This window comes from Neomegalonema sp. (assembly GCF_028688855.1).
Taxonomy (GTDB): Bacteria; Pseudomonadota; Alphaproteobacteria; order Rhodobacterales; family Rhodobacteraceae; genus Neomegalonema.
In genome coordinates, this window is sequence record NZ_JAQTXI010000020.1 from 1 (window position 1) to 56,768 (window position 56,768).

Genomic DNA, 56,768 nt, shown 5'->3' on the forward strand with positions numbered 1-56,768 from the left:
TAGGGATGAAATCAGTCCAGGATGCATTTGATTTATTTCTTAAAAATGAAGGCTTTGATAAGGTAATGATGTACGAAGCGGACAAATATTCAGCAGAAAAAAGGTTCCTTGTTCTTAACGCTGAATGCGAAATGACCGCAAGGACGCTTTATGACTTTTCAAAGGATTCCAAATGGGTCAAGCTGAACGAAGAGTTAAAGGCAAGGGAAAAGCTATTGAAAGCCATTCAGCCCGGAACCGAAGTAGCCGATACCGATACCGGAGAGATACTTTCCTGTCCGATTAAGGGCGTTTCCCGTTATCTGAAAATTAAACTTTGAGGTGCGCCATGTCAAAGACTCAAAAGATTATGGAACTGGAAAAGGAAATTGCCGATCTGAAAACGATTAACAACTTGAATGAAACCTACATTAAACAACTGGAGGAAAGAATCGAGAAACTCGAACATATCCCGGAAAGATTTTCACCCAAAAGCGATTCATTTCTAATGACCACGGACGAATATAAGGCGAAATTAGCGTTAACCATGTAAAAGGGGGCAAGACAATGCCAAAAGAAAATCGAAAACCTTACGGAGCGGCGGTTTCACTGTTTGCGGTTTGCGCCATATTGACCATTGTGTTTTTTTGGCTCGGATCGGACGGATTTCGGTTTGCGGTAGGAGACGGAACGCAGCTTTATTGGTATGCTATCGCCGGAAAAATCATTACCGCTGCCGCATGGATTTTTATAGGAATTTTCTTTTTAAAGGCTTTCATGACCTGCATAGAAGATTAACATTAAAAGCCCCGTGTCGTGTTCTTTCAAAACAACCAATCAAACGGGCATTTGATTGGGAAATGAAAAAGGTTAGAATAGGACGGAAGGAAAACCGCTCCAAGTTTGGAGAAACCGGCGGGGCTTTTTTAAACCAAAGGAAATCAAATGAACGAAATAGACAACCTGTCATCCGATGAACTCAATCAAGTCGTTTGTCAACTGGAAAAAGAATATAAGGACGCTATAAAGTCAAATGAAGTTATTGAGCAGGAACGGCTTGAATTGCAAAAGAAAATCATTCAGCTACAGTTAATCAAGAAAGATTTGGATATGAGCCTATCTAAAAGCCATGCCAATTTAAAACTAAAAAATGCAGATTTAAGGATAGCTAGGAATAGGTACTGGGCCGTTCGGGGAGAGGGGAGATAATGGAATACCGAGATTTTCTGGAAAAAAAATCTCAGTCATCCGGGAATTTTGGATTTGAGGCTACTTTTGTTCCTGATTATCTTTTTGATTTCCAGAAATACCTTGTCGAATGGTCTGTCAAAAAGGGGCGAGGGGCTATCTTTGCGGATTGTGGATTGGGTAAAACAATCATTGAGCTTGTCTGGGCTGAAAATGTTACAAGGAAAACAAACAAAAGAATACTCATACTAACCCCGCTTGCGGTATCGCATCAAACCTTAAACGAATCCCACAAGTTCAGAATAGAGTGCCACAGATCAAGAAACGGGGAATTATATAACGGGATTATAATATCTAATTATGAACAGCTGCACAAATTTAATCCGTCTGATTTTGTTGGTATGGTTTGCGATGAATCCAGTATTTTAAAATCATTCGATGGGGCGACAAAAAAATCCATAACCGAGTTTATGAAAAAACTTCCATACAGATTATTGGCTACAGCAACAGCAGCCCCGAATGATTATATAGAATTGGGAACATCTTCGGAGGCATTGGGGGAACTTGGTCATATTGATATGCTCAATAGGTTCTTCAAGAACGATCAAAACAATTCATCCACTCATAGACATTATGGAGAATGTGTTAAGTGGCGATTCAAGGGACACGCAGAGAAACCTTTTTGGCGGTGGGTGGCTTCGTGGGCTATAGCATTAAGAAGACCTTCTGATTTAGGATTTAACGACAACGGTTTTATATTGCCGGACTTCATCGAAAAAGAACATCTTGTCGAAATAAAAGAACCCGCTCCTGGTTATTTGTTTACGCTCCCGGCGATAGGACTAAAAGAACAAAGAGATGAAAGACGCAGAACATTAGAGGAACGCTGTGGATGGGTTGAAACAGTTGTTAAAGATACGGGAAAGCCCGCCCTTGTATGGTGTCATTTAAACCCAGAGGGCGATAGACTGGAAGAAATCATAAAAGATTCAGTACAAATAAGCGGGCGGGATTCAGACGAATCAAAAGAAAAGAAGTTTATTGATTTCATAAACGGAAACATTAGGGTATTAATAACAAAGCCAAAAATAGGGGCATGGGGATTAAATCTTCAGCATTGCGCACACATTACCTTTTTCCCTTCCCATTCTTATGAACAGTATTATCAGGGAGTAAGAAGATGTTGGCGGTTTGGACAGAAAAATCCGGTGATTGTGGACATCATAACAACCGAGGGCGAAAAACTGATAATGAAAAATCTCAAGAGGAAAGCGGAGGCCGCGGATAAAATGTTTACTTCGCTTGTAGCCGAGATGAACCAAGCAACAAAGATAAATCGAAACAGTTCCATATTCGATAAAAAAGAGGAGGTTCCGGCATGGCTGTAATGAACCAAGAGATAACAGACAAGTATGCACTTTATAACGGGGATTGCATCGAAACAATGGCAACTTTCCCGGACAGTTCAATTCACCTGTCCATATACTCCCCGCCATTCGGAGGGCTTTATCATTACTCTTCAAATGAAAAAGATTTAAGCAACTGCAAGGATTATGATGAATTTTTCGAACATTATAATTATGTGGTTAATGAGATATTCAGGATGACTTTCCCGGGCAGGATGACAGCGGTGCATTGCATGGATGTTCCGAGCGGGAATTGTGGAACCGATCATTTGATAGACTTTCCAGGTGATATAATCAGGCTGCATGAAAAATGCGGATTTAAGTATATCGCAAGGTACGCGGTATGGAAGGAACCTTTGGGAGTCAGAAATAGAACGATGGCGAAAAATCTTGCACATAAAACTATCGTGGATGATTCATCAAGATGCAGCGTTGCATCTGCGGATTGGCTATTGGTATTTAGGAAAAAAGGTGACAACCAAATCCCAATAAAACATCCTCATGGGCTTTTGGATTATGCGGGGTCAAGAAAAATTCCCGGTGATCTTATTAAATATCGAGGCTACAAGGGCAACCAAATTGAAAATAGGTATTCACATTGGATATGGCGACAGTATGCATCCGCTTTTTGGGATGATGTGAGGATTGAGAGAGTCCTGCCGTTTAAGGCTTCCAGAGAATCAGAAGATGAAAAGCACGTCCATCCATTACAATTAGATGTTATCGAAAGGTGTATAATTCTATGGTCTAATCCGGACGAAAACATCTTTACGCCATTCATGGGGGTTGGGTCAGAAGTTTACGGGGCGGTTCTATTAGATAGAAAAGGGATTGGGATAGAACTGAAAACATCCTATTATAACCAAGCTATAAAAAATGTAAAAATGGCATTAAAGGAAAACCGTACGAAAGCCGAAACGTTATTCGACACTATCGAAAGCGAGGAAGCGGTTGAAGAAAAAGAATAAAGGCCTTAAATATTACAAATCTAAAGCCTGGGAAGCCTTTTCTGAATTTATCAGATTAAGGGATTCGTTTAAAACTACGGGTACTTTGACCCATGCCCAATGTTGTACGTGCGGGAAAGTATATCCTTCATTCGGTAAGGGCTGTTTGCAAGCGGGTCATTTTATTTCAGGCCGCCATGCTTCGATACTTTTGGACGAACGAAATACCCACGCACAATGTTACGCTTGCAATAATATTCTCAAGGGCAACTGGCCTAAATATTACGACTTCATGAAAACCATATACGGTCAATCCACCATAGATTGGTTGCTGGCATTGGACAAAGTTGTAATATATCCAGACGCTATGTATTATCAAGAGAAGTTGGAAGAGTACAAGCGGAAAGCGGCTGAATTAAGAAAAAATAATAATTAGCGTAAACGGTCAAATTCGACTTGAAAATGGGGCTACGTACGGATATACCGCTTTTAGAAAAAGACGAGACGATTGCGATTGTACCCGTTAATTTAACGCTTGGAATTGAAAATAGCAAGATACCACGACTCTGCAAACACTGCGGAGAACCTTTACCGTTGGATTCAAGAATCACGCTCCAAAGTCACCGTCTTTGTAAAGTCAAGGCTTCAATCCAAAAACGGAAGGATAATATAATGAAAAAGAAATATAACATTTCAAAACAAGTCCAAATGAAAGCCCGTGAACTGGCTAATGATTACAACTTCGTTTCAACTTACCAATATAATCACGCGCAGCTAATGAAGCATTTTAAATGCGCTCCTCCCCGCGCGGTTTGGGAAATGACCAAAGCCAAAACAGGGGTTAAGGCTAACAATACCTGCATGAAGTATTTCCTTGAAATATTAGCGAATAATGGATGGTACTAAAAATATTTAAAATTTCGGGAACTTTTTTCGATTTGGGGCGTTTATTGTGTGGTTAGACAAATGAATACAGGATTCAAAAATAATAATATTATACCGGCGGTTATCGTTCCGATACCCTACCTACCTGTATTCAGTATCTAACCAAGCGGTAGCCGTCGGTTTTTATTTTATGGGGAATTTATTATGGCAAAAGATCCGGCATTTCTGTTTTACCCGAACGACTGGCTTGGAGGAACCATTGATTACACAATACTGGAACAAGGGGCTTATTTTATGCTTATAATATTTCAATTTAATAATGGTCATCTGCCATTAGAAAAAATCAAAAGATTACTAAAATCGGATTTTGATTCTGTATGGCCTGTCATTAATGAAAAATTTAAGGTTGACGAAAACGGATTATATTTCAACAAACGATTAGAAGATGAACAAAATAAACGTTTTAAGTATTGCGAGAGTAGGCGAAACAATAGAATGTTGAAAACATATGATGAAGATAATAGCATTGATGGATGAATCATATCTTTATCATATGTAAAACGTATGGAAAATGAAAATGAAGATGAAAACAATAGTAGTAATAAACAAAGAAATAAAGATCAATGAAAGAACTAAAGTATATTATAAGATAATATACTTTAGAAGCTGCGCTTCAAAAATATAATATATAGGAGGTGATTATGCTTCTAACTGAATCCGACATTGAGAGACGCCGAAGGATGTCTTTTGTCGTGGAAGAGCTGGCAAGGATATTTAATTATCCTTCAATGACCTGTTATGGATTAGCCGGTCGAATGATGAAAAAATACCCGTATCAATTCATCGTTCAAGTTTTGGGACAGATTCAACCAGGATCACCTTTGCCTTATGTCATGGGAGCTTTGAGAAATTCAGCTTTTAAGGCGGGAATGTTTCAGAACCAAGAAGTAACAGACCTTGCAAGCCGGATGAAAATATGAAACTACTTCCCTCGAACATTGAAGCTGAAACTGGTTTAATCGCTTCGATACTTTTAAATAATAAAAAAATGGACTTGATACTTGAATCAATCAAGCCAAATATGTTTTATAACCAATCCAACAAGGCTATCTTTGAAGCCATAATTGAAATGTATTCAGAGAATATAATCATTGAGTATATATCCTTAATCGAAAAACTTCGAGAAAAAAAGACACTAACAAAGATCGGGGGAGAGTCCAGGATAACCGAAATTTCAGAGAGTCAGGCCAGCGCGGAAAATGTTTCCGGTTACATCAAGATAATATTAGAAAAGTATCAACAAAGGGAATTGATGCGGATTTGTTCTGAGACTTATAACGAGGCAAGCGAAAGGAAAATTGACGAGTTACTTTCCGAAGTTGAAACCGAACTAATGAATCTATCTATACAAAAGAGTCATCAAATCAAGTCAATCAAAGAAGCCCTTTTAGAATACTGCGACTATATAGACGAAAAGAACTTACCCAAAAGGAAAAGCATAAAGACAGGCATTCAGGATTTGAATGATTTAATAACCAACGATGGATTTACGGCGGGCCAGTTAGTTATTATAGCAGGCAGACCTTCAACCGGAAAGACTTCTTTGGCAATTCAGATCATGAGGCACTGCTCCATAATTCAAAATATTCCTTGCGTTCTTTTCTCTCTTGAGACTTCGGTTAATTCGATCACCGCAAGAATAGTCGCACAAGAGGCCAGGGTCAACGTGAAACATTTGGCCTTAATGAACCCGCAAGAGAATGCAAAATTTCAAGAAGCTATTCCGAGAATTTCAAACTCCAAAATATTCATTGATGACATGGGATCAGTGGACATGAACTACATTAAAGCAAAGTCTAAAATGATGAAAGCCAAGCATGACATAGGATTAGTATTAATAGATTACATTCAACTAATGATTTCCGAGGGTTCAACAAGGGACGAAGAAATAGGCAACATTACAAGAGGCTTAAAGATACTTTCCAAGGAATTGAACGTTCCCATAATAGCATTGTCTCAATTAAACAGGGGGAGTGAAATCAATAAACAGAAGCCGTGCCTTGCAAATCTCAGGGGATCAGGCAACATCGAACAGGATGCGGATTTAGTAATATTTACCTACATGGAAGACCCGACTAACAAGATGAACGCCGAGATACTTTTAAGAAAACAAAAGGACGGGCCGGTAGGTGATTTGCCCGTTGATTTTATTTCCGAGTTTGCGCTGTTCCAACCCAAGCCCAAAGAGAAAAAAGAAACATTGCCATATTAGAATTATCTTGATTTTGTCAGATTTATTTTATATATTACAAACAAGAAAAGACAGGAAAAGAGAGGGACAAAATGAAACTATTAATCGGAATCATTATATTTGCTTTGGCTTTTTTGTTGGGTGTCTGGGCAATTTGCGCTATCTCTGGAATGTGGGATGAAGATAGCGAAAAAATTTACAACAAGGAAATCGAACGGCAAAGCAAAGCAAAAAAGATTTGACACGATTTGTCATTTCCCTAAAACCAGATCAAGCTAAATGGTTAAAAGGGAAAGACAACAAGAGTGAAGCAATCAGGAAAGCCATTGATATTTACAGGGATTTGTTTTATGAAAAGAATTGAACGAGAGCGTAGATCCGGGCGGCAAGAATGCACAGATAGAAAGGCAAACAAGTCCGTGGAGATACCCGGTCTGTGCCTGCGCTCCGTTCCAAAAAACAGGAGAGGGGACATGAAAAAGATTGAGATTAAAAACAGATTCACCGGGGAAATAATCATGTCCGGCAAATACGAATCAATCAAGGATGCGCTAGAGAAAAACACGGACGCGAATCTCACGGGCGCGTATCTCACGGGCGCGAATCTCACGGGCGCGAATCTCACGGGCGCGAATCTCACGGACGCGTATCTCACGGACGCGTATCTCACGGGCACGTATCTCACGGGCGCGAATCTCACGGACGCGTATCTCACGGACGCGTATCTCACGGACGCGTATCTCACGGGCGCGAATCTCACGGGCGCGAATCTCACGGGCGCGAAAGGATTAAATTATTATCTGGTCACGCCTCTTTTAATTCTCAAGGAACAGCCCGGAAAAATCAGAACGTACAAATTGGTCAACTCAAACGGCGAAGGGCCGTACAACGGCGGGATAAAATACGAAATCGGAAAAACATATCAGGTCGCGGATGCGAATGCGGATATAAACGAGCAATGCGGAGCAGGAATAAATCTGGCGACTCTTGACTGGTGCATGAAGGAATGGCGTGAAGGGTATAAAATTTTGATTGCCGAACATACCGCGAAAGATATTGCCTGTATACCTATTGCGTCCGATGGAAAGTATCGGGTTTTCCGAGCAAGGATTGTCGGGGAAAAAGATTTGAAAGAAATTGGTTTGATTAAATAAATTTGCTCCGTTCCAAAGGAGGGAGAGATGAAAATGTGTGAATTATGTGGGCTTAATCCGGCAACCATTCCGGACAGAAACAGACAGGGCCGCCCCATAAAAAGGATATGCGCAGCGTGTCATTCTCGCCGTCTTTCCGAGGACATGAAAAAGATTATCACGAAAGGGCCAAGGGGGTATGTTGGGATGGACTTGGCAAGGAGAGAGAGATGAAACAGGTTTTTGCGATTTTAATTGCAGTGACTTGCCCGATATGGATTCCTGTTTTGTTAGTTGGGGGTTGGCTAATTCTCCCTATCGTTGTCGGAATATACATGGTTTATGAAGGCATAATGGGCACATTAAACCAGGGGAGGGAGAGATGAAACAGACCTGGAAAGAACGGGTTCCCGCTGTAATATTTGCAGTCGCACTTGGGATTGTTATCGGTGCAACGTGCAGCAAAATGACGGCCCAAACCCCCGCACCGGAGCCAGCGGTGGGGAATCTGATACTTCTGATGCATGGGGATGAATGGAAATGCGATTCGATACCGTTCAAGTACGAGGAATGGCACACACCCAAGCGACAGGTCAAATTAGACAGTTTATGTCGAGAGCGGGGGCATATCTTAGGCATAAGCACGACAACGCTGGCCCTGCCTTCAGAATATTATGTTGATCTGCCAGATAGGACATTGCGGATTTATCATGATCCCAATTATTCAGAAGGACGATGCATGAGGTGCGGAAGGGTTGTTCGTAAACAGCACATGACCAAACCAGATACAACCATAATATGGAGCAAATACAGAAGAGAATTAGAGTTTATGAATATGGAAGTTGATTCGGTTAAATGGATTCCTTGACTGGCTGGAAGGGAGGATCAAGTGAACTTACTCGAAAAAGCAATGTCGGCCAAACCGGAAAGAAAAACCAAAATAGCGTCACAAGAGGAAATTGATTTGGCGTTGGCATGGATTCAGGGCAAAGTCACGGCTACACAGGTTAATATTGCATACACAGACTCAAGAACTTCTACGCATTATCTATACCGTATGGCTATAGCACTAAGAACGGCTTTTAATAACGGTCAAATAAAAATTGCCAAATAGGGAGGCCGTCATGCGGAAGATGGTGTATGATGTATATGTTCCATCGGAATATAGTGCCGGGATAAGAGGATTTACCGATACCGTAACTGTCATAATCGAAAGTGGAGACCCCGGAGGAGAAAAAGACGGGGAATATTCCTTTGTCGAAGAAATGAGGAAATTCCTGAATGAGTGGTACGATGGAGGCAAGGTTGAGGTTCTCTCCGATACAGTGACTGATTAGAATGGAGGCCGTCATGAATCCTCGGAAGATAGTGGTGGAAATAACGCTCAGTGAAATAGACGAAGACCTTTATGAGAGCGATCCGGCGATTGAGTTTATAAAAGATATAACGTTTGATTATCAGGACAATGAACCCTTGATTGATCCTGACAGCATCAAGATTCTCTCCGACACCGCCGACCCGCAGGTGGGCCGAAAGGCAGAGAGTGGGGAGTCACCTGCTCAGCCTGCGGGGAGGCTTTGTCCAGTATGTAAGTTTCATAATCACAAGAGGCAGATGGATTTGAAATGGGTATGTGATAAGTGTGGGTGTACGGAAGACGCAGAGGAGGCCGACAATGAAGTATAAAAAGCGGTATGTGCTATGTAAAGGATCGCCCGTACTCTCACAGGGTGGGTTGCCGGTCGTGGATTCAAGGGAGACAGTTGGAAGCGGGGGAGGTTACAGCACCGCGAAAGTTTACTTCCAAAGCTACGTTGACGCACCCGAATACCAGCTTGTCTTGGAGCGCATTGACAGGAGAGCCAAATGAGAATCTGCAAGCAACCGAGTGAATTTCTGCGTATGGCAAAGCCATGCGATTTTGAGATATGGATTAATGGTGAGCGTACTTGGGCTTGCAGGGAACGTAAGGGATTTTGTAAGTGGCAAGGCCGATTAGTTCGGCGCATCGACAAACAGGCCAAAGGCCGGAGGACGAAATGAATAACTCCAACGACCGCAAAGAGTATCTCGGAGACAGCGTTTACGTGGAATATGACGGATACCACTTCATATTAACCACGGAAAATGGCTTTGGGCCAAGCAACATCATTGCTTTGGAACCACCTGTTTTAGATGCGCTGAACCGATACGCCAAGAGGGCTACAACATGACCGACTGGAAAACCTACAAGCGCAAGGGCACGATTGATTGGTCAGCGACTGAGATGCGCCATGGTGGTGTTCATCCAGAAACATATTTTCAGGAAATGTACATGAATGTTATACCGCAAGGATATTTTGAGAAGGACTATAAATGTTCACTATCGGGTGAACATCCCAAACAAGTGAACAGGGAGGCGTGAGATGAAACTGAAAGTGATTCAATGGAACGCTGAACATTCATATCACGAATGCATTGACGAAACTGGCGAGACAAGAAAGATCGATCTATGCGTTGACAGCGTAAGCGTGGATAAGCCGTCTGGTGAATTTGATCCGGTAAAACTTGTGGGGAAAACGGTGGAAGTTGATAGGGTCTACCCATTCATTGAAATCGCAGAAAATGTGAGGGAGGCCGAATGACCAAAGCATACCTTAATCAAAAACTGCTATTACTGCTCAGGAGTGCAATAGCGGACAAGGAATTTTGTATTGCGTCAGCGAACAGGGAAAATGCCTTAGGTGAATGGAGAATGAACTGGGCTGAGTGTGTGAGTGAAGCAGACAATAAAATTAATTCAGTGCTGGCACAGATTGAAGGCATAGAAAAGCAGGAGGATGAATGAATAACTGGTATCGCTGGACGGTGTTGGGGCTGCTGATTGTAGCCTGCAACGAACCCGATCCCCAGCCTCAGATAGACGGTCTGAAGCAGGACATGGTGAGTCTGGCCGACTCTATCGACGCATGGGGCATACAGGTTGACACTCTGGCTGTTCGGGATTCTGAGTTATTTGGTCGTACCGAACAACTGGAAACAGCGAACGCCCGGCAGGATGCCGAACTTGTAAGGATTTCCGACAGGTTGGAGCAGTGGCCCTACGATTCCCTTGTTTGGCTCAGAAATGAGATCGTTGCATTATCTCGGAAACTGGCCGTAATGTCCGAGGCTTTAGACAGCCTCAGGGGGCCGGTCGGAACGCCGGACAGCTTGGGGAATATCTGCTACGAAGTTGAGCCAGACCAGACGTTCAGATATTTCCTATACCACAATTTCCGGGACACGCTCGGAAACTACGAGGAAGGGATCAAGTATCATACCGCCATTGAAGCATACCGGACTGTCGCCGATCTCTACGCAGGGGGGCAATTTGAGTACAGTAAATCAAGCCTGGATTATCAATGGCATGATTACAACTATGCTCGGTTCAAGGACGTGGCTATCGTGACGCAGGACGGGCTGGTGTTGAGGATTCCGGTCAACATCATTTTACCATACCGCAATATGTACTATGTCATAGCCCATGCAGTGATTGACAAGGCAGGGAATGAATCAACGTGGAATCGGTCGATAGATGAAGGCTATTACGTGAGGGTGAAATAACCAAGACAGGAGGACGAGATGAGGCTGGCATTATTGGTTAGTGCTGCATTGATTGCAGAAGCAATACGACCAGACCAAAAGGTGTCATGGATTATGGGTATTGCTATCGGATGTATTGTACTATGGGTCACCATTCAGGATTATCAAGAATTCAAAAATAAGGCAAAAGGCAAATAACGAGGAGGACAGATTCATTGGCTTTTGATTATGAAATCAGGGATAACATTTGTCCGGTTTGCGGTGGCAGTAGAGACCCGAAGCATGAACACTGTTGGCACTGTCTCGATTGTGAATTTACTCAATGCGCCAACACGAAATCGCAGTATAAGTATTTGTTGTGGCGGTATAATCAAGGCAAGGATTGGCAAGGAAACCCAATTAAGCAGGAGGCCCACGATGGCAAAGTGGCTGAGGATTGAGGAATGTCAAAGTTGCCCTTATTGTGATGATGTATTGTGGTGTAAAATTATAGGGCGCATTCATGCACAGTCGAAAGAGATTGACCCCCGTTGCAAACTCCCAGACGCACCGGAGGAGGAAGGTCAACCGCAGGTAGACCAAAATGGATAAGATTAAACCAATCATTAAGGTGCGAACATCTGAAGATCAAAAAGACAGTGAATCCGTGGTTTATTTTGATCCGCTTTGTTTCGTGAAGGGTGTCTGCCAGTATTGCAAAAGACGTAATTGTATAAACAGAGACCAAAGCGCAAAAGGGTAAACCATTTTGTTGATGTCAACAAATAGGTCATATAACCTACAAAGGAGGTCGGGGATGACATTCGAGGAGTGGGTCGAAAAAGAATTTCCACATAAGGACAGGCCGCCATACCGCGATCAATTTCTTTTAATTGAAAACATTCTTAAAAAAGCATGGGACGCTGGATATGATGAGGCAAAAAATCGTTACGATTGTGATGTAGTTATACATGATGTTAAAGATTATTACATGGATGACAAGTTATGAACCTCTCCCTCGGCAATAGAGATCACCGCCTTCATGTCCAGAGAGTAACCGGACGTAAAATGTTGACAGCGCAAGACAGATGTATACAAAATGCGTCAACTTGCAAAGTTACCGGGACAGTCAAGGCTAAAAAGGGAATTAAAGGCGTTAAGGCTGCCAAGAAAACAAGGTTTTACAAGTGGACAAAAAGCAAAGGCCGATATTCAGGTTCCGGTTGGTGGCAAAAGATCGGAGAGATTAATGAGTAAATTTCTTAAATGGTTTTTTGTTATAGCGTTTATAGGTTGTATCGAACATATTGTTTTTATTTTTTGCCCAAGTCATGCAAGATGGGTCTATCTTCATGGATGGAAGAAAACCGATACTCCGAAATATGATTATACGCTTAAAGATAAGATATACATTATGCCGACCATTGACGTTGAAGCAATTAAAGATCATAAGGATTTAGGCGATTTCAACAAATTGATTTCTCAAGTAAATAGTATGGATTCAATATTTCTAAAGTATAATATCAAAGGGACATTTTTAATTGATGTTGCTGAACCTTTTGAATGGCAGATTGTTTTTGATAAATTAAAAAGGCACGACCTTCAATTACACATTCATCCGAATTTTATAAGTGATAAGGATAGACTTTTAATGTGGGAATATTCAAGTAAGGAACAATGCAAGATCATAAATGAATGCCTTGACAGGTTCAAAGAATACCGGGGGAATAAGCCGGAAATCTTTAGAGCCGGAGCGTATGGAGCGGATGATAATACCCTTAAATGTTTAGTCAAAAATAATATTAAATGCGACATGAGTTATTTTAAAGATCACAAAAACTGCAAGATAAAAAAGATTCCAAAAGGATTAATTGAAGTTCCGGTAAGTGTTTTCAGGGTTTTTAAAAGGTATAGAAAAGGCGATGAAACCGTTTTCCTTGATCCCGTATTAAAAAAGTTTGATATAGATTTTGATACTGAGTTTGTGATGAATTGCTTGAGAGAGGCCAAAGATACTGAAAGGAAATATCTTGTATTATTTATGCACAACTATTCAGATTTGGACAAGCTGGAAAAGTTTTTCAAAGAAACAGTAAATGATGAACAGATCATTTATGTTACAGCCAAAGAATATTTAGAATTAAGGGGGATGATTTGAAACTTTACGAAGTCATTAGATTTTTCAGGCGGGGCGAAGTTGTGGCTATTAAACCTACCCTAAAGTGCAATTATAAATGTCCTGATTGTGCCGAATACTTTGACGGCAAATATCCAAAGAGGCCGGATTGTAATATACAGTTATCCGCTGTCCAGTGGTACGATAAAATAATGACCTTGCACCCCAAAATCAAGAATATAATAATCAGCGGGGGAGAGCCTACAATTTATCCTGAATTTGCTATCTTGACTAATCTGTTTCTGGATTCAAAGATACCCGTTGCAGTGGCTACAAACTTGAGTATTCCCGAAGTATTCAAAGACGTTCGAAGATCAAGAAGGCTTTACATTCATTCAACTTTTTATCCAGACCAAGTAAATCAAGAAGTATTTAAGGCCGCGCTTGAAATGGTCAGGTCAATGCATTATTATGTGGGAGTGTATGAACTTTACAGCATAGATGGGAGCCGCCGAAAGAAAAGACATATTAAAGACGAAGACGACATACCGGGAATCTTTTACGGGCCAGACGGTGCAAAGTTGGGTTATTGTCAAGAAACTACGACGCATTATATATGATGTGGGATGCAATAAAATTTCCGGTAGTGGTTTTCCTTGCGGGGTCAATAGCGGGATCAATTAATATTGTTTTTATGATAACAGACAAAAGAAAACCCAAGGAAATTTTAAGGGAAAACATGACCCAGATTGTTATAATTATCATTTGTATAATGCTAATATTATTAAAAGATGTATTGCAATGATGGACTTACCGAGATTGCCAATGGATTATTTTGATTGGCTAACATGGCTCAACGGTTCTACTGTTTGGGAAAAGTTGGGCGTTTCCCCAAGGGAGATTTCGATTATAGAAGACAAACATACACTGAGGAAGTATGCGGTTGGATTCATTGAGAGCGAAAAAATATCATGCAGAACAAAAAACAATGAATTTGCTGTCATGTTTTTAATTGATGGGAATTTTGGATGGACTCATTTGAGAAAAAGAGAATTCGAGGCGGTCTATGGAACTTGACAAAATCGGATTTTATACTCTTTCAGACGAAAGAGTTAAAAATGTTTCCGAAGCATCCCCAATGATGCGCTGCGAAATGATATTAACCAATAGATGCAATTTTAGGTGTCCTTATTGTCGGGGGCTTTGGGGTGATGCAAATAGGCATTTGCGATGGGATGAAATTAAAACCGGCCTTGCTTTTTGGGTGCGGGACGGATTGCAAAACGTAAGATTTTCCGGAGGCGAGCCTACGGCACACGAAAACCTGTGCGATGCTGTAAGATTTTGCAGAGACAATGGAGCAAAAAGGATAGCCATATCTTCGAATGGTTCCGCAGATCAGAAGATATATGATGGTTTGTTGGACGCTGGGGCCAATGATTTTTCTGTTTCCCTTGATGCCTGTTGTTCTGCGGATGGTGATATTATGACGGGCGTTCGCGGGGCATTTGATAAAATAATAGAAAACATAACATACCTATCGCAGAAATGTTATACAACCGTTGGCATTGTGATAACGGAGGACAATATCGCCCGGACACGCGAAACAATACTTTTTGCTCACCATTTAGGGGTGTCGGACATAAGGATAATTCCCGCAGCACAGTATGGCAAAAAGAACAGTTTAGATATTTTAGATATACCAAATTCAGTATCAAGACGACATCCCATATTGAGATATAGAATAAACAGATTAAAGTTGGGATTGCCAGTTAGGGGAATATCTATTTCCGATTGTCATACGTGCTATCTTACAATGGACGATTCCGTTATTGCCGGAGGATACCATTATCCATGTATTATATATATGAGAGAACGCGGGGATGCTATCGGAAAAGTAGGCGAATACATGAGAGAGGAAAGAATTGAATGGTTAAAAAAGCACAACACCTATGCTGACCCGATTTGCAGAAATAACTGTCTTGATGTTTGCGTTGATTATAATAATAGGGTTTTTTACCTAAGGGGCACAATATGACATATTACGTAGACTATCAAAAAGACAAAGTATCAAAAACCGAGACAGCCACGTACCATTCAAGGTCTAAAAACGGCGATATAATTTTCGTGAAGGATTTCAACGGAAAAACAAGGCAGCTGAAACGATCCCAAATAATCAGGGTTTATGATTCTGAGACCAAGAAATTCATTAAAATATGAGGTCTATATGAAATCAGGCGAACATTTCGACCATACCATTAACGACATGAACCAAATAAAAGAGCTTGAGAAAACAGGACTGTCTAAAACTGAAATAGTCCGAACATTAAACATGAAAGACCAACGATTCAGGAAATTGAGAAGGCTTATAAAATCCGAAATGAACCCAAAGGGAAAAGCTACTATCATTGACAAGGATTTTGAAAAGCCTCCGTGTGGATTAAACATGACCAAATGTTATACCCCATGTTATCAAGGGCGAAGGGGGAACTGTCCGGTATATACACCTAAATTATTTAATTCATAAAAAAGACTTGATTGTTTCGAGAGGATTTTTATATTATGAGTATGGAAGAAAAGAGAAAAAGAACGGAGGAAAAATGAACAGATATTTACCTGCAATTATTTGCATATTGTCTGCTACGCTCAATATCCCCGGTATGCTTGCGGACAAATGGTTTTCGAGTGCTGCGTTTTGTTTTTGTATGCTTTGCGCTTGCGGTTGTTTGATGTTTGGCAGGGATTAAATGGACAAAAGGGACATTATATTTTTTATATCCGGCCCGTATTCATTAGACCCGGACAAGTATATTTACAAGGCTGAAGCCGAAGCTGCTTGGTTTTTAGAGCAGGGTTTTTCAGTTATCGTTCCGCATAAGTTATACGCCAACATGGAGAACACAACAGACATAGATTATCAGGTTTTCTTGGATTCCTGCAAAACGTTGGTTTCAAGAAGTGACGCAATGTATATGATGGAAGATTGGAAACTTTCCAAGGGAGCGAATGAAGAGCTTGAACGGGCGCAAAAGTTAGGAAAATTAGTATTTGATAATAAGGATGAAGTTTTAAAATATGATTGGGATGAACATCTAAACGATACTCAGATTATTTGGGGATCATGCATTGAGGCATTTTCTTTAATGGCGAAACACGGGAAAGAAGCCCATCAAAGAAACGAATGGATGACCCAAACGCCCACGACGCACCTTAAACATTTACTTCATCATCTATCTCATTCGTTTGATTTCGATATAGACAAAAGCGGATTTAATCACATGATACACGTTATCTGTAGGGCCGCCATGATAAAGGAGCTAAGCAAATGAATACAACATCTAATGATGTATGGAAAGTTTCCGTTTTTGTTTTGTGTGTTGCTGTCGTGTTTTTATTTGCTATCGGCATTTCGGTTGAAAAGAAAAACAATTCAGAACATCAAAAAATAGCAGAAATTCTAAAACAGTTAGATCAAAGATTGACCGTGTTGGAATGTAACCATAGCTGGACTTACAAAAAAGAATGTGTAAGCAATATGTATACGCTTAGCATGGTTCCGGTGTTTGGGTATTTCAAGGAATGTGATCTATGTGGTAAAGTAGAATATGTGGAACGTGACGAATATTGCAAAAATATTATATTCGAAAAGGAAAAAGAAATTGAAAACCTTAAATTTGAATGTGAAATAAATTAAGGAATTGAGCAAGTAATGGAATGCGGTGGAATTGCATATATTAGTTATGGTTCCAGAACTGATACGATAAGGATTTGGAACTTGTCTGATTTTCATGTAGGTTCCGCGGCTTGTGCCGAAGAAAAGCTAAGCGAGGATATAAATATAATCAAGGATGATCCATTTTCGTTTTGGTTTGGCGGTGGGGATTATGTAGACTTGATTTCTCCAAGTGATAAGAGATGGGATGCAACAACAGTATCTAACAAATTCACAATTAAGGATTTAGGGAATTTGGGCGATGCACAAATAAGATACGTAGCCAAGATTTTAGAACCAATAAAGCATAAATGTCTTGGCTTGCTAATGGGAAACCACGAAAAAGAATACATGAAACACAAAGAGCAGGAGCATTTGCAGGTTTGGTTATGCAAAGAATTGAATACAATCAATCTTGGATATTGCGCTTTTATGGATGTCATGTTTACCAGAAATCCAAAAACAAAAGGTGCTGTTTTATCAGACAAGAGTGAAGCAAGGGGATTTACGCGACTCAGGAAAAGATTTTTTCTTCATCACGGGGCTGGATGTGCGAATACCGAGGGCGGGAAAATGAGTAGGTTAATTCAGTTCATGTTGCGTTTTTCGAAAGCCGATGTTTACATGATTTCACATCTTCATGACGAAACAGGGAAAAGAATTTCAACCATAGATGCCAATGAACGTTGCGATAAAATTATTGATTTTGAAAAAGTAGGGGTTATAAGCGGGGGATATTTAAAGACGTATCAACAGGGCATGACTTCTTATGGTGAAGTCAAGGGGTATGCCCCGACAGTATTGGGTGCGGCTTGCGTAACAATTAAACCAGACAGAAACGAAGTCAGGGCTGTTGTATAAAAGAATATTCAAGGGGATTATAAGATAATTAAAATAATCGGGAACTTTTTTTAAATTGGGGAGTTAACAAGTCATGCATGGTTATGTCAAACAGGAACGATCCCGCCAAGATCGCGGAGAAATCCGGCAATAGAAGCTCCGGCCCAGCGGTTAGGGCAGTTGACGCCTTTGGCAAGGTTGGATAGGCTACCGCGGGGATGCCGAGTCCGCAAAAAGGAACCGCAGCCATGCTTTTTTAAGAGGACAAGATGGACGAACAAGCTAAAAGAGTAATCGACATAATCATTGACAATGAAGTCATTCACAAGGATGGACGCATAATAAGTTACGTAAACGACAAAGACGACCCCGGAGGTGAGACAAACTGGGGCATAAGCAAAAGACAATATCCGAATTTAATTATTGACAAGTTAACTCGACAGGACGCAGAGGATATATATTTTGCGGATTATTACTCAAAGCTAAGATGTCAACTAATGGATTTCAATGTCGCCCTGTCTATATGTGATTTTGGAGTAAATGCCGGAATAGAGACATCGGCGAGAGCATTGCAATTAGTTATTAATCGTTTAGGGAATTTTAATCTTGTTCTCGATGGGAAAATTGGTTCCAAGACAATCGAGGCCATTAAGACAATAAAAAACATAGGCACAACAAATTATATGTTGCTCATGTTCACTGATTTCAAAAAAAGATTTTACAAGTCTATTCGCGTTGGCAGAAAGTATAAATATCTTATAACTGATTTAAATAGAACCGATAAAATACAGGACATGATAGATGCAACCTAAATATGAACTCCCCAAAAGAAGGTATACCAAGCCTTCAATGCCCTTACCAGTTGATAGAATCGAACCCGTAAAGATTGAGCCTGATAAAATTTCCTGGATAGATAAACTTTGGATGAAATTTGATAACTGGAAAAGGAATACTGGTTTACTTATGGCGGGAGCGGGTTATATAGTAACTATTTTTCACCCGGCAGGATGGGGCTTTGTGATTATCGGTGGATTTATTTCTGGGATAGGTTTGATACATGACCTTTACAAAAAACAGGGAAAGGATGTGAACTGGAACGAAATATTTTCAAAAGAGAATATAATCGAGATATTGAAGAAACTGTTTGAATTTATCGTAAAACTACTTAAAAGGAAATAACATGAATCCTGTTCTGAAATCTTTGCTTATGAGGGGCTTGCGTGGTTTGGTTGCCGCCGCCCTGGGTTCCGTGGTTGCTTTTTTGACCGGCAATCTTGCGGAAATCGTTAGTGTTCTTGGAGTTCCCGTTTCTGTAGCGGGAGTTATCACGGCTGCCGTTGCTGCTGGTCTGTTGGTTTTGGACAAGTGGGTAAGGGACTTCCAAGGTAAGTAAGCCCTGACAATAACAAAGGGGCGGGTCTTGATAAGTCAAGCCCGCCTCTGGGCTATAAATCAAGGAGAATTAAAATGTTCAAGAGAACAAAGAGAATCGAAGAAAAGCTGCAAGACGTTGATGCACGATTAAGTATGATAATCGGGATATTACATGAATTTGAAAGAAAACTTGGTCTCGACCTCATGGAAGCTACATATTGTCAGACGAAGGATGAATTAAAATCTGTCAAGGACATACAGAAAAGTTTTGCAAAAATCAGGGACACGGCAAACAAGGTGCGTTTTCATAAGGACATAATCACATAGATAACTTTTAATTAGGAGAAATAAGATGGTTACGAAATTCGAAGACATGCACGCCGGAGGATTCCAGAGAGGGCCCGCCGATACTATTTACATTAACGGCGACTTGGACGCTGCGCTTTATCTTTTTAAGGAACGATTAGGAATTGATCCGGTTAAACTGAATGAAACCGAAGAAGGGGGATGCTCTGCTCCGTTTTACATTACCGTTCATGAATCTCTTGAAAAAGCAAGCGAGTTTGAAAGAACCGTAAACGGGAAACAGATTTCACTTGACGAGTACAAAAAGAAGCCGGGGGTTATGTTTATATGAGAATCGCAAAATCTCATTGGGCATCGAAAAACGGTACTTTATTGGTTTATGACAAGATAGAGCATTTTCTTTGTGGTTTTATTCTGTTCGTTATCCTCTGGTGCAAGTGGGACACTATCCCGGCGTTGCTTGGGGTTATCTTTGTAGGTTTTATGTGGGAAATTAAAGACGGTTTCATGCCGTGGGAGAAATACGGATTTTGGGGCGGCGAAGGTTTTTGTTGGAAGGATTTAGTTTCTACTGTAGCGGGAGCGTTGTTAGGGGTATTGATTGACGCGGTGTTAAAATGACCGACTTTCCTAAATATATGCATATTGAAAGACTCGGAACCGATGAAGTCGAAGGGATAGAACTCGGTACGTGCTACATTTTCCCGAAGATAGACGGAACACAAGGAGTCGTTTGGTATCAGGACGGAATTTTGCATTGTGGGAGCAGACAACGGGAACTGGTAGGGGAGTTAGATAATCAGGGATTTAAGGCATACATAGAACAGAAAAATAACATATTTGAAACGGCAAGGAATTATCCAAATGATTTGGTTTTCTACGGTGAATACCTTATTCCCCATTCATTAAAGACATATCGAAAAGACGCATGGGGCAAGTTTTACATATTTGATATATTCAGCCTAACGGAACAGAAGTATGTAGTTTACGAAAAGCTAAAAGAGATTTGTGAACTATTCGAAGTTGATTATATACCCTGTCAGGCGATAATTGAAAATCCATCACTTGAGCAGTTACAAGATCAAATTCAAAAGAACGTATTTCTAATCGAAGAAGGAAAGGGAATCGGCGAAGGGATAGCAATAAAAAATTACAAGTTTGTAAACAAGTTTGGACGTATAACATGGGCGAAGATAGTAACTAATGAGTTTAAGGAAAAGCATTGGCGGGCTATGGGGCCGACCGAGATTAAGGGTGAGAAGCAGATTGAGCAAGAGATAGTCAAAAAGTATTGTACTGATGAATTTATTCAAAAGACCTATGCAAGAGTAAGTCAGGACGGATGGAATAGCCGGAAAATACCAATGTTGTTAGGTGTAATTTGGCATGACTTCATAAATGAGGAAATCTGGCAGGTTTTAAAAGACTATAAGAATCCAGCAATAGACTTCAAGAAGATGAACGTTTATTTAATCCATAAGATCAAGGATGTTTTGCCGAATGTGTTTTAGCTTAAGCGGGCGACATAGGCTTTTGCGGCTGAGCCTCCCTACCAGTGAAATCAACCGCATTACATACAAGCATCACAGCAAGCGCGGGATTATGGCCCACGCTGGAAACAAATTAAGGACTAATAATATATGAAGAGAAGCAAGAAAAAAGCAATATATCAAATGTCAAGAGCCATGTATAGGGCTTTAAAGTTTACAGACAGAACACAACAAACCGAAATTATAGCTTATATTACAGAAGCATTCAGGCTTAACAAGGAAATTATTGGAATATCTATTCTGGAATAACATGGAATCTATTCAAGAACAAATCCAGGCAGTCATAACTAAAATAGTGGAAATAGACGTTATCCCCAATGAGAAAAAGATAGTTTGTACCATAGAATTAAATTCAAGACAATTAAGAAGATTGGCAGATTTATTGGAGGAAATTGAAGATGAATAAAAAAAACCAAAAAGACATAAGAGAAATAATGAATATTTTGGTTGACGTGGGGATATGTAGAAGATTGGCTTGCGGATGTTGTTATACGACAGTATATTTCAAGGATGACATTGCCGCGAATAGTAAAAAAATTGATGCACTAATAGATTATTTAGGATTAGAATACAAAGAAGAAACAACTCAACCAGCGAGGATTGAAAAGAAAAAGAATGGCAAAAAGTAAGTTCCTTGAACGAATCAGATATTACTTTTATGTGGATATACCAAGTGATGTATTCTTTGAGTTTCATAAATTATTTCTAACTAATAAAGAATTAAAAAGGTTTCAAAGTAAATAGATGGAAAACAGAAGCTATAAATATCTAATCGCAAGATTTCCAGTAAAGCAAGGTGAACTGATTTACGAAAAGAACGGAAAGCATTCTAAATACGGATATTGTATAGGAGAAGCTACCCAAAGGACAGATAAAGGTTATGTAATTGTAGTTAAGAGTTTAGAGACAACATAATGCAAAGCAGAAGAAATTTTTTCGGGTCACTGTTTGGGATTGCGGCTATTCCTTTAGTTGTGAAAACGATTAAGAGTACGGAAAAGAATGTAAATGTACGTTTTGCAGACAGAGACGGTGAAGTTTTACCGAATGATAAAGTATATAATTTACCGTACGAATTAAAGATGTTCGCAGATCAAGTAAGTAAGCATGAGATACGGGAATTAGTAGAAATAATTAATGAGTCTGGTTATAGTATGGGAGAGTTAATATCTACCAATACATTGAAAAATATCCACAGGCTAAAGAGATAAATAAGGAGAAACCAAGATGGAAGATGCTGAAATTAGAATCGAAGCCGCAAAGATAGCAAGGGATATTGTTTTGCATTGTAAGCTGTCGGAAACTAAATTTATTGAATGGTGTACGATAGTTCACGGTTTTATGAAGGGTCAATTTCAGGGACAAGGGAAGGAAAGCCAATACGATGAAACGGAGCTGGTTGACGGAAAAATAATGGGATTGGTTCATGATGTATTTTGTTTGGGTATAGATTATCAAACGCAATTAGAGGATGACAGGGTTACGCTTAATGGTAGAGACAAAATAATGACTGATTATGCAGTAAAAAGAGAAAAGATACTTACCGAAATACACAAAGCAATAAAGAGATAATTTTTTTGTCTAAATACATTACAAAAAGGTAAACATGGGTTAAGGATATGGCGAAGAGTGACGATACTGAAATTGAAATGCGTGTAAATGAAATAGTTAGCTTGATTATACAGGGTGAACCAAAAAGAAATATTGTTCAAGGTTGTTCACAAAAATGGAATGTAAGCGAACGACAAATATATACCTATTACTCAAGGGCAAATGAGTATTTTAAAGAGTGTGCAAAGTTAGATAGAGATACGGAACTTGGCAAGGCTTATAATCAATACGTTGATTTATATAAGATGGCAAAGGATAAAAAGGATTATAACGGAGCAAGGCAGATATTGAAGGATTTGCTTGAAACGTTTGGGTATAAAGTAAATAGGACGGAACTAACAGGCAAAGACGGAACTCCCTTAATCAAGCAAGTCATTAAATTCGGCGATAAAGAAATTGAGTTCTAACAAAGAAGTAATATTTGAGGCTACCAAGAAACAGGCTGAATTTATAGAGGCTGTGTTTAGCGGTAAATATAAATACCTTTTATTCGGGGGAGCCATAAGAAGCGGAAAGACTTTTACTGGATTGGGAATAATCTTTATTCTTTCGAGGATGTTTCCCGGCAGTAGGTGGGCGGTGGTTAGAAGGGATTTGCCAGTATTGAGACAGAACGTATATCCTACTTATAACAAGATCAAGCCTGACTTTGCGGGTGAAATGAACCAAAGCACCTGGACTTCCAGATGCAAGAACGGTTCTGAGATTATATTCTTTCCGGAGTCATACGATAAAGACAAGGATTTAAACCGATTCAGGGGATTAGAGGTAAACGGGTTTCTTCTTGAGGAAGCTAATGAACTACAAGAGGTTACGTTTTACAAATGTATCGAGAGAGCAGGAGCGTGGCAGATCAAGAAGGGCGAACAGCCGCCGCCGTTAATAATTATGACCTGCAATCCTTCGGATAATTGGGTTAAGAGAATATTCTACGATAACTACATTAAGGACATGCTAAAAGAACCATATTATTTTTTGCCAGCGACTATATTAGATAATCCGCATATCACAGAGGACTATAAGGAAAGTTTAAAGAGTTTGCCGCCGAGAGAATATAAGCGATTCGTAGAAGGCGATTGGACACTCTCGGAAGACCCGGATCAGCTAATACCGTATAATTGGGTCAAGGACGCAATAGATAGAGAGCCGGGAACAGCCAAAGGACACAAGAGAAAACTTGGCGTTGACGTAGCCAGGTTCGGGGATGATGAAACTGTTTTGGCTTCGGCCTTTGGGTGGAACTTGGACTTACTCGAAGGACATCACGGGTTAAGTATTGATAAAGTAGCTTCATTAGTGACTAACAAGATTAACGAAATGCCGGTGGACGCGGATCAAGTCAGGGTAGATTCTGTAGGTATGGGTGGGGGCGTAGTGGATATGCTTCGTAAAGAGGGGTATAACGTAAGGGAAATCATTTCCGGTGCAAAGGCAAAGGTTACAGATTCGAAATATAAGTTTAAGAATTTAAGAAGTCAAATGTGGTGGAATGTCAGGGAACAGTTAAGGGAAGGGAATATATCTTTACAGGTAAGCAATCCGAAATTGATTGAAGACTTAACGGCTGTTAAATATAAGATGAACGCGGATAAAATGATTGAGATAGAGTCAAAGGATGACATTAAAAAGAGAATTGGAAGGTCTACAGACTATGGGGATGCGGTGGTTTACACTTATGCGGAAATGGACTCAGGGAACTATTCAAATCTTTTCGGATCGGGTCAGGCAAGGGATTTGTTTAGTATAACCGAATATAAGCGAGAGAAGTATTAACGAGAGAAGGGAGAATGATATGTTTGTAATATTTGCGTATTTTATCATTGGTTTGTGGTTTAGCTATTGGTATCTCAAGGGTAGCAGTTTAGTTATCAAGAAAAACGGCAAAGAATACACGGACAGCTTGATTTTCTTGTTGGCTTATTTGTTTTCGATTATGTTTTGGCCCTGCATTATTTATTTTGCTTTCAAGTATGGGGATAAGCGAGAGAGGACATAAGATGTTTTTCGAAGATGGAGAAAATAAGGTTATCAAGGTTGAAGGGAATATAATGTACGTTGAGGGCGAACCTGTTGCACCGGCGGGTCAAGAATATACAAGATATATGCGTATGGGGCCGGGTAATTGGTATGAGGAAATGGGTAGTAGTTGGGAGGAAACAAGTTCGCTTGCCGAAGACGCTGCTCTTGAAAAGGAATTTCAGGAAAACAAAAGGAAACGGAGAGCATGGCGATGGATTTAGTATTTTGCGAAACCTGCGAGTATTACAAAGACATGATTAAAGAGAAACCGCAAGTGATCCCTAAGCCTTCAGCTAAAGACGTTAAGAAAAAGAAACCGTTCCATTACAAATGGGAACACAGGACATACGAGTATGAATACTACGAACAAGATCGTGGCTTTGCGGTAGCTCATTACTGCACACTAAACAAAACACAAGAGATGACAACAGAGAATAATCCTATTAGACAGATCAACGTATATAAGTTTAAAGTAAATGATCCAATGGTTAAAAACAGAAATAACGATTGCAAAGACTACAAGAAAAGAGGCGAAGCATGACAATGTATTACATTTCGGAAGCCGTTCAATGGCTGGTCTTAATCATGATTCTTGTGTATTGCTATAAGCGAACCGAACAAGTCGAATCCTGGCAAGACAGCTTCTATGTTAGTAAATTCGACTATTTGCCGTTCATTAGAATGGTTAAAGACGAATTGTTCAAATATGGAAATGATATCGGCAAGATTAGGGCTATGCTACCTAAAGACAGAACGGAAGCAATAAACAGGCTTGAAAAGGATTTGAGTGCATTGGTCAATAGTCAAAATACCTTAGTTAATACTATTCACAAGCTGGCTGAAACGCTTGGATATAAGGCCAAGTTTCCATCTTTGAACGTGCCTGAATTTATAAGAACAAAGAAAAGGTAATTATGAAGCGGGTTAAAATATTAGGCTATTGGTACGAGATCAATGAGGAGTTGGCTTCTGATATTATCGAAGCGGAAGGCAAGGTTGATACTTACGCCCATGTGATATATTTAGCCAAAGACTTGTGTAATGAGGAAAGAATGTCAGCCTTGTTTCATGAAATATTAGAGGTAGTTAATAAATCATTCGAATTAGAACTAACTCATAATAAAATAACCACACTTGAAACGGCTTTGTATCAGATATTTTTAGATAATGATTTCATAACTTGCAAGGATGGGATAGAGATAAGACAGGAGAGAAAAAGATGACATCAGTAAAATGGGAAGACGGAAAACCTAATATATATTTGGAGAATTGGCTTTGCCCCTCTTGTAATTCGAGGCCGGATGCGGGGATGAAGACTTACAAGGATTGGAAATGTTATTGCTTGTATTGCGGCGAAGAACTTAACTTCCCAGAATATTGGTATCAAAATCCCATGCCAGCATTGACACCCGAAGAACTCAAGAAATTAATAATAGACCAAGAGGTAGTGATATGAAAAAGAATAACGGTTGGATTTCAGTAAAGGATAGGTTGCCGGAAAGCCCAGGGGATTATTTGGTTTTCCAGAAAGACGACGGGTTTGGAATTGTCTGTTATTATCCCGATGATAAAAAATGGGGGATTAGTAAATACAACCCCGAGGTTATGTATGTAGTTGTCAGTGATTTGTACGTTACCCATTGGCAGCCACTACCAGAACCGCCGGAGGATAAATGAGTGGGCGTAAAGTCGTTATGAATGGTGCGGGCATAATAATAGAACAGCCCATAATAGACCCGCCAGTATCTGAAAATATATCAATAGATTTCGATAATCCCGAAAGGTCTATTTATCAACTTTCCACTGGCGATTATATAGACCTGTCTTTAATTGCAAGCATAGGGGCAGCTAATGAATTTCCAGAAACGGGCTTATTCCAGATTCCGGTAATATTACTCCATTCTTACGAACCGCTTTACATATCAGGCCCAAAAGAAGTCTTCCAAGAGTTAGTTGACGCATGGAAAAGATATAAGGGGGAATAAATGTGGTATGTTTGGGCGTTTGTGGTAGGTATGGCTGTAGGTGCGGTTTTAATGGAACACTGTTACGAAGACGATGAATGGGGAATAAAACGATGAACGCCTCCCCGGTAGCCTGTTGGTTCCTCGAAGACGACAAAAAGAAGTTTATCCGTTTTCAGCGAATGGACGAATCACGAGCGGTTAAGTGGTACGTTGTCGAAGATGTAGGCATTCCAGGAATAAGCGACATTAGTTATTTATACGTTCCCGGCGAAGATATTATAAAGAGTTTGGAACAGCTTTTAAATGCGGCTATATTAGTTCAAAAGAATAAGATCATGGAAGACCTACAAAGGCAGACCATGCAGTTGATAAGTACATTCGGCAAGATGAAAGAGAAAAAAAATGAACCCATTTAAAAAAAACGGGAACTTTTTGATATTATGGTCGTTTAATATCGGAGATAAGGAATATAAGGGAAATATTATTTATAAAACTCAATCAATTAAAAACGAACAGGACTTGCTAATACTTGAAAGTCATTTAAAGAGAGTCATTTCAGAACAAAGAAAAGACATAACAATTCCCAACAGTGTCTTAATCGAAAACATTACTAAACTGGAATGATTCTATGCAGATAGTAAACTCAAGCGATTTTTTTAGAATTTCTTCAAGGATGCCAAAGACAGGCGAACCCGTTCCACCACAGACAAGGGAGGGATCAAGTGACGCGGTACTTGCTGCGTTTAATGAATATGCTCCCCTTAAAGATAATTTAGACTTATTCAGGGTATTGAGGGAGTCAATTCCTTTTATTGATTCGGCGATACTGATTCGTAAGTTACTACTTGGTAAGTTTCAAATCGAGACCTACGGGAAAGAAGGACTAAAGGCGCACATTGAGGATTTTATAGACAACGTACAAGTTAATTGGTTCAATAAAGGATTGTGGTCGTTTATAGGAGAGCTTCACGACGCAACAGATGAATCAGGCTATAGCGTGGGAGAGTATGTACCCTTAAAGACCATGAACGGGATTCACAGATTAAAGACTTGCAGAAGCACAGATTTTATCTTTGCGGAAAAAGAGGGCAAGCTGGTTTTGTGTACTTATAAAAACGGAACCTTCAATGCCATTCCTTTACCTAATATGGATTTGATATATTACTTAGCGTATGATACACGACAGGGACATCCTCAAGGTAAATCTTTACTTTATTCTATGGTAACACATGGACAGGTTTATTTGAGGTGGTTAAAGAGTTTCGAAAACTATACCATGAGATTCGGAGACCCCACAATAGCGGTAAGTATTGAGCCGCCCGAAGGGACAAGCCCGAAAGAAGTAACTCATTTGAGGGATTCCATATTTACGCAATTACAGAACGTTTTCCAATTAAGAAGACAGGGCAAGACAGGCGATCTTGGCGGTGGAATACCGGGGGGCAAGGTTAGTTTTTCTACTCTCGGAGCGGATGCTGAACTTAAAGAACAGACCTTTTCAATCAGAACCATTTTAGAAAATATAGTCGCCAAGACAGGCATCCCGCCTTATATGTTAGGGATTAGTTGGGCGTCTACTGAAAGAATGTCCCAAATGCAAGCGGACAAGATAGTATCTAATATTAACAATCAAAGATTAAGTTTAGAGCCTATATTGAGACGGATTATAGATACCTATTTAGTAATGACCCGACAGCAAGGCCAGAAATGGGATTTAGTCTGGGAAGACGTTTTACTTTTAGATGAGGTTGAAGTAGCAAAGGCTTTTCTGTTTAACGAACAAGCCAGAGAAAAACAGATCATGAACATAGCTTTACAAATAGGCTATGGATGGATGACAGAAGAAGAGGCGAGGGACTATTTACGGGAAATGAAGATATTGAAGTCCGATCCTCCGGCTGGCTGGTTCAGGGAATTTAAAGGCAGGCAGTACGTAAAAGAAATGGCGAAAAATCTTTTATGAAAGACATGATTAAATTCATAAAATATTTCGTTCCCGAATTTTTCAGGTTTCTATATATATCCATCAGGTACTATAAGAACCCGAAAGATGTAATGTCTTTATGGTTCTGGTTTGTGAAAGAGAATAAGCCGTGGAGAATATGACTTTTAGAAAACTATCCATAGCAAAGGGCTTGACTGTTCCCGATTCGTGCGGATGTGTAATCTGCAAGGGCACAAGGGAACCCGCTCAAGAGTTAAGGCTTGCATCTTTACCTGCTCAATGGCCGGAAATGCGGAAACTCGAAAAAGAGTTTTTTAACGCCTTAATGATGGAAGTCACCGAACACGAAAAAGAAATCTTGAGAGTTTTAAAACTTCCAACTATAGATACTGTAAGGGAATATTATCTAACTGATAAAGAGGATGAAAGTAAGCCGTTCGAATACAGTCAAACAATGACCGCACTATTGGCAAGGGTATTTTTTAAATGGCGAGAAGATATACTTGGAACTAAGAGTGCCAAAGTGGTCGCCGAATCGGAAGCGGTGTTTCCGTTTTATATGTTGGACGCTTTCAGTATGGGGTATGATAAGAATTTCGACAAGCTGCTTGATGCTTTACCAGACTATGTAGACCCGGATGAATTTGAGAAGAAAAAGAAACGGGTGATCAATCTAAATAATAAATATCTAATGAATGCCGTTAAAGCCGGTGGGTTAAGGATTAAAACAGAGTTAGGCAAGGAACATCTAAAAGACATTATCGCAGAACTAAAGGACATGGCAAAGAACGGCACTGGATCAATGACAGTAGCCAGAAAAATACACAATAGAGTCGGAGAGGGCAAGGCATGGTATTGGAACAGAATAGCACGAAGTGAAGCGGCCCTTGCAGCGGATGCGGCTTTCAGCGCATTAGTCAAAGAGTACCAAGTCCCTTATGAGAGATGGGAGGCTTCTGCTACTCCGGGATGTGATGTTTGCGCTTATTTGGACGGGCAAGTATTTCAGGCAGATTCTGGGCCAAAACCTGTCGAATCAAGTCACCCGCACAGCGTTGAAGGTGATTGTTTAGTATATACTTATGAAGGATGGCGACCGATCAAGGAAATTTTGGTCGGTGATCTTGTTTATACCCATAATGGGAATTTCAAAAAAGTAACCGAGTTACATAGACATACGGAATTTTATCAAAAGATGATTGAATTATATTTGCCGGATCACGGGTATAAACTAAGACTTTCAGACAATCACCCAGTGAGCGCAATAAAAAAAGATAGCAAGATTAAAGAATGGATTCCGGCTGGCGATATTGATATATTTGACACTGTTGAAATTTTATTGGGGAGTAAACTTAATAATGATTTACATTTCATGGGTCATGTAATTGTTAACATAAGAAAATACATGGAAACAACTATTGACTTATACAATCTTGCAGTTGAAGATGACGAAAGTTATATCGCTCAAGGTTTTGTTGTTCATAACTGCCGCTGTCTGCGTGTTCCGGTCTATGTAACCGATCAACCAATACAAGATTCATGGAACAAGACCAGACCCGAAAGTCCATACGATAGACCATATAGCGAGGAGGAGCTTGAACTAATGAGGTTGGGGTTACCACCCACAGAGGAGAATTTAAGACTAATTACTGTTCAATGAAATATTTTAAGAATTTTAAAAAAATCGGGAACTTTTTTCATTATTCGGAGTTAATATAAAAAAAGGGGTATATAATGCCTGGTATAATTTGCAAAAATTGCGGAAGTGAATTAGAGATCAGCAAGTACGATTTTTGGAATAAGAGATTTCCGAAGATTTGTCCTTGCTGCAAACAAGACCCGATGGTTGAAAAGAAAAAGTCAGGGGAGGTATCAGAAGTTGGACAGACGACCGATGATCCCGAAAAGAAGGTATTCAAGGCCGAAGGTTTTGAGGGAAAGAAAAGAAAAAAACCCGATTACTACGCTTTTAAAGGATAAATGGGAAACAGACCCGACCGTTGAATTTGTTTTTAAAGAGGACGATGACGGGCATAAATACTTTGATTACGAATAGGAGAGAAAATGGAAAACAAAAAAATTGAAATTTCGAAAGTCTGTATAAAGATTGCAGGGAAGGAACTAAGCTTAACGATTGAACAGGCAAAAGAATTGCAGGATATTTTAAATAAAACATTCGGGCAAAGCACTACGACATGGGTAACGTATCCGGTATATTATCCAAGTTATCCATACATTAAACAGGTTTATCCGAATTGGACAATAACATATCCTGAATACGTATGCGGAGACAATACATCAAATACAACGCTATGCCTTTCGGGAAACTGAGGTCAAATGGATTTACGTGAACGGGCCGAATGGGTTTTAAAGAACTTTACCTGGAATCCTCAAGGCGGGAATGATCCCTTTTGGATGAAGACAGAACAAAGAGGGCCGTGCCAAGTAAAGAGTACCGGAGAATTAGATATTATATTAGACTGCATAGACCGATGTCCGAAAGACTTTCAGGGATGGATTGTAGAAATAGGCACAGGCAAAGGCGGGACGGCTGCACTCATGGCTGCCAAGGCAGTCTTTCACGGCGGGTTACAAGTCATAACCATGTCGCCAGACTTAAAGCCAGAAATAGACATTGAGCTTGAAGGACTGAAAGAAGTTGTAAATTACTATAACGTAAAGTCGGAACCGTTTTACGAAGAGTTCAAAAAGATAATCGGGGATGAAAAGATTTGGTTTTTATACGTTGACGGCGAACATACCGAACAGGGAGCAAACAAGGATTTGAACCTTTACTATCCTCATGTAGCAGAGGGCGGGTATATACTTTGTCATGACATGACAATGCAGAGAGTAAGGAACGGCGTTGAGAAGTTCATGAATGAACACCCGGAATTTAAAAGAATCATTACAAAGCATCCGATTCAGGGGCTTTATAAGAGATATTCGCCTTTAAAGAACATTTAGGATGTCTTGAGATATTTTTTTATCCTAAAACATTATTAAATAATTATTAATGAGATGCTAATAAACAAATGACTAATATAAATGGAAACATATATGACGGAAAACGGGGAAAAGTCAGGGTTATGGAAAGTATTACTGATAACCGTTTCGGTGATACTTGGATTAGTCGCTGCTTTATGGGGGATAGCAATGGGGCAGATAGGCACACTTCAGAGGGACGCAGTGAGGCGGGAAGAATTAGTAAGGGCTGTTTCAATGCAGCTTGTGGAACACAAGGCAGCGCAAGAAGTGATTAACAAAATGAGAGACAAGCAAATTGACGAATTAAAGGAAATGATCAAGGAAAACGATAAGGAAACCAAATGAAAAAGATTCTAATGTTTATTTTAACTGTTGCATTTTTTGCACAGGTTCACGCCCAGAGATATATGCATCAAGATTCTGTTTCTGTTGGTACTCCATACTCAGATTACAAGCGGGCGGGCGTGGCTATTATGGGCCGGGCTGAATCAAGCCTGTTTAGGATCGCTTTAATGGACTCTTCGGGTGTGCTTTATTTCGCAGAGGCCGTTTACGATTCCATGACTTACGACACAACTAATGCAAGCACGACCTGGGACACTTTAGCTTTTACTAAGAAGTACGAATTTTTCAACGTCTTTTGTGATGATGTTAACAAGCCTTTTCTGGTTTCATTTGGAGCGGACACGACCCATAAAGTTAGGGTAGCAGCGGGCGGGATTTTACCGATGTCTGTAGTGACCGATACCGTAACTGTTAGGCTTGAAAGCGGAACCTCGGTAATTACAGTAGACGCATATAATCGCAAGAGGTATTAATGAAAAAGATTCTTTTTCTAATATTGGCGTTTTCTACTTTATACGCTCAAAAAATGCAAAGGGTGATGATCCCAAAAGATTCATCTTTTGCTAAAATTTACGCCGATACCTTAGCACCTTTAGACAGTACAACTATCTTTGCGGAACATCTAACACTTGATACCTTAATCGTTCAAAAATACATTCACAATCAAGAAGTAAGCCTATACGATTCAACTTCATGGTTTGCGGATGATGGAGATACGGTAAAGATTGATCCTTCGAAAGCCGGGAATGTTTTAGAATACGAAGATGATAATGTAACTGTTTTTGCGGTGGATTCTACGGGCGATGTGACTATTGGAGCAACCTCCGCAGGCGCAAATCTGACAGTCAACGCAACAAACGAGTCCAACATCGCCCCCGCTCTGACAGACGGCGACTGGACACTCGGCGCAGGCTGGGAGTCCCCCATTGCTGGTGGGGTTCTAAATAAGAACGCAGACGGCGTTGGAACGGCTGTGCCCAATCCGGCCTTGACGATCACCATGGGAGCCACGTATCGAGTTACTATCACAACTGGAACTGTTGGGGTGGCAAGTGGTGCAACCTATACCCTCGGCGGGTCGTCCGGATCTGCCCTGAGTGCGGCATCCACGACCTATGTTGATGACATCACGACAACCACAACTGCCAATCTTATCATAACGCCCACTCCCACAGGGACACGGTTCACCATTACTGCAATCACTGTTCAAAAGCTGACAGATGCAACTGGTGATTTGACTGTTCAAGGGAATCTAAAACTGTCAAGCCCGATACAGAATGCAAAAGGGACGGATGCGATCTATATTGGTCCTGATGGATATATTGGAATTGCGAATAAAAATCCGACCTATCCGTTGCAGGTAACTGGATTTATTGGGGTATCAGGTGGAATTATCACAAATAGCTATGCCGGATGGAACATATCTGGTATGAATTTCTATTGTACTGGTACGAACTATGGAAATCTTTTATATTCCGCCAACGCCTGGTATCTCGACAACTCTTCCTGGAGAATAGGAAACCCCACGCCTGAAAATAGTGATGACTGGACGCTGAATATTTCCAGTGACGCAGACGCAGGAGCCGGAACGACAGCGGAACATTTCAGGATTAACTTGGCAGCGAATGCCACACCTGCTTTAGCAAAATGGGGATTTACTTCAACGCAAAGCTCTGGATATGATTTTGATAAAAGTGTGAATACTTTCAAAGACACTTCTTTGGTTAATGACAGCTACGGATTTACGTCTTCCAATATTACTGCTTATTCGGATGGACTTGAAATTAAATTCAAGGCAGGTGTAGCCAATACCGGAGCGTGTACTTTACAGATTAACGCGCTCGGAGCAAAGGGTTTGAAGTCTTTACATGATCAAGACCCTCAAGACAATTATATCGAAGTTGGATCATGGGTGGTTTGTATTTATGACACCGTAGGGACTGATTATTTCCAGATAGTTTCGCCGGATGCCAATCCATAGAGGTGACATGAAAAACCTTTTTTTGTTTTTATTTATAAGCATTCCGTTATATTCTCAAGTTAGAATGGTTTCAGAGCATAGTAGCGTAAAGATTAACAATGTCAGGTATGCCGAATGCAGTTTGACTTATTATGTTGATGAAGTAAAAATGGACAAATTCAGCATAAAGAAACTTGATGAATTTACGGAAAAGGCAAATAAGTTGGAAGTTAGATATTTAGATAATGGAAAGAAGCGTACTAAAACATTTCTTGGAAAAATGCCTAAAGTCATAAAGGAAAAGGAATGGAACTCTCAAGGGAAACCCGAAGATTCTATTATTTCACCAATCCCAAAGGATTAATAATAGACGACCGGGGAATTGAGAATGAGGGAGAATTTATACGGTTTCCAAGGTGTTATTTGGACGATCCGGAAAATCCGGTGAATCATGACAATAGAATTAAAAGGACATTCTCAAATCCTGATGAATGTTTAAAATGGGTGGAACAAATGACCTTTAAACAAAATTCCAGAGTTGACAAGAAACTTTATGTCAAGTCTGAGGCAGTCAAAGCCGATGGCGGCGATTTTGAAAAAGTAAAAGAGTTTATGATCGCTCCTGAGAACTTTAATCCTAAAGACATTAGAGTATACAAATCTTATCTTGCCAATAATATAGTTGACAGGGACAGGGAGAGGTTTACTCCTCCGGTATTAATGAGTTTTTCCAAAACGATAGTAGGAAAGCCTAAACTGTTCGGTCATGCATGGGGGAATCCAGGCGAAGGGATTTGTTTTGATTCTGAGGTAGTCCAAAAGTCCCTTGATGAATCCCTAAAGATGATCGGGCCGCATCCTTCAAAGGGAATCGCGGAACACTTAGAAGATGTCAAGACCAGGGATGGAGCCATTTATTGGTTAGTGGTTAAGTGGTATATGTTGGCAGATAATGTTGAATTGACAAGGAAGATTGATGCGGGAATTGTTTCTTATGAGTCTATAGGTTTTAGGGCACCGGATAAGGTTGCCGTTAAAGACAAAGACGGCAACGTTAAATGGTGGGAATTTGTTAACACCGAAACAGCGGAGGCAGAAGCATTAGAAAATAGTTATGTTTGGTTGGGTAGTCAGTACGGGGCAAGGTCAAGGAAAAAGAGTTTTGAGGACGAGGACAAGCTGATTTCTTTTGACGAAGTGATTAAACCTTACGCCGGAGAACACGCTTGCAGACTGAAAGACCCCGGACAGTACGATTCATTTGCAAGAAAAAATTGTGAGTTCGAACATGAGGGAAAATGCGTAGACGTTATATATGGAATTTCGGAAGGGAAGTCTGAGATTCAAGCGTTACGCTTTAAAAAGAGTGTCTGGACGGAATCTGCCGCAAAGAGTTATTGCGATGAAAAGGGCGGGACATTTGAAGCCGCCGCCGAAAAGACCCTTGACAAGATTGAGACTACGCGCCCGGAAACAACGGAGGTTAAAAGGATGAAAATTGAAGTAAAAGCCCTGGGCATCGAAGGTGAATACGATCTTACCGATGAAGGGATTGCCAAACTTCAGGCCGATGTTATAGAAAAAACTAATCTGAGGGACGAGGAAAATAAAAAGGTTCTGGATGAAACAAAGTCAGAACTTGAAAAAGTAAAGGCTGTCCTCGGTGATCTTGATACTGAAAAGATCAAAGTCCTTCAAGAGAAGTCCAAGCTCGGCGATGAATATAAGCAATTTCTAATTGAAGAAACCAATAAGTTTAAAGTCTTGTGCGGATTTGTTAAAAGTGACGTTGAATCCGTAAGGGCAGACCAGGAACTTTTGGCCTCAATGACTGTCGAACAGATCAAGGTTCATCTTGAGGAGTTTAGGGGTAAGTGGGCACAGGATCATCCTAATACGGGAGTCCTGCCGGAGAATACAGAGACGCAAGATTCAAGGAAAGTCCATAAAATTGATGCACATATTTAGGAGTTAAAAATGAGCAGAGTATACGGTGGGGGAGACGGCGGGAATTTCATTACCAGGACGTTTATTCCCGACACTGCCTTCAAAGCTGAAATTGTTTCTCTTGTTAGTTCCGGCACTAACGTTGTGGGAAAACTTGTACAGATCGCAACGAGCGATGGCTACACAGTGACTTCCCCGGCGGCAAATGCTAAGCCGGACGGTGATATTATAGCGTTCGAAAAAGACGCGACCAATACATATCTTTTGACGTGCCGTATTTGGGGGTACACAGATTCGAATAGTGTTTATACCCGCGCAGTTGCGGTGAAGAATTTTGCGTATTCTGGTACGCCTTCTTTGGGTTATCAAATCCTCGTTTCTTCCGGCACATATCATGATGTGGTGGCTACGTCCACGACTGGTATCGGCAAGATTCTTGAAATTGATACGCCCTCGTCCGGTTTTGTTGATGTGATTATTTAAGGAGCAATAGAATGATTGTAAAAGGTGATATAAACAAGCTCAAGAAGCTTGATAAGGGAATGTACGAAGACGCAGCCATGAAGGGTATTCCCCTCAATGTCTGGATGGAAGATCATATCACGACCAATGAAGGCGGCGGGTTTGATGCTACACCTTATCAGGGAAAAACCACGTTCGAAACCTGGAAGCTTCGCAGGGAACTCATCGCAAAGGGAAAAGACGTTCCCCCGACAGCAATGGAAATCGCTTTGTATGCGCACGGGATTAAGGCGCACGGGTCATTTACTGATCCAGTGTCCAAGTTTTTCGTGAATGCCGACACGGTAGTTCTCTTTCCGTGGTTTGTGCAGGACAAGATTTACGTTGGGGCACTCCAGGCTTCTCTGGTTCCCGAACTGATCGCTGAAACGGTGGTTATTCAGGGACTTGACTTTAGGAAGATTTATCTGGATGACTCCGAGCAGGACAGGCAGACGGCACGTACGACCAGAGGCTCCGAGGCTCCGCTGAAGCACTTCAAGGTCAAAAAGGAACAGGTCAGTCTTGAGAAATACATGATTGAACTCGATTTTGACTACGAAGCCATTTATGATACGCCTCTCAACCTTTACGCCACAGCCTTGAGGCAGATTGGCGCACAGCTTGGTATTGACGAAACCGATGATTTGATTTATGCACTTATCAACGGTGACGGAAACTCCAACGGTTTGCAGTCCGGAAATACTGAGACTTCGGTTACCACGACCGCGATTGAAAAGCTGGATATTATCAAGTTCGCATCTTCTCTTAATCTGCCCTATAAGATGAAAAAGTTTGTAGGTAAAAAGGCTTATATGCAGAAGTATTGGGATGCACTTAGTGATATGCAGAACCCGGCTTCGCAGTGGGGCATGACAGGAATGCAGCTCCCGGTTGGTTATGAATGGGACAGGTCAATCGTTACGTCCGACCGTTTTTACGGCGTTGATCCTGATTTCGCGGTTTCTTACGTAACCAACGATACAACAGTCATGACCGAAACAGACAAGGTGATTAATAAGCAGCAAGTCAGGACAGTTATTTCCAAGCGGTCTAAATTCTCGATTATTGACAAGAACGCCATTGGCTGCCTTGACATCGAACACTAAAAGAAAAGGAGAAATTAGATGGGTAAACTTTATGTAAAATGTCCAGAGCCGTGCATCTATGATGACCAGAATGGTCACGTAGTTGATATGTCCATTACTGAATTTTACGGATGCAAGAGATTCAGGTATTTGGACGAAAACGGCGATGAACAGGAAAAGGTACGGGAGGCCAATCCGGATAAGGTATTCGAAGTTACAGACGACAAATACTGGCTGGAAAAGGTCACTCGTAAACTCTTGATTCAGGTTCCCGCTTATGAGGTCAAAGGCGAGGTTGCTTCGACAGCAGTTGAGCCTCCGCGCCGAGGCCGAAAGCGGGTGGAGGTAGTTGATGCGTAAATATTTCAGTATTCTAATATTTTTGATTGCGGGAAGTATTTTCGCCCAGACCCTCCCCGAAACTGTAACCAATCGGGCTAAGTTGGCCCGGTGGGTACGCGAAGGAACTTTTTCTTTTGATAATAAGTCCTTCAAGTCCGGCAGTGAAACCTATTTTTCAAGTGATTCGGATACTTTGCGGTTTGACCTTTCGACCGCGCTTTATCCGATTGACCTTGAAATAGGCAATACCCGGAAGTTCGGGGTGGATTCTACGGGAAAAATAATCGGGCCGAATGAAGGAACGATCTCGAACGTAACGAACGGAAGCTGGATACTTCTTGAGGCAAGCGAAGACTTGAAGTTCGCTTTTTCGGAGAATGCGCTTGATTTGTCCAGCACTACAGGTGTTACGGCGGTTGACTTCCAAGCTCTCGATATTAACACCGATTACTTAAAAGTATTCAAACCCACAGTTGATGCAACGGATTATGTTCAGATCGATCCTTACCTTGATCTTCAAATTCTGGACATCTACGTAAATGCCGCGTCTATTTTTAGTGTAGACACAACTGGTATAGTAACTTTGGTAAACGGCGCGACTGTTTCAAACGTGACTGATAACCAGATCATCTTTAAGGAAAATGACGAGGATTTGAACCTTGCGTTTGGCACAGACATTATTAATGTCTCATCTGCGACATCTGTTGCGACCGTTGATTTTGGTACGCTCAATCTTGCGACAGATGCTTTTGATGTTTCGGATGGTGATATTGCCAATGTGGGTCTGGTTCAAGCCGATAGTCTAAGGCCGGACGGCACAAAGGTGGTCGTTGCTACAGGTAAAACCGCTTCGAACTCAATTTCAATCGAACCCTACGATAATAATACCGGCCCGGCTTACGTTGCTGGTATTACGGTGACCGCAGGAAATGATCCGGCGGTTGCTATCGGCGGGGGTGGAGTTACGGTTGAAGTCAATTCCTCGGATTGGGACATTTCTACTGCTGGCGTAGTGACTGGCTTGGGAAATGTTACGTCTGATGGCGTGGCTACGTTCACTGACTTTAAGGACGTGGGAAATAACGGCACGACCTTCCTGGCTACTGGCGGCGACTCGTTGACTGCTGCAAACACGGTCGGAAATATTAATTATTCGGTATTCACTTTTACTAATACGAATTGCCGAATAACGATGACAGATGCCGCGGCTGCCGGATGTCACGGAAGTTTTAAGTTGGCAGACCTTCCAGCGGGAGCCATTAAGATTATTGGTTCCGTTGTAACGCTTACAGTTACCGCTGGAGCCGGTGGAATAGTGGATGATGCTACTTACGACATCGGGGTTGGGTCTACTCAGGTCGCGGTTGACAATGAAGAGCTTGCTGCAACAGAACAGGACATCGTAGCAAAGATCGAAGGCGATCTTGCGGCTGGCACTAAGGCGGTTCAGGCCCAATCAGGGACGGATGCTTTGATTGACGGCACTGGTACGGATGCGGATATGTGGCTGAACGTTGCCATAACCGCCGCCGATGCTTCCGCTAACGATCTTCTTAACGTTCAAGGAACGATCAAAATTGTTTGGGTGGCTTTGGGGGATTATTAATCTTTAACGGAACGGGGGGACAAACCGTCCCCCTGTTCTACTTTTAAGAGGGCAAGACGTGAAAGAAATTAAATTAAGATATAAAGAAGAAATAATATACTTTATCGGCCCGGAAGAGGATCATCAAATCAAAATGATCGAAAGTAACGGGTTTTACGAAAAGATAATGTTAATGGATTCGGAAAAGAGACTAAAAGAGGGTGACGTTGTAATTGATATAGGTGCAAGCATTGGGAATCATTCAATCTTTTGGTCTAAAGTATGTAAATGTAAAGTATACGCTTTTGAACCGAATCCAAGAGCCTTGGAATTTTTGGGGTTTAACAAGATTAAGAATGACGCAAATATAGAGATTTATAATATAGCATTGGGCGATAAAATTGGAATGGGTCACTTAAGAATAGCGGATAACAATATCGGGAACTCTACTTTTGTACCGGGTGAAGGTATGATAAATGTGAGTCCTCTCGATATGTTTGGAATAAATAATGTAAGGATGATGAAAATTGATGTCGAGGGAATGGAGAGCCAAGTCTTAAGGGGGGCGCATGAAACGATTGATAAATTCAGCCCCCTTATTTACATGGAAACGTATGATAATAAGGCTTCTGATATTTTAAAAAGTTGGGGGTACAAAGTAACGGGGGTTTTTAATTTTAGTCCTACTTACTTATTTGAAAGAGAAAAGAGGTAAAGATGAATGGTTATTATCGAGAATTGAACGTTTTTTATAAGCAAAAAGATTTACCGGGATCAAGTAGATTTTATTTCACTAAACTTATTTTGTCTCGCGCGGTATGTGATGCGTATCACTATCTTGACAGGGACGACAAAATTCAGATATGGTTTAAAAATCTCAGAAACGAAATGGACATGGTTGATTTTCTAAATAGGCTTGACGTTAAATATGATTTTGAGAGCTATAATAGAAACCATATACTTGAATTAATACAACCCGCGAGCAAGGCTGTCATGGAAAATTTGGGATTTTACATTGAAGATAATTATTCTTTGATGTATTACATACATACAATATTGACAAGTTTATTTATGGATTGGGAAGAACAGCTTGAGTTTTTTAAATACATGGTCAGGCAATCCGGGGAAAGTATAAAAAAATATAAAGAAAAAGAAAAAAAGACAGGCAAGAAAATATTAGCCAGAAAGAGGTAAAAATGAAAATTGCGGTACACTGCGGAGTAAATAAGCATTTCGTGGGTGACATAGTAGAACACCTGAAAAAGAAACACGAAGTAAGAGCAGAGGAAACCAGAACCACGCAGGAACTTTTCGAACTTATGAAATGGTCAGATGTTTCCTGGTTTGAATGGTGCGAACAGACAGCGATAACGGCCTCACACCTTCCTAAGGTCTGTAGAAATATAGTGAGGCTTCATGGATATGAGGCATACTTAAGCTACCCAGAACAAATTGACTGGAATTATATTGATGATCTCATTATAGTTTCAGATGTAAGCAAGAAACCACTAAAAGGGAGAGTACCGGAAGATAAGATAAAAGTAATCCATAACGGAGTAAATTTAGACAAGTTCACTTTTAACAAGCATGAAAAAGGCTTTAACTTGGTTTGTGCGGGATATATAAATCCACGAAAGAATAATCAGTTTTTACTTTATGCCATGCACGAACTTTTAAAAATAGACCAGAGGTATTTTTTGCACTTCGTGGGAAAGTTTCAAAACGGAGAACAGCAGATATACCTTCAGGAAGCAATTAAGAAAATGGGCATTCAGGATCATGTGGCTTTTCATGATTGGGTAAAAGATTTAAACGACATACATTCTAACATGAATTATATTGTATCTGCAAGCTATCGTGAAACTTTCGGGTATTCAATCGCCGAAGGAATGCTTTGCGGACTTAAACCTGTTATTCATTGGTTCGATGGGGTAGAAAGTATTTGGCCTGAAAAGTATGTATTTACTAATATGGAAGAGTTTATCAAACAGATCACTTCTGATGAATATAATTCTCAAGAGTATAAAAAGTATGTCGTTGATAATTATTCTTTAGAGAAACAAATGAGAGCAATAGATAAACTTATCATGAGAGGAAAGAAATGAAGAAACCAGTAATAGCGTTTGTAAGTCAGCATCACTGTATAAGGGCTTTAAAACAAGCTATCGTTTTAAAAGATTTGGGGTATGAAGTTCATCTTGTAACTAACAGATTAAACAATTCGCATTTCTATAAGTCGGCGTATGTCTATTTAAACCCTTTGGATTTTGAAGAAGTTGTAAGGACTTTAAAGGACAGGATAGACATTTGGCATATCCACAATGAACCGAATTGGTACGTGGTTACTGTCAGGAAAGTCATTCCTAACGCAGTTATAATCATGGATTATCACGACTCACACCATTGGAGACTCACAGAGGAACAAAGTTATATCTATCCCGAAAAAGAGAAGTTGGCTTTTTACATGGAAGACTCTGCGGCTTTAGTCTCGGATGCATTTGTAACTCCGTCTAAAAAGTGCCGCGATGAGGTCGTAAAGAGGACAGGCAAAAAGACTATTTACGTTCCCTCGGCGTGTCCGAGGAAAGAGTTTAGAATCAGGGAGTTTGCCATACGTGGAGGTTTGGCGATTCAAGGGGGAATGGTTAGCCCTCAAATGGTAGAAAAAGAAGGTTGGAACAGATGGAGAGACTACACCGAATTTCTCCAAGAGATTAAGGGGAAAATCCATGTCTTTGCATATTCCCCCTCTTTCGGAGTAGAGAAACCCGATGTCACAAAAGACCACTATGTTAAACTCGGAGTAGAACCGGATAAACAGTTTTATCATGTCCTGTTAGATAGATTGGGTGAACATTCCTGGAATTTAGTAGGAAACTGGCAAAAAAGTTTTACCTTAGTTTGGGACTATGCACTTCCAAATAAGTTCTGGGATTCAGTTGCAGCGGGGGTTCCCTCTGTTTCGTTTAACTGTCCGGAAACTTCAAAGATTATCAAAGAGTACGATATAGGACTCTCCCTGAATCATCCCAAAGAATTAATAAATAGATGGGGGGAGCATATAGAGAAAAGGAAAAATCTGATACTTACCAGAGATGAACTTTGCATGGAGAATCACATCGAGAAACTAACAAATTTATACGAGGAAATAATATGAAGAAACTACTTGGAATTATAGGCATATTGATTGCAATTTTCGCAGTTTTGATTTGGCTGGACGGTTCTTGTCAATCACAGCAAAACCATGATAATAAAGGCTCCGTTCATACGGCCTTAAATGATACAAGTCAGGTTGTAGATTTCGAGAGAGCCGTCCAGCTTCTTGATTCTGCGGAAGCAACTATCCATAAGCAGAGACTATATATTATCAATCTGCAAAATGCGTACTCCAAACAAGTTTTAGGTACTAAACTTTTAGCTCATGATTTGGTTAAAGCGGAGACTTTGGAAGACTTCCAAGAGATAGTAAAAAGATATAATATTAAATCCATTGATAAACGGTTGCAAGAAGTTACCAAAAAGGGTAAATAGATGTCAATTATTACAGCAACTGAAGTAAGATACACCGGAAATTGGAACTCTTCGGAATACTCCGATACAATGCTCCATTCGGCACCTTATATAACAGCGGGCGACTCCTGGCTGAATGGGGTTTGTTCTACTAATGGATATACTAATTATGCCGCAGTCACCGGGACTGATACGCAAAATCTTCTTAAGGCGGCTGAGTGTTATTGGGTGGCCGGTGCGGTAGTCTCAATCCCTCCAAAAGACGACTTTCAAGCTGGCCCGGTTAGGTCGTTTAGTGTGGGAGCAAAAGACAAGGTTTCACTTGCGGAGTATTTTGAAAAGAAAGTCAAAGAGTTACTAAATCTTGCGGGGTTCTACTTTAATAAATGGGAATATACACATTCAGGTGGAGCGGATTATCATCCGTCCGGATATGATAATACCAATGTTGATCTCAGGTACACCGGCGAAGATTCAGCGTTTGACTTTATGGGTGGAGAGCAGTGAGCAAGCAAACCTGGTTCATGTCGTGGTTAATTAGATCGGATTTAGCCGAAGCCGCGACTTTAACGGTGACTTCCGGGTCAACGTGTCCGTGCATGGTTTATTATGATTCTGCAAGGCCGAGTTATTCTGAGGAATGGCATAGAACTATAAATCCTTCAGCTTCAGATTGTAACGGGACGGGAATTATTCACGCTACATATACCAGAACAGCGATTAAAGCGGTATTCAGTCCACCTAATTTAATAGGAAACTCAATCCCCGGAGGCAAGGAATTTTTAGAGACTATCGGAGAGATTAATAATGACGATTTAATACTTTGGGGTGCGGTTAAAACAGCAAGTGCAATTTTGGTTACGTTAAAAGACAGAACCGAATACGTTAATAAAATTACTAAAGGCGGGGTAGATTACTCAATAAGGGATGTTTCCACTATAGCCGCAGGAGTGGGGGAGGTAGCCAGATTAGTACGAAGAACATAGACTGGTCAAGGTGGAACCTAAAGTCACGAAGGGTTAAAACCGCCATAGCGACATCCGGGAGAATCGGAGTATTTGAAGTAGCTCAAGACTTGTTTGACAAAACCTTATCTAATTTAAAGGGGCCGGGGATTAAACCGGGAATACCGGGAAGTAAGGACTCAAGAATCGGTAAGATGCCCGTACCAGTCAGGACGGGTCAATTAAGAAGATCGTTAAAAATGGTTCCGATCTCGACTTTACAGGCGGCTATATTTTGTGATCCGCACATTTCTAATTATGCAAAGTACGTTCACGATGGGGCCAAAGGCGTACCACCCCGGAGGTTTTTGGGTGACGTAGTTAGAACAAACGAAAAGAGATATATTAATATGATAAAGTCTAAAATATTCCAGGAACTTTCAAAGATAAATAATTACGGTTACTGAGATGGCTATTAGACAAAATTACATTACGCATGATATTCTAAAATGCGTTCACGCATTAGTGAATAAGTTATGTTCCACGACTTCCCCGTGGACATCATGGACGGCCTTAAAAGGATTTCCTGAAAGTGACGTATTTACGGATTTCTCAAAGCCGCTCATTTATTTGGAAGACCCCGTACTTGCGGGGGATCGCGTTTTACAGCAGGGCGCAAGCAAGAGAACCAAAGAGTATTCAATGATTGTCGGAGTTTGGGACGACCGAAAAACGGGCGGGCAAGAAGAGATTCAAATGATGACCTCTTACTTGATGGATTATTTTAATGATCCATACTCTTGCATGAACGCCACATTTGACGTAACCCTGGCCGCGACTAATTCCGATACGACCCTATATGCTCAAGGGGTTGTTATCGAAGGGATAAATGGGCCGAGGATAGTCTCAACAGAGGACACAAAAGAATTCAGAAGGGAGTTCGATTTGAGGATTATAGCATAATAAGGAGTTACTTATGAGTGTTTCTACGCAGTTGTCTGCTCCTCCGAGTACGGTACACAAAAAGGGCAGATTTACTCTTAACAGAATCGTCAGGTGTGAGGCAACCGCAACCGCTCCGGTATCGTGGACTAACATGACCAATGTTGTCGCGGTTGAGTGGGGCGAGCCTTCATGGGACGAGGAAACCGATATTCTCCAACAGGGAGCCGGTGATCTCAAGACCCACATTAAACACGGGCCGAGATGGGACGGAACAATTACAGTTCTTTCCGGTTCTTTTGGAGAGGTCGTTGCCAAGATTCAAGGTATTACTTGGGGAACGACTTCGGCGACTCAGTACGGCGCAATTTCCATGAGAATGGACAACGACTACCCGCAGGTTATTTGGGAAGCGGTCTGTAGGGATGATGACAACAAGACGCATCTTTTCAGTGCTTGTGTTCAGGACATGATCATTGACGATTTGAGTTTTTCAAATCCGATGGATTATGAAGATGCGACTATCCCGTTTCATACCTACCACGAACCGTTCCTTCTCACCGGCGGCGCGGAGTTGGTTTATGACCAGTGGACAGCCACAGGATCGGGTGCTACTTTGACGACATACACCCTTTCGGCGACACCGATCAGACTGGCCTCTCCCTCGATTGATAACGATTGGTACTGGTCTAAACTGGTCTACGCCAAAACGAAGTCTTCCAGTGCTTCTACGGGTACAAGATGGGTTGAAGATGTCACCGTAGCCACGACTACAGTAGCTTTGGCTACACCGACGGCGGGTGACACGGTGCAGATTCTTTACGCGAAAATAACCACTTAAAGATAATATAAGAGGAAAGAACATGGAAGAAAAATATTGTACAAAGGACATATACGAATGGGCCGCCATTAAGTTAGCTGGCGGCCCTTCGCCTAATCTTGAAACTTGTGTGGTGGTGGGCCAAATGGTCGTTATGATTTACGACTTTAAAGACCTTCCACCGAGGGACAAGATCGTTGAATTGATGCCGAAAAAAGAAGTTGTGGCACTTTATAACAAGTACAAGCACGACTTCGCCTTTAAAGAAATCGACAAACTAAAAGAGGAAAACAATGGGAAAGACGCTAGAAATGAAACCCCGAACGCTTGATCTTCTCAGAAAAGCAAATGAAGGCGCAGAAATTATTGAAGATTTTGAAGTCAAGGTAGGTCTTCAGACTTTCAAGTTTAGACTGGCCGCGCCGGACATCTTTACAATCCTAAAAGACCAGGAAAGATGTTATCAAAGGGAATATGCCGTTTGTGTCAAGGACGGACTTCAAGAGATGCCGATTAATGAATCGGACTGGAGGAAAGACCTCGACCGGATCACCGATGAAGACGTAAGGGAGGCACAAGAGAAAAACAAACCCGTTGACCTTGCCCAACAGGTAGCAGAAAAAAATGCAAGGTTTGACACAATCATGACTCTCCTCCCTAAAATCTTGAGAGATCAGGATAATAAATCTATCGCAGAAACCCCAACAGATCAAGCGGAACTATCTCGAATGATCGCCCTCAATCCGTCTTTGATGGCGGCACTTACAGAGAAATATACTAATATTCTCTCCAAGATCAATGAGGTGAACCGTGAATCAAAAAACTTGGAGGGGAAGAATACCGAACCCAAATAGACGACTTCAGGGTTCAAGTTGAAGTAGCAAAAAGATATGGCTTTGCGGGGCCGTTCGATGAAAGACTCATTAAAGATTTGGGGAATCCTTTCAGAAGATTGCTTTTATTCAAAGGATTAGAGTTTGATAATTTCGAAACAAGCATTACTAAATACTTATATCAAGAATTCCCGGAGTTTTTCATTGATACGTTAATTGAAATATTTAACACTCACGGGACAGCTTTAATTAACAGTCAGCGGCCCCGCAATAAAGCCATTAAGGGTATTTGGAAAAGAAACAGAAAAAAGAAAAAGGACAAGAATAAAGTGATAAGGCTACCCGATGGATCAGCGGTTGAAGTTTATTAGGCGGTAATATGGCAATATTCGGCGGGTTATCTTCTCTCGGAGTCGGTGACATAGTAGCTTTCGTTAAGTTAAACGGAACAGAAGCCTTTATTCGTGATCTTGACAAACTTAACGGCGCAATAGATAAGCATGGTCAAATGATGAATAAGGCCATGAATGCGACTTTAATAGCGGGCGCGGCTGCGTTTGCTACAGCTACGGCTGCGGCGATTAAGTTTGAATCCTCTTTTGCGGGAGTCACTAAAACTACCGATGGATTAACGGATGCACAGGGACGGTTAAACAAATCCGGCGAAGAAATGTCTAAACAGTTTAGGCAGCTTGCGCTTGAGATCCCGCTTTCGGTTAACGAATTAAACAGGATCGGCGAACTCGGCGGTCAGTTGGGTATTGCTAAAGAGGACTTGATAAAATTTACCGAAGTCATTGCGAAACTTGGAGCTACTACAAATCTGTCTTATGAGCAGGGAGCAACAGAAATAGCCCGTTTTATGAATATTACTCAAGCGGTCGTTCCTGCTGGAATGGGAGTACAAGAACAGGTTGAACGAATTGGTTCCGCAATAGTTGATCTCGGAAATAACTTCGCTACAACAGAACAAGAAATATCTGCGTTTGCGTTAAGACTTGCGGGGTCGGGTACTCAAATTGGTTTATCTCAAGCCGAAATATTGGCATTTGGTACTGCTCTTTCATCTGTCGGTGTAGAGGCCGAGGCTGGCGGTACGGCATTTTCAAAGTTATTTATGAATCTTGGAATGGCTGTTGCCAATGGCGGTGCAAAACTCGAACAGTTTGCAGATATTGCCGGAATTACCGCAACCGAATTTAAAACCAAATTTGAACAAGACGCATCCGGTGCGATTCTTGTTTTTCTTGCAGGTTTAAACCAGACCCAAAAAGAGGGCGGGAATCTCTTTCAGGTCATGAAAGACCTAGGTGTCGAAGAACAGAGAATGAGAAATGCGCTTTTGCTTGCAGGAAACGCAAGCGAACTTTTCGCAAAGGCGTTAAATAAAGGCACGTCAGCATATAAAAATAATAACGCATTAAACGATGAATTCAACAAACGACTTGCGACCACTGAATCACAGTTAAAACTTGTCGGAAATCAATTTCAGGATGTTTTCATTTCGATGGGTCAAGATATTATCCCTGTTCTTAAAGACATAACTGATTATCTAATAAAACACCCCGGAATAATACAGGCGATTTCTTATTCTGTCGGCCCTCTATTAATGTCAATGGCGGGGCTTGTGGCTACTTGGAAAAGCTATAACGCCATAAGTGCGGCCTGGAAGGGTCTGCAGATGGCAAAGCATATCGACTCTTTGAGAAACGCCATAACAGCAGCAGGTTTGGCAACTGGCCCTATGATGGTTATTTTAACGGCTGTTTCTCTTGTCATAACTGCGATAAATCTTGCAGCAGATGCGGCCTCGAAATCAATGGATTTATGGAATGACGCAATCGATAGAAACAATCAAGTGCAAAAAACGGCAAAAGCCAATCTTGAGTCTATGGCATTATCTTACCAGGAATTACAAAGACATCAAGAAAACGAAAAAGTTGTAATGAACGGCGTTAGTATGACAGTTGGCGAGGCACTGGCTTCCATACGGGGGAATCTTGAAAAAACTACAGAAACAGGAAAGATATTCGCATCGGAAACGACTCTTGTGTTCAATGCGGTAAAGACCTCAACGGGTGAGCTTGTCGATAAAACAAAACTTTATAAAGACGCAAGCATAGATACAACCGCAAAGATCAAGGAACAGATTTCAGCCTTGACTTTTCTCCAGTCCGTGACGGCTGCAAATTCCTATGAATCCGAACAGATAAAGAAAAAACTCAACGAACTTTATGACACAATAAAAGTATTATCCCCCGAAGAATTAAAGCGTGTGGGGATAATGGATAACTTGAAATTAAGATACGATGAAACAATCCCATTAATAGAAAAAATTACTTTTGACGAAAAGGACATGGGAGTCAAGACAGAAGAACTCGGAAAAACTTGGAACGACTTTTCAACTTTTGCTTTACAGGGGGCCATTTCAAAATTAAGGGAAACCGATACGACATTTGGTAATTTGGCTGCGTCAATGATTAACATTGCTACGTCTGGATTCAATCCTGTTGTAATGGCGACAGAAGCATTAGGTTTTGTTTTGGATGTTTTTGCGGGATCGCTCGAAAGTTCGAAATGGTCTATTGAAGATACCACAAGAAAACTTGAGGGTATGGGGATTCAGATAACTGCAACAAAAGACAAATTAAATGAAATGTCGCTGAGCTTGTCGAGTACATTGAAAACCGAACTTGACGCGGCAATAGCGCAAACGACAGTTCTGTATAACAATTATTTGGTTGCCCTTGCAAACGAAGCACCTCTTGAAATTCAAAGAAAATACCGACAGGCATGGGCTGATTCTGTTTCGGAAATAAAACTACTTGAAATTGAAGTAATGAATTTGAATGCCGCATTTAAATATCTCGAAGGAGCAGACACGTCAATCGAAATGATGAACTATTTATCCGATTCAACTATAAGACTGGCAACTGGATTTAATTTAGACGCGGCTGCATTGGCTTCGTATAATCTCGCATTGTCCGATCAGATCACTAAATCCTATGGCGTACTGGAAACGATGAAGGTTGGAAGCGAGGAATATAATAAACAATATGAAGCATGGCTTAAATTAAACTATGCGTCAAATCTTTTGAATGGGACGTTGGATTTATTTAAAACTGAATTGAGCGCGGCGGATTATGAAATACTTGTTTCCCTTGGATTGTTTCCATCACTAACAAGCAAGGTTGATGCAAATACTCAAGCCGTAAACGAAAACGCCCAAGCCATAGATACCATAACCGGAACGCCCAGAACGATAACCATTGACGATGCTCAAGCCGTTAGTAAAATAAATGCATTGATGACTAATTTTACTAATTTGAATGCCGTCACAAATGCGAAAACTTATTTAATCAATACCAGTACGGCAACGGCAACAAGCAACATTGGGGTATTTAAGACAAAGGTTGATGAAGCCCTTGCGACCGTAAACTCATTAAATAAGACAGTAACTACAACTGCTCAAATTTTGGTTACACTTTCAGACGCAGACTTGAGAGACTTGCAAGCCGTATGGTTGGCAAAGTTATGGAAGCCTAACATGACATTTGATGAAGCAATGTATTATCAAACATATACGGCTTTTAATAAATGGAAAACCGATTTTCTTTCCGGTGCAATTCGTTTCCATGAGGGCGGGATGCTTGAGGCCCATGAGGGTCTAAGTCTTGGAATGGTGGGAGGAAGAAAAGAAGTTCCGTTCATAGGTCTTGAGGGTGAACAGGTTATTAATCCTTCCGTTTCTTCTATGTACTCAAAAGCGCAATGGAACGCCTTTCAAGATACTGGAAGTCCCGGAGCATTGGGCGGTGGAAGCCAGCCGATAGTTAATATCGTAGTCGAAGAACCGGGGCCGTTGACTAACGTTCGATATGTTGATTCGGTTGTACACAAAAGAATCAAGGAAACCGAAAAGAACTATACTGTAACAGGAAAATACTTTTAATGGCAACAGCCTTACAAATAATCCCTGAAAGCATGACCACAAAGGGAACTTTTGACACTGCCATATTATTCGACCAAGATGAATATATGGAGTGTGTAATTAAGTACGCCGGAGAGTGTGTAGTTCAAACTTCTCAAGACAGAAAACCCATTATCCATGACATAACGAAATCGGATGTTGATAGGGGGGCTTATTCGAGAACTAACAATGATCCAAAAATTATAAAAATCAAATTGAAGAGGAATAAATTTTCGACTCAGGCCAAGATAGATTCTTTGATGACTTATAAACGAAGAATGAACATATATTATAAATATCTCGAAAGCACGACAACATATAAGACCGCTATAGTTGATCCCAATTATATTACAATTTATAAACACGGTGGGTATGAATATAACATTGTCGAGTTGACGTTTTATGAAGCGGAAACATTGGATGCGGATTATCCGAGTGCGTCTTATGGGTCGTACGGAAAGGTAGTTTCTACTGAAATTATTTTCGATCCGGATGGCTTGAATTATAAAATTTCCGGGACACACAATGCAGTATCTATAAGTCCGATTAGCTTCGGGATTAATTTAAATCCGGGAGAATGGGGGCAATTATCACTTAATGACATATATATTGAATTTAATGACCCCGATAGATTTTTTCTTCATAATGGGGCGATAGCAGGGAGATATAATATATTTGATTTCCAATTATGGTCTTTAGAGTGGGATGCAGCGGCTACTTACGCAAGATTAAATGACACTATGGGAAATCCTTACGGCGATGCGGCAACATTTAATGCCGATGATTATGTAACGCTTATAAATTCAGCCGCGACAAGAAGCCTGAAATTAACTTCTGTAAGCAGTTATTCGTACCCGCCAGGCCCTGATCCTGATTCGTATACGCAATTAAATTATGATTCAATCGCAGACTTTGCAGACTATCCGAAAAATACAATAGTATATAAAAACAGTATGTTTGGGAAACGAATAGACATTAACTTGAGAATTGAAGACGGTTCAACGGTTACTAATACGACTGTTTTTCAGGGAGTAATTAGACAGCCGTTTTCATGGAAAAGCGGGAAAGCTATATTGAAAGTTGATAATCTTATTAGGTTAATTTTACAGCAGGAAATTAAACTACATTCGGGTAGTACAACCCCTACATATAGATGCAACTCTTCCGGTAGTTTGGAATCGACCTTAACTTGGACAACTCAAACTGGATCGGGTACGCTTTCAGGAGTAACCACTTACACGGGGGCTAATCTCGGAAAGTGGGTTGTAACCTTTTCAAGTGCTACAGACTTTACGGTTTTGGGGCCAAACTGCGATAATAAGGCAGGCTCAACGGCTGCGGATTTTTACGACCAGACAGACGCGACAGACTCACAGATTAAAATAGCTTCTGCGAGTTGGGGTGGAACCCCCACTTCCGGGGATGTTTTGGAGTTTTATGTTTGCGCTAATTTTTCCGGGAAACTACTCGGAGAAATAATGCTTGAACTTTTGGAAGACTATGGCGGGGTAGACAGTTCTTTGGTTTATGAAGCAAGTTTTACAGGATCGACTTCAACAAAAACATTCACAATCAGTCTTGATTATCCTGGTACGATAGGTGAAGCGATAGTATCTATAGGCCCGATGGACTTTAGCCAATTAACCTATAGATACAGATATAGTTCAATCCCGCAACTGGAATTTTACGAAGTAATCCCCACAACGTATATCTCTGCTGCGTCTATAGGATTAATACAGGGATCGTTTGAAATGGGATATTTTGATTATTACAATGTGATAATAGTTGATTATGCTTATGATTATATAAATGAGGTACATCAAAAAACATTAGTCTATCCAAAGACAGACAACGGAAACATAAGTTATCAGATATTCGGAGAAAAAAGAGTCATGACAATTAAGGCTCCGGGTATTTATTCTGAAACAGAAGCGGAAATATTAGCCAAGAAATATCATACATTTTATGGGTATGGATTAAATCCGATTTCGATAGAACAAACCGGATATTCAAGTCAGGACACGAGATCGCCTTTGGGGTATTTCAGGGTTACAAATATCGAACTTTCAATGATAGACAAGTTAAGATATAAACTTTCAGGCCATGAAATTATAGGTGACAGGGCGGGCGCATGGGATTAAACATAGCCATTAGATTTAATTGTGATGACGGGAATATAGACTTTTACGAAGAAGAAATCACTGATCTTGCGATAATGAGAAATCAAAAGATAGATTTATTTAAAGAATTTCCGGCTTATTACGGAGGGGCAGAGATAGGTATTTATTATGGCATGAATTATATGGGGAAATCGTATAAGAGTTTGTCGTTGACCATAAAGCCGGTATTTTTAAACACAATGACAAAAATAGAATCTTTGTTTGATAATATAGACGCTTACTTTCAACCGAAAACGATGATATGTTATTATCAGTATAGAATGGACACGCTGGCGGGTTTGACTAATAAAAACCAAATGCGCGTACAAATGAAACGCGACGATATGCAATGGATTTATCATAATGGAAAAATAAAAGCTCAACCGATTAAGTTGGATTTTATCGAAACCGAATATACTGGAATTGGCGTACTCTCTAAAGGAATAGTAAAGTCATAAGTTAAGAGGAAAATATGAGTATAATGAGATATATTCAAATAGTAACAGCGACTACCTGCGAAGCGGATGAAACAAGCCATACGGTAAAGTTTCAGCCGATAGAGGCGACTTATCCAACGGGAGCGTTAACTGCGACACAGGGAAGCGGGGAATTGTCTATCTGGTACGCAACGCTTGACGAAGACACGACTTACGATCTTTATGTTGATGACACAAGACATGAACGCTATCAGGCATATAATGCCGTGGCTAATATTGGAGGTTAAGGAATGAAAAAATACCTGTTAATATTTTTGAGTTTAATGGCAACAAATCTTTTTGCTGTTAATAAATGGACGACTAACTATAAAGGCTGGCAGTATGTTCTTTACAACGATACATTAGAATATACTCATGCTACTTTTGCGGCTTATGATTCTGCAAGCGTTAAGTTTAAATTAAATGTTTCCGGTGAATGGGAAATATTAGGCTATGATAAAGTCGGTAAGGTGGCCTTTTATATGGATTCATCGGGGAACCTTAACTTGGGGGCAGCCGCATCCACGGAACCGCATATATTTTCTGTCTTTGACGGCGGGGCCGATAACGAACCTGGCTTTTTAGTCCTTTACGATGACGGCGGGGGAGCAAATCATCTCTGGACTGACTCAGGGAATATCCTCTCCGGGGCTACGTCTCAACCTGCCGATGATGACGCAGGATATAAGATCATGGATTTCGACAATGGAACTATCGGGGCCAGCACGCAACCGGGAACGTTTTCAACGGTTACAGCAACAGGTGGAACCGGAACTTCCATAAGCGGTACAAGCACAAGCGGGATTGGTTCGTATGGCGTGAGTTCGAGCAGTTACGGGGGGCAATTCACCAGCACAACAGGGATTGCTTTGTATGGATGGGTCAATCCCGCGACAACCAATACAACAACGTCTACAGTCGAATTAAAAAGGTATACATCTGCAACGGCGGCAAATAATATCGGGTTATCAGTTGATATGTATAATGAGGATAATGGTGGGACAGTAGAACTTACCGGGAAAATTACAAATGTAATGACCAATGCCGCATCCGGTTCGGAGACTTCGAGATTGGGTTTTTGGACACGTACGGCAGGTGCATCCGCAACAGAAGTTTTCAGTATAATTTCCGGCGGGATAGGCGTGGGCACAATAACCCCGCAGCATTCAGTTTCTATTGTTGACGCAACGCCGGATTTAAACATTGTCGATTCAAATGTCAATATTAACAGAACTACCGCCGCGCAAGCCTCAGATACGGCTTCTTTTAAGGTCGACGCTTCAACGGCATTCCCAACCGTAACCTTTTCTGGCAGTGACGGCGATCAATATACTATCTCGGGGAATACTTCCGATCAAGCACTTTTTGCGGGAGCATTACAATATGTTTTTGATGCGCCAATAAGAACCAGTACGGCAAAATGGATTAGGGAATATCATGCTTCAGCTAATAAAATAAATCCCGGTGGTTCTGGTGCAACATTGACGGTTTTAAATGCGATACTTTCTTATTTGTGCGATGCCACAAACGAGTATCTTTACTGCACAAGCGATATACATAACGACTGGATAGGAAACTCAGACCCGACTTGTTACGTAACCGGATATTTGACCAACGCAGAAACAGCAGGCGATTCTATTCACGGAGAGGTCAGGTTTGACTATGGAACAGCTGGGGACGCTGCGAATGCATATAAAACGCAAACCGTGTCAGTTGATTATCTCTTGCCCGCTGCGACACAATATTATACGGTAACGGTTCCGTTTACGTTGAATTATGATTTAGTGGATAACGTTTTAGAGGCCGAGGACATTGTTTCCATAAGATTCAGACTTGATAACGTAACAGCGGCAAAAGCCACGACTGGATTTAACGTCACAAGTATTGATTTTGAATATGATTGCGATCAACCACAAATTGAAAAATAATCTTATCACTTAACGAAGGCGGTACAATGGAAGCGGTAAAGAAAAACGGAAACGGTCAATGGATCGTTGAGGGTAAACATCCCTATGTAAAATTGGGTATTCCGATTGCGTCTGTAATTTCTTTTCTGATAATGTTTGCGGGCTGGCTGGTGGCATGGGGGAGGAATAGCCAAGCATACGATGACACGGCAGGTAAAGTTCCGGTCTTGGAGGAAAAGGTTGTAAACCTTGACGTGCGGGTTACGGGTATTGAACACGATCTGAAACCGCTTGAAAAAATCCCCGAACAACTTCAAAGAGTAGAGAGCAACCAAAGGCAAGTTCTAACTGATTTGGAATGGCTAAAGAAAAACGTTAATAAATAATATTTGACTTCTTCTTCCTTGTTTTGACGGCTTTGTCTGTTCAGATAAGGCCGTTTTCTATATAATTTTTTATCAATAAAAAGCTAAATTCAATATATTTAATCGTTTAAGAAAATCAAGATTTTTCTGATTTCGGGCTTGTTTTTCAAAATAATGCTTGACATCATTATATTAATGATGTATATTACAAGTGTCAAAAGAGACAAATCAAACCCAAAGAAGGGAGAATGAAATGAAAACAGTATCGCTTTATCGTGACGATTTCAAGACCGAGCCTCCGTTTGAAAATGCGTTTGATTATGTGTTGCAATGTTTGGGTATCCCGAAAGAAGATCGAGATTCAATTGATTTCGTCGAAATAAAGGTCGATTCATTTCATGTGGAATGTTAACCCCCTGACGAGCTTGTGAAAGTCAAGCGAAACCGCCTTCGGGCGGTCGGGACAAAACAAAGGAGAATGAGATGAAAACAGAAAAACAGCCTTATCATTGTGACGGATGCGACGACTTTTTCGAAACCGTTGTTTCCGTAAAAGTATTAAATGATTTCGAGGAAATCAATGCGGATTACTGTTCCGAATGTCTTTATATTGCATCATTCGATATTTACAATGAAGGATTTGATGTTGAACTTATCTAATGGGGGATGAAATGACCAAAGAAAAATGGATTCAGCATATCGAGGAGACGGAACAAATAACCAGACCGTCCATTAGTCATGATTCTCGGTCTTGGGAATTTGCGGTATGGGAACATAAACAGAATGGTTGCCCTGTTTGCATGCAACGCAGAAAAACCAAACGTGCCAATAGGCGTAAACGTTTTTTTATTAAAACAACTATTTCTGGGAGCAACACATGAAACCCAAAAACCTTAAATGGACAAGGCAAGATTTCCTGAAAGACGGAGCAAAGGAAATGTCTCTCCGTGAAGTCAAGCTACACGGGACAATGTTTGAACGTATCGTAAACGCGGAACTTACAATAAGGAATTGTTACGGTTTTACTTTTGCGGGTGAAAAGCGGTTCATCTGTAAACCCAAATCGGAGTAAGCCATGAAAACCCTTGCCAAATTAGCACAAGTGGAAACCCTGATGTTTCCGAAAGTCGAAAGAAAAGTCTACCGCTGCCGATGGTGCGGGATTGAATTTCTTTCCAGAAACAAGAAACGATTTTGTTCTGATGGATGCGAAGATACCTTTTTCGGATTTAATGATAAGGAGAACTAAAATGGACGAAAACAAATACACGCCTGAAATGATAATTGCCGCGCCTGAAATGTTGGATGCATTGT

General features: G+C 40.7%; 75 protein-coding genes (1 of these 75 running past the window's edge). All 75 read left to right on the plus strand.

Features of this window, described 5'->3' with window-relative positions; genetic code table 11:
- Positions 1-320: hypothetical protein (locus tag PHN62_RS13660; RefSeq protein ID WP_300151575.1), on the plus strand; the 320-nt coding region annotated here is incomplete at its 5' end.
- 226 nt (positions 321-546) lie between these two features.
- Complete coding sequence (locus PHN62_RS13665) at positions 547-777, plus strand: hypothetical protein (RefSeq protein WP_300151577.1); 231 nt, start codon at positions 547-549, stop codon at positions 775-777.
- Between the two features lie 147 nt (positions 778-924).
- Entirely contained in the window at positions 925-1,188 is a 264-nt protein-coding gene (locus tag PHN62_RS13670) for a hypothetical protein (protein WP_300151579.1), read from the plus strand.
- Positions 1,188-2,555: a DEAD/DEAH box helicase gene (locus tag PHN62_RS13675; RefSeq protein ID WP_300151581.1), complete on the plus strand. Its 1,368-nt coding sequence runs from the start codon at positions 1,188-1,190 to the stop codon at positions 2,553-2,555. Before PHN62_RS13670 ends, PHN62_RS13675 begins: the two co-directional genes overlap by 1 nt.
- The gene (locus PHN62_RS13680; RefSeq protein WP_300151583.1) at positions 2,546-3,541 is read left to right on the plus strand and encodes a DNA methyltransferase; all 996 of its coding nucleotides are present in this window, start codon (positions 2,546-2,548) and stop codon (positions 3,539-3,541) included. The genes PHN62_RS13675 and PHN62_RS13680 overlap by 10 nt, the downstream gene beginning before the upstream one ends.
- Positions 3,525-3,956, plus strand: a complete 432-nt coding sequence (locus PHN62_RS13685) for a recombination protein NinG (protein WP_300151585.1) — start codon at positions 3,525-3,527, stop codon at positions 3,954-3,956. The genes PHN62_RS13680 and PHN62_RS13685 overlap by 17 nt, the downstream gene beginning before the upstream one ends.
- Before the next feature lie 236 nt (positions 3,957-4,192).
- Complete coding sequence (locus PHN62_RS13690; protein ID WP_300151587.1) at positions 4,193-4,426, plus strand: hypothetical protein; 234 nt, start codon at positions 4,193-4,195, stop codon at positions 4,424-4,426.
- Positions 4,427-4,609: 183 nt separating this feature from the next.
- A complete protein-coding gene (locus PHN62_RS13695) occupies positions 4,610-4,942 on the plus strand; it encodes a hypothetical protein (protein WP_300151589.1) in 333 nt (110 codons plus the stop codon).
- 203 nt (positions 4,943-5,145) lie between these two features.
- Entirely contained in the window at positions 5,146-5,385 is a 240-nt protein-coding gene (locus tag PHN62_RS13700; RefSeq protein WP_300151591.1) for a hypothetical protein, read from the plus strand.
- Positions 5,382-6,677: a DnaB-like helicase C-terminal domain-containing protein gene (locus tag PHN62_RS13705; protein WP_300151593.1), complete on the plus strand. Its 1,296-nt coding sequence runs from the start codon at positions 5,382-5,384 to the stop codon at positions 6,675-6,677. The genes PHN62_RS13700 and PHN62_RS13705 overlap by 4 nt, the downstream gene beginning before the upstream one ends.
- A 71-nt stretch (positions 6,678-6,748) precedes the next feature.
- Positions 6,749-6,898 (plus strand): hypothetical protein, encoded by a 150-nt coding sequence (locus PHN62_RS13710; protein ID WP_300151595.1) that lies wholly within the window; start codon positions 6,749-6,751, stop codon positions 6,896-6,898.
- 231 nt (positions 6,899-7,129) lie between these two features.
- On the plus strand, positions 7,130-7,810 hold the full coding sequence (locus PHN62_RS13715; protein WP_300151597.1) for a pentapeptide repeat-containing protein: 681 nt from the start codon (positions 7,130-7,132) through the stop codon (positions 7,808-7,810).
- 361 nt (positions 7,811-8,171) lie between these two features.
- On the plus strand, positions 8,172-8,657 hold the full coding sequence (locus PHN62_RS13720) for a hypothetical protein (RefSeq protein WP_300151599.1): 486 nt from the start codon (positions 8,172-8,174) through the stop codon (positions 8,655-8,657).
- 21 nt (positions 8,658-8,678) lie between these two features.
- The gene (locus tag PHN62_RS13725; RefSeq protein WP_300151601.1) at positions 8,679-8,903 is read left to right on the plus strand and encodes a hypothetical protein; all 225 of its coding nucleotides are present in this window, start codon (positions 8,679-8,681) and stop codon (positions 8,901-8,903) included.
- A 10-nt stretch (positions 8,904-8,913) separates the two neighbouring features.
- Positions 8,914-9,126: a hypothetical protein gene (locus PHN62_RS13730; RefSeq protein WP_300151603.1), complete on the plus strand. Its 213-nt coding sequence runs from the start codon at positions 8,914-8,916 to the stop codon at positions 9,124-9,126.
- Between the two features lie 13 nt (positions 9,127-9,139).
- Positions 9,140-9,475, plus strand: a complete 336-nt coding sequence (locus tag PHN62_RS13735) for a hypothetical protein (protein WP_300151605.1) — start codon at positions 9,140-9,142, stop codon at positions 9,473-9,475.
- 353 nt (positions 9,476-9,828) lie between these two features.
- Positions 9,829-10,002 (plus strand): hypothetical protein, encoded by a 174-nt coding sequence (locus tag PHN62_RS13740; RefSeq protein ID WP_300151607.1) that lies wholly within the window; start codon positions 9,829-9,831, stop codon positions 10,000-10,002.
- Positions 9,999-10,193, plus strand: a complete 195-nt coding sequence (locus PHN62_RS13745; RefSeq protein WP_300151609.1) for a hypothetical protein — start codon at positions 9,999-10,001, stop codon at positions 10,191-10,193. Before PHN62_RS13740 ends, PHN62_RS13745 begins: the two co-directional genes overlap by 4 nt.
- 1 nt (position 10,194) lies before the next feature.
- Complete coding sequence (locus PHN62_RS13750) at positions 10,195-10,413, plus strand: hypothetical protein (protein WP_300151611.1); 219 nt, start codon at positions 10,195-10,197, stop codon at positions 10,411-10,413.
- On the plus strand, positions 10,410-10,616 hold the full coding sequence (locus tag PHN62_RS13755) for a hypothetical protein (RefSeq protein ID WP_300151613.1): 207 nt from the start codon (positions 10,410-10,412) through the stop codon (positions 10,614-10,616). The genes PHN62_RS13750 and PHN62_RS13755 overlap by 4 nt, the downstream gene beginning before the upstream one ends.
- Positions 10,613-11,374, plus strand: coding sequence for a hypothetical protein (locus PHN62_RS13760; protein ID WP_300151615.1), 762 nt, complete (start codon positions 10,613-10,615; stop codon positions 11,372-11,374). Before PHN62_RS13755 ends, PHN62_RS13760 begins: the two co-directional genes overlap by 4 nt.
- A gap of 775 nt (positions 11,375-12,149) precedes the next feature.
- The gene (locus PHN62_RS13765; protein WP_300151617.1) at positions 12,150-12,341 is read left to right on the plus strand and encodes a hypothetical protein; all 192 of its coding nucleotides are present in this window, start codon (positions 12,150-12,152) and stop codon (positions 12,339-12,341) included.
- 90 nt (positions 12,342-12,431) lie between these two features.
- Positions 12,432-13,490, plus strand: a complete 1,059-nt coding sequence (locus PHN62_RS13770) for a hypothetical protein (protein WP_300151619.1) — start codon at positions 12,432-12,434, stop codon at positions 13,488-13,490.
- Positions 13,487-14,068 carry a radical SAM protein gene (locus tag PHN62_RS13775; RefSeq protein WP_300151621.1) on the plus strand — a complete coding sequence of 194 codons (582 nt, stop codon included), beginning with the start codon at positions 13,487-13,489 and terminating at the stop codon, positions 14,066-14,068. The genes PHN62_RS13770 and PHN62_RS13775 overlap by 4 nt, the downstream gene beginning before the upstream one ends.
- Positions 14,069-14,273: 205 nt before the next feature.
- Complete coding sequence (locus PHN62_RS13780; protein WP_300151623.1) at positions 14,274-14,525, plus strand: hypothetical protein; 252 nt, start codon at positions 14,274-14,276, stop codon at positions 14,523-14,525.
- Positions 14,515-15,486 (plus strand): radical SAM protein, encoded by a 972-nt coding sequence (locus tag PHN62_RS13785; RefSeq protein ID WP_300151625.1) that lies wholly within the window; start codon positions 14,515-14,517, stop codon positions 15,484-15,486. Before PHN62_RS13780 ends, PHN62_RS13785 begins: the two co-directional genes overlap by 11 nt.
- Before the next feature lie 709 nt (positions 15,487-16,195).
- Complete coding sequence (locus PHN62_RS13790) at positions 16,196-16,777, plus strand: DUF4406 domain-containing protein (RefSeq protein WP_300151627.1); 582 nt, start codon at positions 16,196-16,198, stop codon at positions 16,775-16,777.
- Entirely contained in the window at positions 16,774-17,142 is a 369-nt protein-coding gene (locus tag PHN62_RS13795; protein ID WP_300151629.1) for a hypothetical protein, read from the plus strand. Before PHN62_RS13790 ends, PHN62_RS13795 begins: the two co-directional genes overlap by 4 nt.
- Positions 17,143-17,223: 81 nt before the next feature.
- The gene (locus PHN62_RS13800) at positions 17,224-18,021 is read left to right on the plus strand and encodes a hypothetical protein (RefSeq protein ID WP_300151630.1); all 798 of its coding nucleotides are present in this window, start codon (positions 17,224-17,226) and stop codon (positions 18,019-18,021) included.
- A 248-nt stretch (positions 18,022-18,269) separates the two neighbouring features.
- Positions 18,270-18,812, plus strand: coding sequence for a glycosyl hydrolase 108 family protein (locus PHN62_RS13805; RefSeq protein ID WP_300151631.1), 543 nt, complete (start codon positions 18,270-18,272; stop codon positions 18,810-18,812).
- Positions 18,802-19,179, plus strand: a complete 378-nt coding sequence (locus PHN62_RS13810) for a hypothetical protein (RefSeq protein ID WP_300151632.1) — start codon at positions 18,802-18,804, stop codon at positions 19,177-19,179. Before PHN62_RS13805 ends, PHN62_RS13810 begins: the two co-directional genes overlap by 11 nt.
- A 1-nt stretch (position 19,180) precedes the next feature.
- Complete coding sequence (locus tag PHN62_RS13815) at positions 19,181-19,393, plus strand: hypothetical protein (protein WP_300151633.1); 213 nt, start codon at positions 19,181-19,183, stop codon at positions 19,391-19,393.
- A 333-nt stretch (positions 19,394-19,726) separates the two neighbouring features.
- Complete coding sequence (locus PHN62_RS13820; protein ID WP_300151634.1) at positions 19,727-20,011, plus strand: hypothetical protein; 285 nt, start codon at positions 19,727-19,729, stop codon at positions 20,009-20,011.
- Positions 20,008-20,301 (plus strand): hypothetical protein, encoded by a 294-nt coding sequence (locus PHN62_RS13825; protein WP_300151635.1) that lies wholly within the window; start codon positions 20,008-20,010, stop codon positions 20,299-20,301. Before PHN62_RS13820 ends, PHN62_RS13825 begins: the two co-directional genes overlap by 4 nt.
- Positions 20,298-21,191, plus strand: coding sequence for an RNA ligase family protein (locus tag PHN62_RS13830; protein WP_300151636.1), 894 nt, complete (start codon positions 20,298-20,300; stop codon positions 21,189-21,191). Before PHN62_RS13825 ends, PHN62_RS13830 begins: the two co-directional genes overlap by 4 nt.
- Positions 21,192-21,628: 437 nt before the next feature.
- A complete protein-coding gene (locus PHN62_RS13835) occupies positions 21,629-21,859 on the plus strand; it encodes a hypothetical protein (RefSeq protein WP_300151637.1) in 231 nt (76 codons plus the stop codon).
- A 598-nt stretch (positions 21,860-22,457) separates the two neighbouring features.
- Positions 22,458-22,802 carry a hypothetical protein gene (locus PHN62_RS13840; protein ID WP_300151638.1) on the plus strand — a complete coding sequence of 115 codons (345 nt, stop codon included), beginning with the start codon at positions 22,458-22,460 and terminating at the stop codon, positions 22,800-22,802.
- Positions 22,803-22,849: 47 nt separating this feature from the next.
- A complete protein-coding gene (locus PHN62_RS13845; protein ID WP_300151639.1) occupies positions 22,850-23,248 on the plus strand; it encodes a hypothetical protein in 399 nt (132 codons plus the stop codon).
- Positions 23,238-24,614, plus strand: a complete 1,377-nt coding sequence (locus PHN62_RS13850; RefSeq protein WP_300151640.1) for a terminase family protein — start codon at positions 23,238-23,240, stop codon at positions 24,612-24,614. Before PHN62_RS13845 ends, PHN62_RS13850 begins: the two co-directional genes overlap by 11 nt.
- 224 nt (positions 24,615-24,838) lie before the next feature.
- The gene (locus PHN62_RS13855) at positions 24,839-25,081 is read left to right on the plus strand and encodes a hypothetical protein (RefSeq protein WP_300151641.1); all 243 of its coding nucleotides are present in this window, start codon (positions 24,839-24,841) and stop codon (positions 25,079-25,081) included.
- On the plus strand, positions 25,066-25,401 hold the full coding sequence (locus PHN62_RS13860; protein ID WP_300151642.1) for a hypothetical protein: 336 nt from the start codon (positions 25,066-25,068) through the stop codon (positions 25,399-25,401). Before PHN62_RS13855 ends, PHN62_RS13860 begins: the two co-directional genes overlap by 16 nt.
- On the plus strand, positions 25,398-25,772 hold the full coding sequence (locus PHN62_RS13865; RefSeq protein WP_300151643.1) for a hypothetical protein: 375 nt from the start codon (positions 25,398-25,400) through the stop codon (positions 25,770-25,772). The genes PHN62_RS13860 and PHN62_RS13865 overlap by 4 nt, the downstream gene beginning before the upstream one ends.
- Positions 25,773-25,774: 2 nt before the next feature.
- Entirely contained in the window at positions 25,775-26,083 is a 309-nt protein-coding gene (locus PHN62_RS13870) for a hypothetical protein (RefSeq protein ID WP_300151644.1), read from the plus strand.
- A gap of 229 nt (positions 26,084-26,312) precedes the next feature.
- On the plus strand, positions 26,313-26,537 hold the full coding sequence (locus PHN62_RS13875) for a DUF551 domain-containing protein (RefSeq protein WP_300151645.1): 225 nt from the start codon (positions 26,313-26,315) through the stop codon (positions 26,535-26,537).
- Entirely contained in the window at positions 26,534-26,845 is a 312-nt protein-coding gene (locus PHN62_RS13880) for a hypothetical protein (RefSeq protein ID WP_300151646.1), read from the plus strand. Before PHN62_RS13875 ends, PHN62_RS13880 begins: the two co-directional genes overlap by 4 nt.
- Positions 26,846-26,937: 92 nt before the next feature.
- Positions 26,938-27,243: a hypothetical protein gene (locus tag PHN62_RS13885; RefSeq protein ID WP_300151647.1), complete on the plus strand. Its 306-nt coding sequence runs from the start codon at positions 26,938-26,940 to the stop codon at positions 27,241-27,243.
- 212 nt (positions 27,244-27,455) lie between these two features.
- On the plus strand, positions 27,456-28,790 hold the full coding sequence (locus tag PHN62_RS13890) for a hypothetical protein (protein WP_300151648.1): 1,335 nt from the start codon (positions 27,456-27,458) through the stop codon (positions 28,788-28,790).
- A 139-nt stretch (positions 28,791-28,929) separates the two neighbouring features.
- The gene (locus PHN62_RS13895) at positions 28,930-30,432 is read left to right on the plus strand and encodes a Hint domain-containing protein (RefSeq protein WP_300151697.1); all 1,503 of its coding nucleotides are present in this window, start codon (positions 28,930-28,932) and stop codon (positions 30,430-30,432) included.
- A 404-nt stretch (positions 30,433-30,836) separates the two neighbouring features.
- Complete coding sequence (locus tag PHN62_RS13900) at positions 30,837-31,103, plus strand: hypothetical protein (RefSeq protein ID WP_300151649.1); 267 nt, start codon at positions 30,837-30,839, stop codon at positions 31,101-31,103.
- A gap of 6 nt (positions 31,104-31,109) precedes the next feature.
- Complete coding sequence (locus PHN62_RS13905; RefSeq protein WP_300151650.1) at positions 31,110-31,739, plus strand: class I SAM-dependent methyltransferase; 630 nt, start codon at positions 31,110-31,112, stop codon at positions 31,737-31,739.
- 93 nt (positions 31,740-31,832) lie between these two features.
- Positions 31,833-32,105 (plus strand): hypothetical protein, encoded by a 273-nt coding sequence (locus tag PHN62_RS13910; RefSeq protein ID WP_300151651.1) that lies wholly within the window; start codon positions 31,833-31,835, stop codon positions 32,103-32,105.
- Positions 32,102-32,578, plus strand: a complete 477-nt coding sequence (locus PHN62_RS13915; protein ID WP_300151652.1) for a hypothetical protein — start codon at positions 32,102-32,104, stop codon at positions 32,576-32,578. Before PHN62_RS13910 ends, PHN62_RS13915 begins: the two co-directional genes overlap by 4 nt.
- Complete coding sequence (locus PHN62_RS13920) at positions 32,578-34,086, plus strand: hypothetical protein (RefSeq protein WP_300151654.1); 1,509 nt, start codon at positions 32,578-32,580, stop codon at positions 34,084-34,086. The genes PHN62_RS13915 and PHN62_RS13920 overlap by 1 nt, the downstream gene beginning before the upstream one ends.
- Positions 34,087-34,093: 7 nt before the next feature.
- A complete protein-coding gene (locus PHN62_RS13925) occupies positions 34,094-34,429 on the plus strand; it encodes a hypothetical protein (RefSeq protein ID WP_300151656.1) in 336 nt (111 codons plus the stop codon).
- Positions 34,372-36,033, plus strand: a complete 1,662-nt coding sequence (locus PHN62_RS13930) for a hypothetical protein (RefSeq protein ID WP_300151658.1) — start codon at positions 34,372-34,374, stop codon at positions 36,031-36,033. Before PHN62_RS13925 ends, PHN62_RS13930 begins: the two co-directional genes overlap by 58 nt.
- Before the next feature lie 9 nt (positions 36,034-36,042).
- Positions 36,043-36,495: a hypothetical protein gene (locus tag PHN62_RS13935; protein ID WP_300151660.1), complete on the plus strand. Its 453-nt coding sequence runs from the start codon at positions 36,043-36,045 to the stop codon at positions 36,493-36,495.
- 11 nt (positions 36,496-36,506) lie between these two features.
- The gene (locus PHN62_RS13940; protein ID WP_300151662.1) at positions 36,507-37,622 is read left to right on the plus strand and encodes a hypothetical protein; all 1,116 of its coding nucleotides are present in this window, start codon (positions 36,507-36,509) and stop codon (positions 37,620-37,622) included.
- Between the two features lie 18 nt (positions 37,623-37,640).
- Positions 37,641-37,961: a hypothetical protein gene (locus PHN62_RS13945; RefSeq protein ID WP_300151664.1), complete on the plus strand. Its 321-nt coding sequence runs from the start codon at positions 37,641-37,643 to the stop codon at positions 37,959-37,961.
- Positions 37,954-39,549, plus strand: a complete 1,596-nt coding sequence (locus PHN62_RS13950; RefSeq protein ID WP_300151666.1) for a hypothetical protein — start codon at positions 37,954-37,956, stop codon at positions 39,547-39,549. Before PHN62_RS13945 ends, PHN62_RS13950 begins: the two co-directional genes overlap by 8 nt.
- A gap of 58 nt (positions 39,550-39,607) precedes the next feature.
- On the plus strand, positions 39,608-40,243 hold the full coding sequence (locus tag PHN62_RS13955; RefSeq protein ID WP_300151668.1) for an FkbM family methyltransferase: 636 nt from the start codon (positions 39,608-39,610) through the stop codon (positions 40,241-40,243).
- A gap of 2 nt (positions 40,244-40,245) precedes the next feature.
- Entirely contained in the window at positions 40,246-40,722 is a 477-nt protein-coding gene (locus PHN62_RS13960; protein ID WP_300151670.1) for a hypothetical protein, read from the plus strand.
- Between the two features lie 2 nt (positions 40,723-40,724).
- On the plus strand, positions 40,725-41,633 hold the full coding sequence (locus PHN62_RS13965; protein ID WP_300151672.1) for a glycosyltransferase: 909 nt from the start codon (positions 40,725-40,727) through the stop codon (positions 41,631-41,633).
- Positions 41,630-42,685, plus strand: coding sequence for a glycosyltransferase (locus tag PHN62_RS13970; protein ID WP_300151674.1), 1,056 nt, complete (start codon positions 41,630-41,632; stop codon positions 42,683-42,685). The genes PHN62_RS13965 and PHN62_RS13970 overlap by 4 nt, the downstream gene beginning before the upstream one ends.
- Positions 42,682-43,059: a hypothetical protein gene (locus PHN62_RS13975; RefSeq protein ID WP_300151676.1), complete on the plus strand. Its 378-nt coding sequence runs from the start codon at positions 42,682-42,684 to the stop codon at positions 43,057-43,059. Before PHN62_RS13970 ends, PHN62_RS13975 begins: the two co-directional genes overlap by 4 nt.
- Positions 43,060-43,128: 69 nt before the next feature.
- Complete coding sequence (locus PHN62_RS13980) at positions 43,129-43,545, plus strand: hypothetical protein (RefSeq protein WP_300151678.1); 417 nt, start codon at positions 43,129-43,131, stop codon at positions 43,543-43,545.
- A 92-nt stretch (positions 43,546-43,637) separates the two neighbouring features.
- Complete coding sequence (locus PHN62_RS13985; RefSeq protein WP_300151680.1) at positions 43,638-44,024, plus strand: hypothetical protein; 387 nt, start codon at positions 43,638-43,640, stop codon at positions 44,022-44,024.
- 1,054 nt (positions 44,025-45,078) lie between these two features.
- Positions 45,079-45,765, plus strand: coding sequence for a hypothetical protein (locus PHN62_RS13990; protein ID WP_300151682.1), 687 nt, complete (start codon positions 45,079-45,081; stop codon positions 45,763-45,765).
- 22 nt (positions 45,766-45,787) lie between these two features.
- Positions 45,788-46,075, plus strand: coding sequence for a hypothetical protein (locus PHN62_RS13995; protein WP_300151684.1), 288 nt, complete (start codon positions 45,788-45,790; stop codon positions 46,073-46,075).
- The gene (locus tag PHN62_RS14000; protein ID WP_300151686.1) at positions 46,038-46,598 is read left to right on the plus strand and encodes a hypothetical protein; all 561 of its coding nucleotides are present in this window, start codon (positions 46,038-46,040) and stop codon (positions 46,596-46,598) included. The genes PHN62_RS13995 and PHN62_RS14000 overlap by 38 nt, the downstream gene beginning before the upstream one ends.
- Before the next feature lie 358 nt (positions 46,599-46,956).
- Positions 46,957-50,529, plus strand: coding sequence for a phage tail tape measure protein (locus tag PHN62_RS14005; protein WP_300151688.1), 3,573 nt, complete (start codon positions 46,957-46,959; stop codon positions 50,527-50,529).
- Complete coding sequence (locus tag PHN62_RS14010) at positions 50,529-52,688, plus strand: hypothetical protein (protein WP_300151689.1); 2,160 nt, start codon at positions 50,529-50,531, stop codon at positions 52,686-52,688. Before PHN62_RS14005 ends, PHN62_RS14010 begins: the two co-directional genes overlap by 1 nt.
- Complete coding sequence (locus PHN62_RS14015) at positions 52,679-53,164, plus strand: hypothetical protein (protein ID WP_300151690.1); 486 nt, start codon at positions 52,679-52,681, stop codon at positions 53,162-53,164. Before PHN62_RS14010 ends, PHN62_RS14015 begins: the two co-directional genes overlap by 10 nt.
- Positions 53,165-53,433: 269 nt before the next feature.
- On the plus strand, positions 53,434-55,110 hold the full coding sequence (locus PHN62_RS14020; protein ID WP_300151691.1) for a hypothetical protein: 1,677 nt from the start codon (positions 53,434-53,436) through the stop codon (positions 55,108-55,110).
- A gap of 26 nt (positions 55,111-55,136) precedes the next feature.
- Complete coding sequence (locus PHN62_RS14025) at positions 55,137-55,475, plus strand: hypothetical protein (RefSeq protein WP_300151692.1); 339 nt, start codon at positions 55,137-55,139, stop codon at positions 55,473-55,475.
- 1,229 nt (positions 55,476-56,704) lie between these two features.
- A protein-coding gene (locus PHN62_RS14030) for a hypothetical protein (RefSeq protein WP_300151693.1) crosses the window boundary here: on the plus strand, positions 56,705-56,768 show its start. It continues 140 nt past the right edge of the window; only the first 64 of its 204 coding nucleotides appear in the window; it begins with the start codon at positions 56,705-56,707; its stop codon lies beyond the right edge, outside the window.

Bases quoted from the DNA above. Each gene is read 5' to 3' on its own strand.
- PHN62_RS13915 (WP_300151652.1), top strand. From the start codon at position 32,102: ATGAAAAAGATTCTAATGTTTATTTTAACTGTTGCATTTTTTGCACAG.
- PHN62_RS14020 (WP_300151691.1), top strand. From the start codon at position 53,434: ATGAAAAAATACCTGTTAATATTTTTGAGTTTAATGGCAACAAATCTT.
- PHN62_RS13810 (WP_300151632.1), top strand. From the start codon at position 18,802: ATGCAACCTAAATATGAACTCCCCAAAAGAAGGTATACCAAGCCTTCA.
- PHN62_RS13785 (WP_300151625.1), top strand. From the start codon at position 14,515: ATGGAACTTGACAAAATCGGATTTTATACTCTTTCAGACGAAAGAGTT.
- PHN62_RS13890 (WP_300151648.1), top strand. From the start codon at position 27,456: ATGCAGATAGTAAACTCAAGCGATTTTTTTAGAATTTCTTCAAGGATG.
- PHN62_RS13930 (WP_300151658.1), top strand. From the start codon at position 34,372: ATGGAACTCTCAAGGGAAACCCGAAGATTCTATTATTTCACCAATCCC.
- PHN62_RS13730 (WP_300151603.1), top strand. From the start codon at position 8,914: ATGCGGAAGATGGTGTATGATGTATATGTTCCATCGGAATATAGTGCC.
- PHN62_RS13705 (WP_300151593.1), top strand. From the start codon at position 5,382: ATGAAACTACTTCCCTCGAACATTGAAGCTGAAACTGGTTTAATCGCT.
- PHN62_RS14010 (WP_300151689.1), top strand. From the start codon at position 50,529: ATGGCAACAGCCTTACAAATAATCCCTGAAAGCATGACCACAAAGGGA.
- PHN62_RS13845 (WP_300151639.1), top strand. From the start codon at position 22,850: ATGGCGAAGAGTGACGATACTGAAATTGAAATGCGTGTAAATGAAATA.
- PHN62_RS13895 (WP_300151697.1), top strand. From the start codon at position 28,930: ATGACTTTTAGAAAACTATCCATAGCAAAGGGCTTGACTGTTCCCGAT.
- PHN62_RS14000 (WP_300151686.1), top strand. From the start codon at position 46,038: ATGGGAAAGACGCTAGAAATGAAACCCCGAACGCTTGATCTTCTCAGA.
- PHN62_RS13970 (WP_300151674.1), top strand. From the start codon at position 41,630: ATGAAGAAACCAGTAATAGCGTTTGTAAGTCAGCATCACTGTATAAGG.
- PHN62_RS13960 (WP_300151670.1), top strand. From the start codon at position 40,246: ATGAATGGTTATTATCGAGAATTGAACGTTTTTTATAAGCAAAAAGAT.
- PHN62_RS13760 (WP_300151615.1), top strand. From the start codon at position 10,613: ATGAATAACTGGTATCGCTGGACGGTGTTGGGGCTGCTGATTGTAGCC.
- PHN62_RS13885 (WP_300151647.1), top strand. From the start codon at position 26,938: ATGAACGCCTCCCCGGTAGCCTGTTGGTTCCTCGAAGACGACAAAAAG.
- PHN62_RS13720 (WP_300151599.1), top strand. From the start codon at position 8,172: ATGAAACAGACCTGGAAAGAACGGGTTCCCGCTGTAATATTTGCAGTC.
- PHN62_RS13750 (WP_300151611.1), top strand. From the start codon at position 10,195: ATGAAACTGAAAGTGATTCAATGGAACGCTGAACATTCATATCACGAA.
- PHN62_RS13870 (WP_300151644.1), top strand. From the start codon at position 25,775: ATGAAGCGGGTTAAAATATTAGGCTATTGGTACGAGATCAATGAGGAG.
- PHN62_RS13880 (WP_300151646.1), top strand. From the start codon at position 26,534: ATGAGTGGGCGTAAAGTCGTTATGAATGGTGCGGGCATAATAATAGAA.
- PHN62_RS13700 (WP_300151591.1), top strand. From the start codon at position 5,146: ATGTCTTTTGTCGTGGAAGAGCTGGCAAGGATATTTAATTATCCTTCA.
- PHN62_RS13860 (WP_300151642.1), top strand. From the start codon at position 25,066: ATGGCGATGGATTTAGTATTTTGCGAAACCTGCGAGTATTACAAAGAC.
- PHN62_RS13840 (WP_300151638.1), top strand. From the start codon at position 22,458: ATGGAAGATGCTGAAATTAGAATCGAAGCCGCAAAGATAGCAAGGGAT.
- PHN62_RS13680 (WP_300151583.1), top strand. From the start codon at position 2,546: ATGGCTGTAATGAACCAAGAGATAACAGACAAGTATGCACTTTATAAC.
- PHN62_RS13820 (WP_300151634.1), top strand. From the start codon at position 19,727: ATGGTTACGAAATTCGAAGACATGCACGCCGGAGGATTCCAGAGAGGG.
- PHN62_RS13995 (WP_300151684.1), top strand. From the start codon at position 45,788: ATGGAAGAAAAATATTGTACAAAGGACATATACGAATGGGCCGCCATT.
- PHN62_RS13765 (WP_300151617.1), top strand. From the start codon at position 12,150: ATGACATTCGAGGAGTGGGTCGAAAAAGAATTTCCACATAAGGACAGG.
- PHN62_RS13950 (WP_300151666.1), top strand. From the start codon at position 37,954: ATGCGTAAATATTTCAGTATTCTAATATTTTTGATTGCGGGAAGTATT.
- PHN62_RS13980 (WP_300151678.1), top strand. From the start codon at position 43,129: ATGCTCCATTCGGCACCTTATATAACAGCGGGCGACTCCTGGCTGAAT.
- PHN62_RS13905 (WP_300151650.1), top strand. From the start codon at position 31,110: ATGGATTTACGTGAACGGGCCGAATGGGTTTTAAAGAACTTTACCTGG.
- PHN62_RS13830 (WP_300151636.1), top strand. From the start codon at position 20,298: ATGACCGACTTTCCTAAATATATGCATATTGAAAGACTCGGAACCGAT.
- PHN62_RS13855 (WP_300151641.1), top strand. From the start codon at position 24,839: ATGTTTTTCGAAGATGGAGAAAATAAGGTTATCAAGGTTGAAGGGAAT.
- PHN62_RS14025 (WP_300151692.1), top strand. From the start codon at position 55,137: ATGGAAGCGGTAAAGAAAAACGGAAACGGTCAATGGATCGTTGAGGGT.
- PHN62_RS13710 (WP_300151595.1), top strand. From the start codon at position 6,749: ATGAAACTATTAATCGGAATCATTATATTTGCTTTGGCTTTTTTGTTG.
- PHN62_RS13815 (WP_300151633.1), top strand. From the start codon at position 19,181: ATGAATCCTGTTCTGAAATCTTTGCTTATGAGGGGCTTGCGTGGTTTG.
- PHN62_RS14015 (WP_300151690.1), top strand. From the start codon at position 52,679: ATGGGATTAAACATAGCCATTAGATTTAATTGTGATGACGGGAATATA.
- PHN62_RS13805 (WP_300151631.1), top strand. From the start codon at position 18,270: ATGGACGAACAAGCTAAAAGAGTAATCGACATAATCATTGACAATGAA.
- PHN62_RS13790 (WP_300151627.1), top strand. From the start codon at position 16,196: ATGGACAAAAGGGACATTATATTTTTTATATCCGGCCCGTATTCATTA.
- PHN62_RS13675 (WP_300151581.1), top strand. From the start codon at position 1,188: ATGGAATACCGAGATTTTCTGGAAAAAAAATCTCAGTCATCCGGGAAT.
- PHN62_RS13925 (WP_300151656.1), top strand. From the start codon at position 34,094: ATGAAAAACCTTTTTTTGTTTTTATTTATAAGCATTCCGTTATATTCT.
- PHN62_RS13935 (WP_300151660.1), top strand. From the start codon at position 36,043: ATGAGCAGAGTATACGGTGGGGGAGACGGCGGGAATTTCATTACCAGG.
- PHN62_RS13975 (WP_300151676.1), top strand. From the start codon at position 42,682: ATGAAGAAACTACTTGGAATTATAGGCATATTGATTGCAATTTTCGCA.
- PHN62_RS13695 (WP_300151589.1), top strand. From the start codon at position 4,610: ATGGCAAAAGATCCGGCATTTCTGTTTTACCCGAACGACTGGCTTGGA.
- PHN62_RS13910 (WP_300151651.1), top strand. From the start codon at position 31,833: ATGACGGAAAACGGGGAAAAGTCAGGGTTATGGAAAGTATTACTGATA.
- PHN62_RS13835 (WP_300151637.1), top strand. From the start codon at position 21,629: ATGAATAAAAAAAACCAAAAAGACATAAGAGAAATAATGAATATTTTG.
- PHN62_RS13990 (WP_300151682.1), top strand. From the start codon at position 45,079: ATGACCAATGTTGTCGCGGTTGAGTGGGGCGAGCCTTCATGGGACGAG.
- PHN62_RS13965 (WP_300151672.1), top strand. From the start codon at position 40,725: ATGAAAATTGCGGTACACTGCGGAGTAAATAAGCATTTCGTGGGTGAC.
- PHN62_RS13735 (WP_300151605.1), top strand. From the start codon at position 9,140: ATGAATCCTCGGAAGATAGTGGTGGAAATAACGCTCAGTGAAATAGAC.
- PHN62_RS13665 (WP_300151577.1), top strand. From the start codon at position 547: ATGCCAAAAGAAAATCGAAAACCTTACGGAGCGGCGGTTTCACTGTTT.
- PHN62_RS13985 (WP_300151680.1), top strand. From the start codon at position 43,638: ATGGTTTATTATGATTCTGCAAGGCCGAGTTATTCTGAGGAATGGCAT.
- PHN62_RS13945 (WP_300151664.1), top strand. From the start codon at position 37,641: ATGGGTAAACTTTATGTAAAATGTCCAGAGCCGTGCATCTATGATGAC.
- PHN62_RS14005 (WP_300151688.1), top strand. From the start codon at position 46,957: ATGGCAATATTCGGCGGGTTATCTTCTCTCGGAGTCGGTGACATAGTA.
- PHN62_RS13865 (WP_300151643.1), top strand. From the start codon at position 25,398: ATGACAATGTATTACATTTCGGAAGCCGTTCAATGGCTGGTCTTAATC.
- PHN62_RS13755 (WP_300151613.1), top strand. From the start codon at position 10,410: ATGACCAAAGCATACCTTAATCAAAAACTGCTATTACTGCTCAGGAGT.
- PHN62_RS13740 (WP_300151607.1), top strand. From the start codon at position 9,829: ATGAATAACTCCAACGACCGCAAAGAGTATCTCGGAGACAGCGTTTAC.
- PHN62_RS13745 (WP_300151609.1), top strand. From the start codon at position 9,999: ATGACCGACTGGAAAACCTACAAGCGCAAGGGCACGATTGATTGGTCA.
- PHN62_RS13690 (WP_300151587.1), top strand. From the start codon at position 4,193: ATGAAAAAGAAATATAACATTTCAAAACAAGTCCAAATGAAAGCCCGT.
- PHN62_RS13875 (WP_300151645.1), top strand. From the start codon at position 26,313: ATGAAAAAGAATAACGGTTGGATTTCAGTAAAGGATAGGTTGCCGGAA.
- PHN62_RS13780 (WP_300151623.1), top strand. From the start codon at position 14,274: ATGGATTATTTTGATTGGCTAACATGGCTCAACGGTTCTACTGTTTGG.
- PHN62_RS13670 (WP_300151579.1), top strand. From the start codon at position 925: ATGAACGAAATAGACAACCTGTCATCCGATGAACTCAATCAAGTCGTT.
- PHN62_RS13795 (WP_300151629.1), top strand. From the start codon at position 16,774: ATGAATACAACATCTAATGATGTATGGAAAGTTTCCGTTTTTGTTTTG.
- PHN62_RS13715 (WP_300151597.1), top strand. From the start codon at position 7,130: ATGAAAAAGATTGAGATTAAAAACAGATTCACCGGGGAAATAATCATG.
- PHN62_RS13920 (WP_300151654.1), top strand. From the start codon at position 32,578: ATGAAAAAGATTCTTTTTCTAATATTGGCGTTTTCTACTTTATACGCT.
- PHN62_RS13900 (WP_300151649.1), top strand. From the start codon at position 30,837: ATGGAAAACAAAAAAATTGAAATTTCGAAAGTCTGTATAAAGATTGCA.
- PHN62_RS13825 (WP_300151635.1), top strand. From the start codon at position 20,008: ATGAGAATCGCAAAATCTCATTGGGCATCGAAAAACGGTACTTTATTG.
- PHN62_RS13940 (WP_300151662.1), top strand. From the start codon at position 36,507: ATGATTGTAAAAGGTGATATAAACAAGCTCAAGAAGCTTGATAAGGGA.
- PHN62_RS13770 (WP_300151619.1), top strand. From the start codon at position 12,432: ATGCGTCAACTTGCAAAGTTACCGGGACAGTCAAGGCTAAAAAGGGAA.